This is a genomic window from Streptosporangium sp. NPDC001559, from assembly GCF_042893955.1.
In the GTDB taxonomy this organism is placed as follows: Bacteria; Actinomycetota; Actinomycetes; order Streptosporangiales; family Streptosporangiaceae; genus Streptosporangium.
Genome location: NZ_JBIAVG010000006.1, coordinates 1 through 57,300 on the forward strand (window position 1 = coordinate 1; position 57,300 = coordinate 57,300).

Here is a 57,300-nt window from a genome sequence, read left to right on the forward strand (position 1 = left end):
TCCGCGACGACATCCATGAAGCCTTCATGACCCTCGCGCTTGTGATCATCTGCTGGCGACGCCTCACCCGCTGAACCCATTTTGCTAGGAGTTCTTAACCTGCAGAAACAGGATCACGCGGAGGTCGGCTCATCCACCACCAGCGTGGACGTGAACACGAGCGGGGCGCCTCGTGCGTCCGACGACGTCGGCGGATAGTGCCTTCAGCGGCGGCTGTGGCACGTCCGGGCAGCCGGATGATGGCATTGAGACCGGAAGATCGGGACGCGGTGTCAGAACGTGGTGTCGTCCATCCACGCGTCCCGGGGGATGATGTAGCGGACGTGATCTTCTTCCAGCCAGTCTTCGTCGATTTCCTGTCCAGTGGCGCGACCGATGACGACCAGCACCTTGGTGATCATTTCCTCTATGGGGAAATCGTCGCTGTCCTCATCGTCGAAATCGGGGATTCGCAGGTCCTGTGCGTAGTGTTCCAGAGAAGGCGGGACGTAACGGATGTCTCCCGAGGAGACTACGGTTCCGTCGACGGCGTATGTCGTTGTGTGCCCTCCGTTGGCGTGCCATCCGATGCTGATCGCCCGGCCGCCGTCGCGGGAGAGCTCCGCGAGCGCGCGGTCCGTGGTGACGTCCATTCCCTGGATCTGCACAGCGAGCGTCCAGGACCCGGACTCGCCCACCAGGACGATGCCCGCGTAGTCGTCCGGGCGATCGTCTCCGTCGAACCCCCGGCCGATGCCTCTGAGAGGACACACGGTCGCACTGTCGAGATCGGCCCTCAGACGACTCGCGGTCTCCTCGATGCCCGTTCCCTCGACCCAGACGGCGGCGAAGCCGTCGTCGACGGGCGGCCAGTACGTTCTCAGAAAGTCGTACAGGAGAGTCGGCGTCTTCAACTTCCACCTTTTTCGAGGTGCATGCGGAGGCCACCCCGCCCGAACGGCGAGGCGGCCCGAACATGTTACTTGGCGGTCACCCAGAACGGGTCGCCATTAAGAACCATGTTTGGTTTCCGGCATTCTTGTTGTGGTCCGTTTCGACGGGCAGAATGGAGAAGTTCCAGCTCGCCGGCGTGTCTTTGAAGGTGTTCTCGTACCCCTGGACAGCACCTTCCCTGGTGCTGTAGAAGGGGTACTCATCGCGTTGTTTCCCGACCTTCTCTGCGGATGTGAAGTCCTTTCTGCAAACCTTTTCCTTCATTTTCTTGTTCCGCCTGCGGGTGCTGGATTTTCCGTCCGCGGTCCGGACATCCTCGTTGACGAAATGGAGAGCCTTACCGGGATAACCCTTGTTCGTCGTCCAGAACCCCGATATGTCCTTGTTCTTGATGTCCTGCCGAGGCCGCTGGAAGTCTTTTTCGGGTTTGGTGGCCTCGGGATACTGCCAGGCTCCCCATATGTGCTGGGCGACCTGACTGCTCGGCTTGATTCCCGGGCGTCCGTACGGCTCATGCGATGGATACGGCTGACCCGGTTGAAGATGCATCCGCCGTAGAACGCCTGGTGAGTTATGGAGAGGTCGCAGCGCACAGAGGGGCCCGCGTCGTTTTCAACGCCGCTCGCCTCCTTGGGTCGGTCCCAGAGCGGAATCACGAAGCTCTTCGAGGAATTCCGCTGATCGATCGCATGGAGCCGAACCCATGGGCGGACATGACAGTCGCTGAGCCGGTCCGGGTTCGCGGCGGTTTTTTCGGCATAGGACCGATAGACGAAGCTCTCCTCATGGCCGTCGTCGTCGAGGTCGTCCCAACTGGAGATCGTACGGTCCACCTGGAAGATCCGTTCGCCGTGACGGTCCTCCTTGTACGAGGTGCCGTAGACGATGCTGCAGTCACCGCCGTCCCTCGTCGACACGTGATTGGCCTTCAGGGACAGGACCTCGACGCAGTCGTCTCCGTCGAATTCCACGCACGAAACATTGTCGATCGCCGCCCAGACCGCCAGGTCGTTCGGGAGCCTCGGCGAACCCGTCGGCACGTTGTCCGACGTGACCCCGCTCGGGACCTCAGACCCCTCCGGCTTCCACTTGCCGAGGTAGGAGTGCGCAACGAACGTCGCCGTGAAGAACAGATAACGCGAGTCGAAGAACGGCGTGCCGTTCCCCGGCCTCAGTTCCCACCACTGGAAGTAGTGGTTAAGGCTGGAACAGAAGGTGTACGGACGCCAGTAGTCAATGTGGGGGTCGTTCCTCTGCCGGAGTGCCGCGCACTCCTTGACTTTCAGACGTTCATACGACGAGGCGGAGAATGAGGGGGGTCGCCCGCGCTCGCCGCCGACTCTCGGCCGCTCGTCCGCTTCGTCGAGGCGCTTGGTTTCGGTCCCTCCGCCGGAGCCGGTTTTCCAGTGCTCGAAGTGGACCCGGAAACCTGTGCACCCACGTTCCCGTAAAGAACCGCGACGACCGGATCGGGCAGTGTCCGCTGGTAGACGCGGACGTCGTCGAGGTCGCCGACCATTCTGGTGCCCAGTGTCATCGTGGCGTCGGCGTTCCACGGGGAAAGGGCGACCGGTTCGGACTTGACCGGGGCTCCGTTGAGGTAAAGCGTCGCGGTCTTGGCCTCGGCGTCGTAGACACCGGCCAGGTGGAACCACTCGTTGATCGGGGGTTCTTCGTCCGCGACGACGCCGCCCCGGCCCCGTCGGCCTCCGATGAGCCGGCCGAGGTTCGCGCCACCCGCGCGACCTGTCGGCCCGGCTGGAAAAGGTCGAGGCGGAGCAGCGCGCTCACCCGCGTACGTGGCAGCCGGTGACCCGGCGGGCCAGGGCCGCCGCCCGGCTCGGAGGCGTCTCGCCGAGCCGCATGCGCCGGTCCTCCTGGCGCATGCCGACCAGGACGACGATGTAGCCGACGAACACCGCCGCGCTCAGTACCAGGCCGATGATCAGCGGGATCATGGTCGCGCTCACGTCCGGATCACCCCCGCCTCGGCGGTGCCGTGGGGGCGGTTGGCCGGGCGCCGTACCTGACCGCGCCGCCGGCCGGCCGTCCTGCGCCGGGCCGTCTGACGGCGGGTCCACCGCTCCCGGGCCAGGCACTTGAGGCAGGCGAACCGTCCCTCCTCCAGGACCGCGCCGCATCCGCAGGCGGGCGTCTCGTCGATCGGCCGAATGTGGTTGATCACTGTTGTCTCTCCTCTCGTCGCCACCGGTGATGCCGTGCGGTATCGAGAGTGCGACGAGGAGGCAGGACGTGATCACTACAGGACGGGACATGTACAGGACGTCCGGTCTACGATTGCCACGTCCCTGGACGTCCCCGGCTTTCAGGCAGGTGAGATGGCGAACGAGCGGTTGCGCACGGCGTTACTCGAACGGGGAACCACCATCGTGGAGCTGGCCGAGGCCGTCGAGGTCGACGCCAAGACCGTGGAACGATGGATCACCCAGGGCCGCATACCGTATCGAAAGCACAGGTTCGCGGTCGCCAAACTCCTCGGGGTTGAGGAGGCCTATCTGTGGCCGGACGCGCTGACTCCCCAACAGGCCGCAGCGGTCTCCGGAAGCGAACTCGTCACCGTCTACCCGCACCGCTGGGCCGTACCCAAGGACACCTGGGAACGTCTGTTCTCCACGGCCCAGGAAGAGATCGGCGTACTGGTCTACAGCGGCATCTTCATCGCCCAGGACACCGGCATCATGCGCACCTTCGCCAAGAAGGCCGAGGCCGGTGTGCGCGTCCGCGTCCTGCTCGGCAACCCGGACGCGCTCGAAGTCGCCCCGCGTGGTGCGGACGAAGGCCTCGGTGACGGTATGGCCGCGCAGACCCGGATGGCCCTGACGCTCTACCGGCCCCTACAGCAGGTCGAGGGCATCGAGATCCGGTTGCATCACACCATCCTGTACAACTCCATCTACCGCGGGGACGATCAGCTTCTCGTCAACACCCATGTCTACGGCAAGTTCGCCACCGACGCCCCGGTCATGCACCTGCGCAAGGTAGCGGGCGGGGACATGGTCTCGACCTATACCGACAGCTTCGAAGCCGTCTGGGCCGGAGCCACCCCCATAGGATCCTGACCCCTGACGGCCCGCCGGACCGGCTTCTACGACGACTCCGCCGCTCCGGCCGGTCGACGCGGCTGCGGCTCGGTCACCTCCTCGACGGCGCCGGGCCGTACATCGGGTAGGAAAACCGGTTGGCCGGGCCTTGCCGGTGTCCTCGCCCGGCAGCGGTCCGGGTCGCACGTCCACGAGCGCGGGACATACAGCTCGCGCTCGATCGCCGCGTGTCCGCGGCAGCCTGCATAGACGAGGTGGACAGCGACCTGAGCGTTTTCGACCCTCCCAGCCGTGCCGGTGTACCGGCGCTGGACACCCACGGTGTGCGTGCCCTTCTCCACGTCCCCGGTCTCATCGACGACCAGCACCGCATCGTCGTCGTGCAGATGTTCCAGCACGTACTCCCGCACGACGTCGGCATCCCGCTTTGCCCCGACGAGCAGGTGCCGCGTTCCATGCGGACTGGCCTGCCCGGCCCACTCAGCGAGCTCCGGCGTTCTTGCGCGGCAGGTCCGGCAGCAGCCCCAGCACCAGGCCCCGCACCCGACGCCGGGGTTCAACCCGCGCGAACCGGTCCGCGATCCGGGGCATCAGGACCTCGAACGCCTCCTGCCGGGGGGCAGGGTCTACGCTGTGACTCGCGGACACCGCATGATCTTCAGTCTTCACACACCGGTGATCAACGATGGCCGTGCCCGTCTTCACCGCCCCTCGGTCACGACGGGCGAAGACGGGGCCGTACCCCTTCCGTGTCCCGCACGGGGCACGCAGCGTTCGCCCGCCGTCTCGTGCCAGGAGGACACATGCAACGTGGTGAAGTCTGGTGGGTCGACTTCGATGAGCGACGCCCGGTCGTGCTGCTCTCGGACGAGGAGTCATCGGGGTTTCAGGTGATGCAGGTCGTTGCGCCAGCGGGCGTCGACATCAGCGGCCTGGGCGTTGAGGTGGCCGTGGGAGCCCCGGAAGGACTGCCCTTCGAAGGCGTACTGCGGTTCGCGTTCCCGCGTCCAGGCTTTATTCCGTGCACATGGCTGACCACCGTGGCCCGGGACGACCTGATCGAGCGGGCGGGCACGTTGTCCTCCGTGAAGCTCGGCGAGGTTGGAGAAGCCCTCTGCGCGGCTGGGCAGAGGAGGGAGTGGACCCCGATGACGGCTGCCAGGTTCAGAGAGATCAAAGACGCCCGCCGTCTCGAAGGACTTGGGTAGCGGACGCCTGGCTGCCCAGCTCGATCTCGTCGACGACTGACCGCTACCCCCTCTCCACCGCACTCCAGCAACAAGATCACGATCTACGGCCGGAGTGCTGAGCCGCCGGCTCTTGGCCTGGAAACCCCGCGGGCGATGATGCGGCACCCTTCACCGAAGATCGATGGATCGTCTGTCTCGCCACCTGGAGTCAGGACCCGGCGCCGACAGATGGTGCAACGCCCGCCCGACTCCACCCAATTGATCTTTCGGGTCTTGCCCTGGTCCGGTGTGAGGCGTCCGCAGGGCAGGGCCGGGGCGCCTTCGTCCAGGGCGATCACGAAGACGCCCGTCCGTCCCGCTTGGTTCACGAGACCAACCCGTTTGGTCGAAACGGGACCGGGAGCCGTCCCGTCACGTCAGGGTGACCTGGAACGGCCGGCGCCGGCCGCTGTCGGGGTCGAACACGGGTTCGACGAAGTCGACGTGCTTCGGTCTTGGCGGACCCTGTCTGGGAAATTGTCCTCTTCCGGCCATCCGCTTTTTCGGAGGAAGCCGGTGGGCGCTGTTTTCCCTTGAGTCTCAGAAGGAAGTCGGACAATGGAGCAAGGGGTCATGAAAGACGAATTCTTCCCGTCCGGTTCTGTTTCCCATGATGACCCTGCGGTCGAACGGGCCATGGAGACGATTGATGTGCTTCGGCCCTCCGAGCAGAGAGAACTTCTGCGCAGTTCCTATCGTGCGGTACTGGCCTTCGAGCGGACAGGGAACGTTGACCACCTGACGGATTTCGCAAAGAATCTGCTCGCGACCGTTCATTTGCGCGGCATCCCCGCCTATGCGGAAGCGCTGGAAAACGCCCCCGGGGACCCTCGCGGATCGGGCGAGGCGCTGGACGTCGAAGAGGTGCTGAACCGACTCATGGAGTGACCATGGCGGAGCTCCGGCTCCAAGCGGGAAGCGAACAAATACTTGCGCGGTGGTGGGAATCGGCCAAGCCTAAGGAGGGCGACCAGCAGCTGGTCTGCGAGGTTCTGCGAACGATCGCCGACGGGACCTGGCGCGACAGGTGGTATCCGCCCGAGGACCTGGCAAATGATCAACCCGTTCTCCCCGTCAGGGCGTTCCGGCCACGGGACAGCTTGGTGATATTGGTCCGTTTCTGGCCGGCGGAGGACCCGCCCGAATTCGAGCTGATCAACATCTTCGACGAAGACGACTTCCCGGATGAGGATTAACGGTCCAGGGCATTTAAGGCGGGCGTGCGATGGCGGGTAGGGCCCCACGCCTTGTGAGGTGCCGGATGACCCATCCTTTTGGAGCGTGCGCGGAACGAGCAAGAAACGTTGATCACTCCGCACGCCGTATCGCCAGGTGAAGCGGCGACATCACCGAATGGCGATCGCTTTCCTGAAGTCTCGACGGAACGCGCGTAAGCGTAACCCCTGACCAGGCGGGTGATCGAGCTTTTCGCCGTCGGCCGCGTAGATCACGCGAATCCGCAGGAGGAGACAGGGCCTGGCCGCTCGGGTCACTCCCTCAGATGTAAACCGATCAGCTCGGGCGGCTGTCCTCCTGTGGCATGTGTTGTGTGAAGCACACGGCCGAGGAGGGTGTTCATGATGGAGTACCGGTTCGACTCGCCTCCCGGATGGCCGGTTCCGCCCGTGGGCTGGCAGCCTCCGCAGGGGTGGCAACCGGATCCGTCATGGCCCCCGGCGCCGCCCGGCTCGCATTTCAGGGGCGGCGGAACCAGAACCCCGCCCCGGCGGAACGGAGGCCGCGGGCCCGCCGTACGCGACGGACCGTCGGCGTACGGCGGGCCCCTACTCCTGGGAGGTCATGGTGATCGTGACGTACAGATACTCGTCCAGGACCTTGGCGAGTGACACCGAGGGCCGTCCGACGAGGAGGGGCAGCGCGTCCTCGTCCGTCCCGGCCGTCTGGAGGACGGCCCGCGCCCAGGCCCGGCCCATCCGCAGGTGGGCGCCGAACGCCGCACCGTCGCGCGAGCCGTGCAACCGTACGGCGATGGTGGCGTCCCAGGGCATCACGGCGCGTGGCCGCAGGCCGTACAGCGCCTTGGCCGCGGCGGTCGGGCCCAGCGAGCGGGCCGCCCGGCCCGTGGCGACGGGAAGGGCGGAGAGCTCCGCGTACGCCCGGGAGAGGGTGTCGATCTCCTCGTCGGAGAGCGCCGCCAGACTCACCGACGGCAGGTCGGCGGCCCGGTTCCGCCACCATTCCGCGAGGCCGGAGTCGAGGAAGTCGGGTTCGCCCTCGCGGGGGTAGCGGATGCGGCAACCCCAGGAGTTCAGCCAGCGCAGCAGCGCGGCCCGGTGGCCGGCACGCGACAGGTCGGCCTCCGGGCCCGTGGCCTCCAGGAACCTCAGCCAGCCGGCGTCGACGTTGGTGAACCCGTTGAAAACCTGGGCCGCCGCCCGAAGCCCGTCCAGCGTGGGAGCGTCCGCGACGGGCGCGGTGGAGACAACGGACGGGCCGGTGCCCTGGAGGTGGGCGGCCGCCACGCGCTTCGGCACGACCATGCGCCATGCCTCGACGACGATCTCCCGCATCTCCGCCGGGGTGACGGCGTCCATCCGGACCCGGACCCAGTTGAACCGCTCGTCCGACGGCACCGGCATCAGGAACTTCTCCGGCTCGGAGGCGACGAGCGCCGCACGCTCCTCCTTGGGGAAGGCGAAGCCCATCAGCTCCTCGTCCCTGGAGAAGGAGAGGTAGACGATCTTCCCGACCCGGAACTTGATCCGGTCCCGGACCAGGGCCTCGTGCGTGCGGGGCAGGGACAGGGCCAGCCTGCGCACCTGCTCGACCGTGACCGTCTGAGCGGGCTTCATCGGTTGGACCGGACCTCCTCCAGGTACGAGAGCCGGTGTGCGGCCCGTACCGCTCCCACCGCTCGTCGAGCAGTTCGGGTGTGCTGACGCTTCGGCCGGAGATCACCTCTCCGCCGACGAGGACCATACAGCAGGCGAAGAAGTCGGGCGTGCCGTCACCGCGTCGACGAGCCGTGGCGGACGTCCCGGCCCCCGCCGCCGGTGGAGCGCCTCGGTCCGAAATGCCGGATCGAGGCGACGCCCGCGTGATCCGGGGTGAGGGTCAGGCCGGGTCGACGAGCGCCTGGAGCAGGTTCCGCAGCGACTCCTGCTGGTCGGCGGTGAGCCGGGTCAGCGGCGACTCGGCGCTGAGGCGCTCGATCACGTCGGCCCGGCACCGTTGGCCGGACGCGGTGAGCACGATCTGTTTCGCCCGGCGATCGGTCGGGTGCGGCTCCCGCTGGATCAAACCCTGCTGCTCAAGCCGATCAAGGACGAAGGTGGCGTTCGAGGGTTCGCAGGACATCCGCGAGGCCAGTTCGCGGGCGGTGATCGGCTCGGACAACTCGCGGAGCGCGATGACCTGGGACGCGGTGATGCCCAGCTCCTCCGCGACGCGCCGGACGTGGACGTCGAGCCGGTGGGTGAACCGGTGGACGAGCTTGCACACGTCACGATCGATCTGAATGTCCACCGACGACTCCAACCTCGTTGTCCTGATCATCAGTGTAGCCCGGCTGCTTCGAGTTGTGATAATTCTAACTCGTATTATACGAACTAGATGGATATGGAGGCCGGGTGTCGTTGTCCGTCTTCTCTCTCATGCTGGTCGTCTTCAGCCTCACGACGGGCGAGTTCGTGATCGCCGGCATCCTGCCGGAGGTGGCCTCGGACCTGTCGGTGACGATCACGGCGGCGGGTCTGCTGGTGACCGCCTACGCGGCAGGCATGATCATCGGTGGCCCGGTGATCACCGTCCTGACGGCCAGACTGCCCCGCAGACCGCTCATCGCCGGCCTTCTCCTGGTGTCGATCGCCGCGAACCTCGGTTCGACGGTGGCGTCGGACTACGCGGTCCTCCTGGTCACGCGTTTCGGCGCGGGTCTCGTGGTCGCCACGTTCTTCGCCGTCGCCATCGCGATCACCGTGTCGACGGCGCCCCCCGGCAAGCAGGGGTCCGCGGTCGCGAAGGTCGCGCTGGGAATGAACCTCGGCATCGTCCTCGGCACCCCGGCGGGCACATTCATCGGTCAGAACCTCGGCTGGCGGGTGACGTTCGCGGCGGTCGCCGCGTTCACCACCTTGGCCATGCTGCTGGTGCTGCGTTTCGTCCCCGCCCGGCCCGCCGTCGCGACCGGTTCGGTCCTGTCCGAGCTGCGCGTCCTCGGCAACCGAGGTGTCCAGTCGGCGATCGCGCTGACCGTGCTGGGCAACGTGGGCGTCGTGATGGTCTTCAGCTACATCGCCCCGCTGCTCACCGGCGTCAGCGAGTTCCCGGCCGCCTCGGTGCCGGTCCTGCTGCTGGTGTACGGCGGCGGCGCCGTCGTCGGGAACTTCCTCGGCGGATGGCTTTCGGACCGGGCGCTGATGCCGTCGCTGATCGGACTGCTGACCGTCCTGGCGGGTGCTCTGGCGTTGTTCTGGGTGGCCGGCGGCGTCCAGGCACTGGCGGCGGTGCTGGTCTTCGTCATCGGCGTGCTCGCGTTCGCCGTCATTCCCGGCATGCAGACACGGGTCATGTCCACCGCGAGCACGGCGCCCACGCTGGCCGTGGCGGTCAACGCCTCCGGATTCCAGCTCGCCGCCGCCTTCGCCGGTTGGCTGGGCGGAAGACTGATCGACAGCGACCTCGGACCGTCGTCGCTCTACCTCGCCGGATCCCTGCTCACCCTGACCGGCCTCGTCGTCGCCGTCCGCTCACGCCGTGGAGACGGCCGTCTCGCGGACACCGGAGATCCCCATGACCGGGCCGGAAGCGGCCCCCCGGATCAGGACGGGGCGCCCGGGAAGCGGTTCCCGGGCGCCCCGCTCGCATGAACTGACGTCCTACGGGGTCAGGATGTCGTCGATGGCGGCGCGCAGGTTGGGCAGCGGGCCGATGCGGTGGGGGTCACTCGCGGGCTGGGCCGTACCGGTGAGCTTGAGGGTGTCGCGGACCTGGGCGGGGGTGAGCACGCCGCCGTTGGCCTTGGCGACGCCCTGCAGGGAGGCGACGGTTCCGGCGACGATGGCGCTGGCGCCGGAGGTGCCGCCGAAGCCACCGGCGTAGGTCTTGTTGGGGTCGGTCTCCAAGGGGGTCAGGTCCTGCCAGCCAGGAGCGGTCGTCGACGCCACGCACTCGCCGTAGGCCTGGACGTCCACGCGGACGCCGTACGACGACAGCGGCAGCGCGGTGCGGTCGGCGGAGGGAGGTGTGCCGACACAGCTGGGGCTGGGCGGGGTCCCCGCCCCGACCACGATGGCGCCGGAGTCGGGGCGGCTCATGATGGCGGCGACGTAGGGGTCGGTGGAGTCGTCGAGGTTGATACCGCTGTTGCCCGCGGGCTCCACCACGGTGATTCCGGCGGCGGTGGCCAGGACGATCTGGTCGTAGACACTGCTGTCGTACTCCCAGGGGTACTGCCGGGATCCGCCCAGAAGGGCGATCTCGAACAGGATGACGTCACCCGGCTGGGAGTGCGCGGTGGCGTAGGCGACGGTGTCGAACACGGCGGTGCCGGACAGGTGCAGGGTGGCGTGTGGCGCGATGCCGGCCATCCCGGCACCGTTGTCGTCCTGGGCGCCGATGATCCCGGCCACCGCGGTGCCGTGACGGATCGAGAGGTCGTTGGTGCAGGGGTCGCCGAACGCGGACGGCACCTGGACGATCTGACCGGTCGCGACGCGTCCGGCGAGGTCCTCGTGGCAGAGGTTCCACCGGTTGGTGTACGCGATCAGTTCGACGGGGGCGTGACGGTTGGTGGTGGTTCCGTCGCCGAGCTGGCCACTGCTGTTGAGACCCCAGACGTGGAACGTCTGGGCGAGTTTGGTGATGGTGTGGGCCAGGCCCGCCGCGGCGATGCCGCTGGTCGCCGGGATCACGGTGGGGGAGTACCTGTCGACGGTGGTTGCGTCGCCGAGCTGTCCCTGGTTGTTGTCACCCCAGGCGTAGGTGGCCCAGGAGGCCGATTCGGCCGTCGCGACGCTGTGCTTGCTTCCGGCGGCGATGCTGTTGACGTTGGTCAGGCCGGGGACGGCGATCGGGGTGGTCCGGCCGGTGGTGGTCCCGTCGCCGAGCTGTCCCTCGCTGTTGTCGCCCCATGCCTTGACGGTGCCGTCGGACAGGAGCGCCAGAGCGTGGTCGCCCCGGCTGCTGATCTGGGTGACGCCGGTCAGGCCGGTGACGGCGGCGGGGGTGGCACGGTCGGTGGTGGTCCCGTCGCCGAGCTGGCCGATGCCGTTGGCGCCCCAGCCCTTGACAGTGCCGTCGGCCATCAGCGCCAGGGAGTGGACGCCGCCAGCGGCGACCGAGTCCGGTGCGGTGCGGACGCCGGTGAGGCCGGCGACGGCGACGGCGGCCGGGGAGTCGGGGCCGACGTAGCCGAGTTGTCCCAGGCTGTTGTCGCCCCAGGCGCGTACGGTGCCGTCGGACAGGACGGCCAGGGCATGGCCGAGACCGGCGCTGATCGCCACCGCGTTGGAGATCCCGGTGACCTGCACCGGGACGGTGCTGTCGGTGGTGGTGCCGTTGCCGAGCTGGCCCTGGCTGTTGTCGCCCCAGGCCCAGATGGTGCCGTCGCTCTTGAGCGCCAGGGAGTAGTCGTCTCCCGCGGAGACGGAGGTGACGCCGGTCAGGCCGGGGACCTGGGAGGGGACCTTCTTGGCCGTGGTGTTGCCCAGGCCGAGCTGGCCCTGGCTGTTGTCGCCCCAGGCCCACACCTGCCCGAGCGCCGGAGTCCTCGTGATCAGCAGCGAGTGGTCCTGACCCGCGGCGATCGTCTGCGGGCCGAAGTAGGGGATGTACGTGGACTGCTCTTCGATGTCGGTGACGGTGATGCCGTCGCCCTTGCCACCGGTCTGGGCGTTGGCGTAGTCGGCGTCGACGCCGACACCCGCGGTGGAGGTGGCGGAGTTGCGGTACCTCTGGTACGAGGCCAGGGGTTCGGAGGTGGCGACGGGGACCGTCCTGGCCTGGGCGATCTCGACCGAGGGCAGGGCGTTGAGGTCCTTCAGCAGACCTTCGACGCCGCTCTTGGGGGCGGTGACGACGAACCAGGAGTTCAGGTCGGGCAGTTGCCTGCCGGTCTTCCTCTCCAGCTGGAGCCGTCGCTCGGTGGTCTTCGTCTCGGAGGTCGAGGACAGGGGCCTGATGGAGGCGTCCTTGTACTTGGCCAGCACCTTCTGGATGTCCGCGGCGTCTCCGGAGTCCTTGGCGACCAGGCCCTGCCCGCGCAGCCGTACGGCGAGGCCGGGCTTGAACTTCACCGAGAGCTCGGTCGTGGAGAAGCCCTTGGGCAGGGGGGCGTGGGTGCCCAGGGCGGTGCCCTTGTCCTTGCTGTGGTCGTAGGCCGGGGCGGGCTCGGCCGAGGCGGGATTCGCGGCGACCACGCCGGACAGCGCGCCGACGGCCACGGCGAGCAGGGCCGCGGCGAGCCGCCGTGACCGCGGTCCTCCGTGACCCCGGGAATCAGAGCGAAGTGACAACAAATTCTCCTCTGGCGTCGTTCTCGGCGTGCGGGCACGGAGCATTACAAGCCGTGACTCCAAGAATGCGGAAATCGATGGAACGCCTGTCCTGCCGTCTCAGACCAAGGCCTTTTCGTATGCCGCGCGTCGCCGTGCATCATGAAAACAACTGATCCGACGAGTCAGCATGACTGAGAACCCATGTGAAAATCAACTGTGAAGATGGTTTACACGGTCAGCTTCCGAGTGGGCGCGTGAAGTGATTTTCGGTGATTCGCGGAACGGAAAGAAACACGCTCTCCGTGGTTGACAGGGGAGGATGAGCGGCGTATGGACGACGGGCCCTTGTTTCCCCGGGAGGGTAAGGAACGTCACAGGCCTGCGGATGTTTACCGGATCGGTCTCCGTTTACCGGCTGGGGAAGGCGCGTCGGTGAATGGCAGGAGTACGGCCCGTCCTTCGTGATGGCGCGATCGCCCTCCGTGTTACACAGAAACGCAAATAAACGCCTGTGCGGCGCCAAAACGCAGGCATTCCTCCTGCGGAACGAGAAAAAGGAATTCGCACGGAACGGCGCGCCCCGCCTGGAGGCGGAACGCGCCGGTGTTTTCCGTGAGGTCAGGCGGGGGCGGGGGAACCGGCGCCGGGGACGAGCAGGCGAGGAGCCCCGGTGCCGTCCGCGGGGACGGACCAGACGTTGTTGGTGCCGTCACCGGTCTGCAGCGCGTAGGCGACGGTCCGGTCGTCGAGCCAGACGGCCTGGTCGTCCACGCTGCGGGTCTCGGCCAGCGGGGTGACACGCCGAGTGGCCAGGTCCAGGACCGAGAGCCGCCAGCCCTTCTTCGGATCGGCGTCGACGGCGGACTTGTAGGCGATCCGGGTTCCGTCGGGGGACAGGGACGGGCACTCGACGTTGTCCCGCAGCGTCCTGACGGTCCCTGCGGCGAAGTCGCCCTCGACCAGGTGACGACGGCCGTTCGTTGACAACGTCGCGTAGAAGCGGTTGTCGTCCGAGGCGAACGTGACGCCCCAGAAGTTGACGTCGGAGTTCCGATAAGGCCTGCCGTCCAGCGTGATCGAGAAGTCCTCAAGCGAGGAGACCAGCCGTCCCGTGCGGGTGTCGAGGACGCCCGCCCGGGTGGAGAAACCGGTCGTCGCGTAGGAGTGCCCGTCGATGAAGAGCGTCCAGGCGACCATCCGGCCGCTGGCCGAGACACGCAGCCGGTTCGGGAAGCCGGTCAGCGGAAGACTCCTGCGCTCCTTGAGAGAGGGGTCGAGGACGATCAGCCCGGACGAGCTGAGCGGGCCGACGGGTTTGAGGCAGGCTAGGGTTCCCCCCGCGACGTAGGCGCGGTCGCAGCGCAGCTCGGTGACCTCGCGCGGACCGCCGGGATCGGCACGGGAGACCGTCGACAACAGGCCGTTGGTCAGCACCTGCAGCCGTGGCCCCGCACCCGGAGCCCCGGAGGAGGCGGACGAACCAGAGGAAGGGGCGGACACGGGCCGGTCCCCGGCCAGTGCCGTGTAGGTGACGGCGACCCCGGCGAGCAACAGCGCCGCCAGGACCGTCACGAGGACACGTGCGCGCGGGCTGAGAGTGATCGTGACTCCTTGGTGAGCAGGAAGACGGTCAGGGGAAGGGCGAGCAGGGCCGCCACGGCCGCGGCGAGACAGGCGGCGCCCGCTCCCCAGGCCTGCCAGGCCAGGCCGAAAAGCACCGAGGAGACCGAGTAGGCCAGTGCCTGGCCGCTCTGCACCAGGGCCATGCCGGTGGCGCGCAGCTCGGGCGGGAACGCCGAACCGGCCAGCGCCATGAGGACGCCGTCGGTGGCCGCGTAGAACGTCCCGTAGAGAACCAGCACCGTGACGACCAGCGGCAGGCCGCCGAGCGGGCCGTACAGCAGCAGGTAGACGGCGGCGAGCAGGGCGTTCCCGCCGGCGAACACCCACAGCCGTCCGATCCGGTCGGCCAGCCTGCCCAGCGGCGCGGCCAGCAGCAGATAGACCAGGCTCGTACCGACCGCGAGGATCGGGAACCAGCCGATCCCCAGCTCGACACGCCGCTGCAGGACGAGATAGACGAACCCGTCGCCGATCGTGACGAGGCCGAGCAGGCACGCGGCGGGCAGCAGACGGCCACGTCCGAGCCGGGTGACGGCCCGCCACGAGACCTCGGCCGGGCGAGGACGGGGACCGGCCGCCGAGGGCACGAACAACACCAGGATCAGTACGGCGAGCAGCGCGACGCAGAAACTCGTCACGAAGACGGGCCCGAACGCCCCGTTCCCCAGCGCGAGCACGGCGAGCGTGGCGATCGGCCCGAGGAAGGCGCCGGTCGCGTCCATCGTCCGGTGCACCCCGAAGGCCCTGCCGAGCCGGTCCTGCGGGGTGGCGAGAGTGATCAGCGCGTCCCTGGGGGCCGTGCGCAGGCCCTTTCCCGCCCGGTCCGCAGTGATCATCAGCCCGATGAGCGGCCCCGAGGCTCCGGCGGCGAGCAGCCCGAGCTTGGCGAACGCCGAAATCCCGTAGCCGAGCCCGGCGACGGTCTTGTGCCGGTTGACCCGGTCGCCGACGTATCCGCCCACCAGCCGCAGCAGCACGGTCGCGCCGGTGTACAGGCCGTCGATGACGCCGTAGGCCGCCGGGCTGAACTGCAGCCCGACGACCAGGTACAGCGGCAGGATCGCGGTCACCATCTCCGCCGAGACGTCCGTGACGAGACTGACGGCGCCGAGCGCGAGCACCGTGCCGCCGACGGCCCTGACGGGGCCGCCGGCGGTCCGGTTCCTGTCGAGAGTGGAGAGGTACACGTCGTCAGTGGCAGGCGGTGGTGCCGCTGTCGGTGAAGGTCTTGCCCGCCTCGGGCACGAACTGCCAGCTGTAGCCGCCGGCGTGCAGGGTCACCTTCAGGACGCCGTAGGTGTCGCTGTTCCGGACCTCACTGTTGGGCAGGATCGTCCCGAACGAGTAGTGGCTGGCGCCGCCGGATCCGACGACGAAGTGCCGGATGCCACGGGCGTTGTCGAGCTGGTTGGCCGGGTTGATCGGCGCGAACCGCTCGTACTGGTGGTTGTGACCGGTCAGGATCAGGTCGGCGTTGTTGTCGTACAGCGCCTGCACGATCGGGGCGACCGAGGTGTCCGGCGAGTGGTTGGCGCCGGAGGTGTAACGCGGGTGGTGCCACATCGCGACCGTGCACGGCTTGGTGCTCGCGGCCAGGTCGGCGCGCAGCCACTGCTCCTGCGCGGACCCGGCGTTGCAGCCGCCGACGGCCGAGCAGTTGGAGTTGACCACCACGACGTGCCAGTTCGCCCCGAGGTCGTAGGAGTAGTAGCCCTTGGACGGGTCGCCCGCCGACGTGCCGAAGTAGCCGTAGTAGCCCGAGGCACCGGGGGTGTTGTAGTCGTGGTTGCCCGGCACCGGCCTGGTCCGCGCCTTGTGCCGTCCCCAGGTCGGGTTGTAGTAGGTGTTGAACTCCGAGGTGGTGCCGCTGTCGTAGACGTTGTCACCCAGCGTGAAGACCGTGCCGGGGATGGAGTCGAGCAGCGCGGCGGTCGCGCTGTCACCGGAGCCCGAGTTGGAGATGTCGCCCGCCCCGACGAGCACCGGGTCACCGGAGGCCGTCGAGGTCGAGGTCGGCGTGGGCGTCGGGGTCGAACCGGTGTCGGTGGTCACCACCAGCTGGGGCGCGGTCGAGGACCCGCTCTCCCGCGCGTCGTAGTCGGCGCCGTCCGAGCTGGAGGAGGTGACGCCGATGCTGTAGGTGCCGTTGCCGGTCACGTACGGCGTCACGTCCAGCTCGTACCAGGAGTTACGGGCCACCGAGCCGAGCGTGCCCAGCGTGGCCCCGTCGATGGACGGCTGGTTGTTCCAGGTGGTGCCGGTCTCGGACCAGGTGGTGTTGCCGACGGCCTTGAAGGTGCCGCCGCTGCCGCTCTCCGAGCCGCTCACGTCGTCGGTGTGGACGCGCAGCCTGACGTTGCCGACCGTGCCGGTGACGCCGGTGACGGTGAACCGCAGGAAGAACCGCTTGACCGGGGAGCCGTCGACGCCGAGCTGTCCGGAGGTGCCGTAGTTGGTGCCGGTGTGGCTGTTGTCCACATAGGTGTCGGCCACCGGGGTGAAGGTGGTGGAGGCGGCGTTGGCCACCCCCGTGGACAGGGAGACGGCCGCGAACACGGTCGCGCCGCCGACGGCGACGGCCGCGGACGCCGCGGTGAGCGCCCTGCGTCGGGAGGGTCGGAACAGTCGGAGCAGTCGGAACATGCGTCACTCCTCATGCACGGAGGGTTGTGGGAGGCAACCACGGACGCTAGGCCGCCAAGGACTCGGTTCGATGAGCGCGGAGGAATCAGACGGAGACGGGAAGGTTAATGACCCACACACCAACCGGGAAAAGCATGGTGGCCGAATTGGGGTTACGGATGTCTATCCACAAGGCCAGGTGCCGGCCCGAGCACGTGGACCCGGGCCGTGGGGATGTCGAAGTAGAGGCCGACCAGCTCCAGCCGCCCCCGTCCGACCAACTCGTCCACCCGGGGAATGGTCAGCAGGTTCTCCAGCTGCTGGATCACGTTCGTACGGCACAGCCGGTCGAGCGCCCCCTCATCGGCTCCCGCGTCCGGATCGGAGAGGAAACGCGCCAGGCTGCGGTCACCGTGACGCAGCCAGCGTCCGAGCGAGGGCAGCCCCGCGGCCTTCTCGCCGCCGCCGAGCAACGCGGCCATCGCCCCGCAGCCCGAGTGGCCGCAGACCGTGATCGTCCTGACGCCCAGCGCGCCGGTCGCGTACTCGATCGCGGCCATGACCGAGTCGTCGCGCGGCGCCGCCCCCCAGCGGGGGATCAGGTTGCCGATGTTACGGACGGTGAACAGATCACCCGGCCCGCTGGCCGTGATCAGGTTGGGCACGACCCTGGAGTCGGCACAGGTGATGAAGAGGTGGGAGGGGTCCTGCCCGCGGGCCATCGCGTGCAGGAACGGCCTGACCAGCGGCGCCGTACGGCGGTGGAACTCCCGTGCCCCGGCGAGCAGGTGGTCGGGCGCCGGGGCCGGTCCGGCCCGCTCCGGTGGAGACCCAGCAGGGGAGGGCCCGGCCGGCGGGAGCGTGGGACCGCGCCGGTGCGCCCAGGGCAGCCACCAGCGCTCCGGGTCACGGGGTGGCGACTTCGCCGGGAACATCCTGGCGCCGCCTGCGGCCATGGCGTACCACTCGTCGTGAAGCTCGTCGACGTCCACGCTGCCGCCCCCGCGCTCGTGCTCCTGCCGCCAGGCGTGCACGGCCTCGAAGGCCGCGTTGTCCATGAAGTCGATGTTCAGGTCGAGGTCGACCGCCACCCCGGGGGGAACGGTGTGCAGCTCCGCGACGATCCTGGGCACGCCGAGGAAGGTCAGTGAACCGCCGATCAGCACGTGCCAGCGGCCGTCGGGCTCGGGCCTGGCCCGGACCGTCACCCCGGTGAGGCGGCGCAGCGCGGACAGCGCGGCCAGACCGAGGCCGAGCAGGACCCCCTCGGGAAGACCGAGCAGCACGACCCCGGCCATGGTGGCGAAGTAGACCGGGATCTCCCCGTGCCCGTGCAGGCCACGCAGACGCCGCAGATCGGCCATCCGGACGCCGATGAAGATCAACAGGGCGGCCAGCGCCTCGGCGGGGATCAGCGTGATCGTCTGCCACAGGCAGACGGCGAACAGCAGAATCCACAGGCCGTGCAGGACCGCCGACCAGCGGCTGCGCGCCCCGGCGCGCAGGTTGGCCGTACTGCGCACGATGACCCCGGCGACGGGCAGCCCGCCCAGCGCGCCGCTGACGATGTTGGCCACACCCTGCGCGGCGAGCTCCCTGTCCAGGTCGCTGCGCCCGCCGTCGCGCTGCTTGTCGACGGAGACCGCGCACAACAGCGACTCGACCCCGGCCAGCAGCGCCACCAGCAGCACCGCTGCGACGATCCCGTGCCAGTCTCTCTCCGGCCACACCGGGGCCACCCAGCCGACCAGACCGGCCGACAGATCGAGCCGGGTGACATCCCAGCCGGCCAGCAGGGCCGTCGCCGAGGAGACGGCCAGGGCGGCCAGCGGCGCGGGCACGATCCGTGATCGCCGGGGCAGCCGGTTCCAGCCGAGCATGACGCCGACGGTGAGCAGGCCGACGAGGACCGCGTGACCGTGGACGGCGGCGATCTGACCGGGCAGCTCGGCGAGGTTCTCCACGGCGGAGCGCTGCGGGGCGCCGCCGAGCACCACGTGCAACTGGCCCAGGGCGATCACCACACCCACCCCGGCGAGCATGCCGTGCACTACGGCGGGGGAGACCACCAGCACCGCGCGGGCCACCTTGAAGGTGCCGAGCAGCAGCTGCAGGCCGCCCGCCAGCAGGGTGATCAGGCAGGTGGCCCGCCATCCGTACACGGCGATCAACTCGGCGACCACCAGTGACAGCCCGGCGGCGGGGCCGCTGATCTGGACGGCGGAGCCCCCGAGAAGGCCCGCGACCACCCCGCCCGTCACCGCGGCGACCAGCCCGGCGGCGGGCGGTGCCCCGGAGGCGACCGCGACGCCCAGCGACAGGGGCACCGCGAGAAGGAAGACCACCAGGGAGGCGGGAAGGTCATGACGCACTACGGAGGCGAGGGTGCTTGCGGTGAGCGCGATGTCACTCTTCGTGTTCGTCCCCATGGGCAGACACTACGCTGCCGACGCCTCGCGGTTCAGTGGCCCGGCGTGGCCTGTTACGGACGCCGGGACGGATCGGTCAGCGGTAGTAGTCGGGGTAGTCGGGCTCCTGGGCCCGGTGACGGCTGCCACGGGGGGAGGGACCCGCCTGCCCGTCGGGGGTCGTCGCGACCTCGGGGACGCCGGTGCCGTACAGATCGCCGTAGCTCGGCCACACCGTGCCCGCACCGCCGCCGGGGGCGGGGGCGGGCTCCGGCCAGGCGGTGGAGGGGGCCGGTTCGTAGCCCTGACCGCCGGAGGGCCTGCCCGCCGTACGCGGCTGCTCGTCGTAGGAGCCGACCGCCTTCGAGGGCGCGGTCGGGGTGGAGATCGCCGGGGTCGGCCCGGTGAGCGCGTCGTCGTCGATGGTGGCCCAGCCCGTGCTCACCTCGTAGGAGGTGGCCGAGGGGGCGGCGGAGGGGGCGCCGTACACCGGGTTCTGGTAGGAGGCGTACGACGGTCCGGGATCGTCGAGGATGTCCGGGCCGCCGGCCGCGGGCCAGCCGCCCGAGGTGGGCGAGGTGGCCCGCGCCCACGGGTTGTCCGCGACGGGCCCGGACGGTTCGGGCACACCGCCGGAGCCGTACGGCGCGGGCGCCGGGGCGGCACCGGGCACGGTGTTCGGAGCCGTGTTCGGGGTGGTGCCCGCGGGGAAGTTGGCGGCGGGGAACCCACCGCTGGTGGTCGGGCCCATCGGAGGCATCGGCGGCGGAACCTGCCCGGCCCCGGGCTCCCGTACGGGGGTCCCGCCCCCACCACGTCCGGCGGCGCCACGCGGGCGGGGCGCGAGCGGCTCGTTGAGCGGGTCGGGTCGCGTGGGCGCGCCCGGCAGGGGGCCGGGGCCCGTGTTGCCACCGGCCGCGGCGTTCGCGGCGGCGGCGCGCCCGCTCCTGCGGGAGCGTGGCGTGCGGGGCTCACCGAACGCGCCGGGCGTCGGGGCCGCGAAGGTCACCGTCTTCTGCTCGGCGAGCGCGGCGGCGGTGGGGGCCGGGTTCGGCTGGACCGGTTCGATCAGGTCGGCGAGGCCGGACGGCAGCGAGGCCGAGGCGACGGCCGGGGCGGGCGGCGGCACGGGAACCTGCGCGGGCCTGGGGGCCTGCGGCCTGTTCGGCAGCGGGGCCTGCACGGTCACCGCGTCGGCGGCCGAGGACGCGATCGGGACGACAGGGGGGACCGGCGGAACCGGGGCCGCGGGCGGCCGGCCCGGCGTCTCCGACGCGGGACGGCTCGCGCCCATCTTGGCTGCCAAGGACCCTCCGAAACCGCCCTCGTCAGCCTGGAGCCGCGTCCAGTAGTCGTCGTCGTAGTCGTCGGCCTGGCCGAACTCGTTCACGCCGCGTTTCCCTCGCGAACCCGCGGGACGTGGCGGACGGGGCGGCTTCGGCTCGTCGAACGGGGTCAGGTCGGGACTGAAGTGCTTCATCTTCGGTTCCCGGGTCGCGAAGTCGTCGATGGACAAGGCGGGCGTCTGCGCCTCCTTCTCCTCCAACTCGCGAAGGCGTTCCGCGGGGAGCGCGCTCTCCCTGCGGTTCATCGACCGCATGCCCAGTGCCACGACGACGAGCACGAGGAGCACGACGGCGACCAGACCTGCTACGACCGCGATCATTGCACCACCCTCAAGGCCATGGCCTTCCAGCGGCGCCGGTGAGGTCGCGCGGCCATCGACGCGACCTGCCCCCTTGCATCACCTGCGCACGGACATTGGATCTGATTGTGTCGGACCACTATGAGCGTTGTCACACCCTAAGTGAAGAATCGGTAACCATTACTACCTCCGGTGTTTGACCTGTCACTCGATGTGCGTCGTGGTGAGCCGGCCCCAGGCGATCGTCCTGGAGGCGATGCTCTTCAGGGTCTTCTCAAGGGAGGCGCCCTTGGGAAGCTCGATCCGGTCGTTGAGCGCGTAGACGGTGAAGCGGTAGCTCTCCTTGTCGCGGCAGGGCGGGCTGTACCCCGTCTTACCGCTGGTGGTGCTTCCCTCCACGGCGCCGACCGGGACGCTGTCATCGGCCAGTTCGTTGGTGCGCGGGTCGATGTCGAACACGACCCAGTTCACCTCTCCACCGGTGCGTGAGTTGTTGTCGACCACGATCGCGACCGACTTGGTGTCGTTCGGAATCCCCGACCACCGCAGCGGCGGGTTGCCCGCCGACCCCTTGCACGAGTAGTCGGAGGGCAGAGCCGTGCCGTCCCGCAACTGGGGGCTGGAGACACTGATCGGCTCCAGCTGCAGCCGGTCGGCGGACGCGGAGCCGCCCGTCAGGCCACAGCCCGAGGCAACGACGACGAACGCCGCGGCCAGTGCCGTCCCCACGGCAGGTCGCGGGCGGCGTGTATACGTGTTCGGCTGCCCCATGCCCGATGATGCTACGCGGATCTGGCAGATGCGCAGACCGGATCGCGAGGTTCCATGGCGCGGAAAAACCCGGGAATCGGACACGAACCCGAGGTGGAGAAAGCGCTTCCCGGTCCGGGGGCCGCCACCCCGGCGAGAGGAGGCGCTCGTGCCCCGGAGCCCTCGCATCCATCCCGACCTGCCGATATCCGGCGCCGATGATCGACGATCAAGGTATGGGCACGGCCTCGCCGCGGCGGGGCGGCCGTCTTTCTGACGGGCGGCCCGGTCCGGTTGTGAATCCTGTGGAGTTCCGGTGCGGGAGCGCCGTGAACGCTCGGGAAACCTGCGGGTCGTGTTTCCCCGCGCCCCGGCTCCTCCGGCCTCCCCACGGCCCTCTGGGGCGACGCCAGAGGGCACCGTACGGCCAAGCCGTACAACGCGGGCATGACGGGTCAGCCCCCTGGGACGGAACCCTTTAGGCTGGCACCGTGAGCGACCACGCCGAAGAGCACGCCGAACCCGCGAGGGCGGCCACGGTCCTGCCCGGCACGGGTGGTCGTGACCCCTTGAGGGTCCCCCTGCGGGCCCCGGCGAACGCGGTCTCCCGCAAGGCGATCGCGCTGTGGCTGTTCGAGGGACTGTTCTGGTCCGTCGTCCTGATCGGGGGGTCGTTCCTCCTCACGCGCTGGATCGACGGCGACCGCTGGTCCTGGCTGCCCGGATGGGTGCTCGGCAACATCTGGTGGCTGCCCGTGCTGGTGACGCTCGCCACCCTCCCCGCCGCGATCGCCGAGCCGTTCTGGCGCTACGCCGTGCACCGCTGGGAGCTCACCGGGGACGTGGTCTACGCCCGCTCCGGCTGGATCAGCAGGGAGTGGGCGTTCGTCCCGGTCAGCAGGATCCAGACGGTCGACAAGGCGCAGGGCTGGTTCGAGCGGGTCCTGGGACTGGCCACGGTCGAGATCCGGACGGCCTCCCACGCCGGGTCCTCCACGATCAAGGGCCTCGACTACGAGGTCGCCGCGGCCCTGGCCGAGGAGCTCGCGCGGCGGGCCGAGGAGCTGAGGGACGACGCGACGTGACCGGTCAGGACGAGGCGCCTCCGAGCCCCGGGATCCACCAGGGACCGGAAGCCCCGCTCCCGGGTCCGCCGTTGCGGCTGAGCCCCAAGGTGCTGCTGACCGAGCCGATCAGGATGCTCCCCTCGCTCTTCCTGCCGCTGGCCGGGGTGCTGTTCGTCGGAGGTTTCTCGCCGGGCTCCTTCCTCTGGGCGGCCCTCGGCGTCGCCGGTTCCGTCGCCTACGCCGTGGTCCGCTGGGCCACCTTCACCTACCGGGTCGCCGGGGACAGGCTCGAACTCACCCGGGCCCTGGTCAGCAGGTCGGTACGGACGATCCCGCTGGAGCGCGTGCGTGGCGTCGACGTCAGCAACCCGCCGCTGCACCGGCTGCTGGGCATCGCGGTTCTGAAGATCGACACGGGCGCGGGCGGCGAGGACAAGCAGGAGGGCGAGCTCGACGGGGTGACGGTCGCGGAGGCGGAGCGCCTCAAGGCCGTGCTGCTCCGGCACGCGAGGACCGGCGCGCAGACGGGCGAAGGCGGCCGTGACCCGGTGGCCGTGCCCGCCGGGCCGTACCAGGAGGGGGCCTCCACGCCGGTGGACCGGCCGCAGGCCGAGCGGGTGCTCTTCGTGGTGCCGCGCCGGTGGCTGGCCTACGGGCCGTTGTCCGGGGCCTACCTGCTGACCCCGTTCGCGCTCGCGGCCGGTGCGGTCGGCCTGGCCTTCCAGTGGGGCAACGAGCTACGCGTCGACGGACGGTTCCTGGTCGGCGCGGGGGAGTGGCTCTGGGACCACCCCGTGGTCCTGCTCGTGGCCCTGGTGCTGCTCGTGCTGGCCATGCCGGTCGCGGGAGGCGTCATGTACGCCGTGTTCAACTGGGACTTCACCCTGCGCGTGCGGGAGGGGTACCTCGTCGCCGGGCGCGGCCTGCTCACCCGCAGGAGTGTCTCGCTCGAACGCCGCAGGGTGCGCGGGTTCGAGCTGGTCGAGGGGGTCGCCGAACGCTGGGCGGGGGTCGCCAGGGCGTGGGCCGTCGTGACCGGGCTCGGCGACTCGCAGACCCGGGGTCAGCTGCTGCCCGTGGTGCCCAGGTCGAAGGCGCTGGACGTGGTCGGGGAGGCGGTCGGCCCGACGATCTCCCGGCTGCGGCCGCATCCGCCCGCGGCGCGCAAGCGCAGGCTCTTCAGGGCGGTCTTCCCGTGGCTCGTGGTCGCGGTCTGCGCGGGAGCGGCCGGGTTCGTGTGGTCGCCGCTGTGGTGGGGGCCCGCCGCCGTCGCCCTGCTCCTGGCGGTGCTCGGCGTCCCGCTGGGCCTCGACCGCTACCGCTCGCTCGGCCACGCCTACGACGGGGCCCGCCTGTCCGTCAGGTCGGGCTCCCTGCGCCGCTCCCAGGTCGTGATCGAGGAACGCGCCGTGGTCGGCTGGAAGCTGACCCAGACGCCCTTCCAACGCCAGGCCCGGGTGCTGACCGTGACCGCCGGAGTCGGGGCGGGCAGCGGAGGCTACTCGGCCTTCGACGTCGGCGAGGCCCAGGGCGTGGCCTTCGCCGCCGAGGTCACCCCCGCCTGGCTGGCGCCGTTCCTCCTGACCGGACACTCCGAGCGGCCCAAGCCGGTGGAGTGAACACCTTCCGTACGGCGAGGCGGGGGCGGCCGGTTTCCCGTGCCGCCCCCGCCCTCGCGTGTCCTGTGGTCAGTCCTGACGTCTGGCGCCGAACATGATCTCGTCCCAGGTGGGCACCGAGGCACGCCGTCCCCTGGCTCGCTTCGCGGGCCGTGCGGGGGCCGGCTTCGGCGGTTCGACGGGTTTCTCCGCGACCTTCTCCGGGACCTTCTCAGCGGGTTTCTCCGTGACTTTCTCCGGAACCTGCTCGGCGGCCTTCTCCACGACGGGCTCGGGGGGCGCGGCGGCGGCTTCCTCCCTGGCCCGCTCGTCCAGGCTGAGACGTGCGGCGGGCACCGCGGCCGCCTCCTCCTCGGCGGGTTCGGCGGGAACGCCGGTCTCCGTGGACCCGGCGGTCTCCAGGACCTCGGGGGACGGCTCGGCGGGCGTCGTGACCTCGGCGGGTTCGGCGGTCTCGGCGACCTCAGGGGCCACCGGCTCGGACTCCATGACCTGCTCCCGTGTGGCGAGCGGCCTGGGCGTCACGAGCACCGGGGGTTCCTGAGGCCGCATCCGGGCGACGGGTGCGGCCTCGGGGGTTCTGATCGGCTGCTCGAACGGGGCCATGGAGTCGGGCGCGCGCAGCGGAGGGACGGTGGGCCTCGGCGGATCGTAGCCCGGGGGCAGCGGCGGCATCGGAGGCTGCGTGTAGGCGGCCGGAGCGGAGCGTTCCTGGGGCGCGGGCGCCTCCGGCGGCGGGGGCGAGTCGTCGGAGGGCGTCTGCTCCTGGCGCAGGACCGAAGGGAAGGAGACCGGGGACTGGCTCAGCGGCTCGGGCGCCAGCGGGGGCACCGGCGCGAGCTTGGCGACCCGGGGCACGAACGGGGTGACCGTGCTGTCCTCGGCCGGCTCGGCCTGGTCGCCCGACGACAGGCGCATGGCCTCGTCGTCGTGCGGGGTGATGTGACGCCGCCGCGGGTCGAAGATCCATTCAGCCCTGCGGCTGTGACCGTTCCACACGAAACCGAGCTTGATCCGCCACAGGTTGTCGTCCCGCTTCGCGGAGTCCCAGTCGATCTCGTCGGCGGGCACGCCGCGACGGGTCAGCCGTTCGGCGACCAGTTCACCGAGGGTGGGGCCGGGAGCGGAGTCACCAGGCAGCCGCACGGCGCAGCGTTGCGCCTGCTGGGCCATGTACTCGCGTTCCTGGAGCACGGGGCCCTCGAACCACCGCACGCGCTCGACCGGGATGCCCGCCGTGGCGGCGATCTCCTCGGCGGTCTCGCCGGCGCGTATCCGGGCCTGGATCTCCTTGGGGCGCAACGGACTCTCCACTTCGATCTCGTACTGGCCGAGACGGGAGAAGTTGCCGCGGACGGCAGCGCGGAGCCGGTCGTCGACGGGCAGCGTGAACCGGGTCCCCCGGCCGGCCGTGGCCAGCACAAGGTAGGTCCCGTCCTCACTCACCGCGACGAGACGGAGCTCCTGCATGCGAGTCCCTTCGTCGTCGTGCTCAATCTTCCCCCGGACCCTTGAGTCTCTCGCGTGTGCCGGTTGCCTGCCAGCACCGTACCCGGCATGTCCGAACATCGCCTTCCTGGATGGGGCTCGCAGCGATGTGACGCCGGTCACATTTGCTCCATTCACCTGCTTATCGGGCATCGTTGTGGAGCAGTACATTCGGAGTCCCCGACGGATTCTCCCCAATAACCCAGGGCGCCGTCGCGAACTTGGTGCAAGAGCCCCCGGTTCGGGGCGGCCGGCCTGGGCGACGGGAGACGCTTCCTCGGATCCGGGCGGCGCGGGCGTCCGCGAATCCGCTCCGGCGTCCGCCGCCGAGGCGACAGGACGCCGGCACGTGACTCTCCGGAGAGGCCGCACGCGAACCTCGTGACAAGGGGAACGGGCGGGGGAGTCCCCTGGATCGCGGGACGCGCCGGTCAGCCCAGGACGGTGTCCAGATAGTCGTTGGAGAACGTCCGTCCCGGGTCGAGCAGGTCCCGTAGCCGCAGGAAGTCCGCGAAACGCGGATAGACCGTGGCCAGGTAGGCCGCGTCGCGGGTGTGGAGCTTGCCCCAGTGCGGCCTGCCGCCGAGCCGGACCATGATCTCCTCGACGCCCTCGAAGTAGTCCGGGTTCGGGGTCGGCCGGTAGACGTGGCAGGCGACGTAGGCCGAGTCGCGGCCGTAGGCGGTGGACAGCCAGGCGTCGCTCGGCGGGGTGACCCGCACCTCGATCGGGAAGGTGATCCGCCAGCCCCGGCTGTCGATCAGGTCACGGGTCTCCCTGAGGGCCTGGGCGAGGTGCTCGCGCGGGATGGCGTACTCCATCTCCAGGAAGCGCACCCGCCGTACGGTCGCGAAGACCTCGTAGGAGGTGTCCACGCGCTCGGAGGCCGACAGCGCCGAGGCCGACAGCGCGTTGATGCCGGGGATGGCGGCGGGCAGGCGCGCGCCGAGCCCGCACAGCGCGCCGAACACCGTGTTCTCCAGGAAGACGTCGTCCAGCCAGTGCCTCAGCGCGCTCTGCGGCCTGGCCGGGCCGGGGTGGCGGTTGTTGCGCTTGGTCAGGCAGGTGTCGGTGTGCGGCAGCCAGAAGAAGTCGAGGTGCTCGTTGTCCGCGGTGATCGTGTCGAGCGAACCGAGGATCTCGCTCAGCCGCATCGGCTGCCTGACGCTGTGCAGCAGGAACGAGGGCTCGACCGCGAAGGTCAGCGCGGTCACCACCCCGAGCGCGCCCAGGCCGACCCTGGCGGCGTCGAAGAGGTCCCGCTCGGTGACCCCGTCGCGGATCTCGGCGGTGCCCTCGCGGGAGACGGTGACGCTCTCGCCGTCGGCGAGCACCAGGTCCAGCGCGATCACCTGGTCGGCCAGGCCGGCGATCCTGCCGCCGGTGCCGTGGGTGCCGGTCTGTACGGCTCCGGCCAGGGTCTGGGCGGTGATGTCGCCCATGTTCGCCAGCGCCAGGCCCCTGCGGGCGAGTTCCTCGTTGAACACGCTGAGCGGGGTCCCCGCGGCCGCCCGTACCCACCCCTCGCCGGTCTGCAGGACGCCGGTCAGCCGTTCGGGCCGCAGGAGCAGCCCGTCGGTCAGCGCGACGCCGGTGAAGGAGTGCCCGGTGCCGACCATGCGCACCCGTCGCCCCGTCTCGGCCGCCCGCCGTACGGCCAGGGCGACCTCCTCGGCTGAGGAGGGCGCGTGGACCTCGGCGGGGACGGCGGACTGGTTGCCCGCCCAGTTGCGGAAGGCGGCGGGGGTCCGGCTCATGGTCGCTCCTCGGCCGGGGATGTCGCGAGGCGTGCCCGGCTCACGCCGCGGGCACGGGTCCGTCCCGCCAAGAGACATGAACCATACTCACGATTGCTCCTGGAGAACAGGGGGCCGCAGCCAGGCGAAGCCGCCCACTCCGACGGCCACGGCCAGCAGGGCGCAGCCGAGCGGGAAGATGTAGGCGTTGGAGGAGCCGTAGAGGTCGGTCAGCCGTCCGGCGGCCCACGAGCCGAGCGCGACGCCGAAGCCGACCGCGGTGGACAGCCACGCCATGCCCTCGGTGAGCAGGCGGGCCGGGACCAGCCGCTCGATCAGCGAGTATCCCGTGATGAGCGTCGGGGAGACGGCCAGCCCGGCGAGGAACATGAACGGCGCCATCACTCCGACGTGCTCGATCAGGGCGAAGGGGGAGACGCCCAGGGCGAAGATCCCGAGGGTGGTGACGAACCGGCTGCGCATCGAGGACTTCCAGCGCCGCGCGCCGTACCAGAGGCCGGACAGCAGGCTTCCCATGGCGATGACCGACAGCAGCAGCCCGGCCGCGGCCTTGGCGCCGTGCTCCTCGGCGAAGGCCACGGTGATCAGGTCGACCGAGCCGAAGACCGAGCCGACCGCCAGGAAGACGCACGAGAGCAGCGCGACGCCGGGAATGGTGATCGGGCTCCTCGAACTCTCCCCCTTGGGGATGATCGGGGGCTCCGTGCCGCGCTGCATGGCGAAGGCGACGGTGCCGATCACCGTGGAGACCAGGGCGACGACCAGTCCGGCGTACGGGCTGACCGAGGTGGCCAGCGCGGTCACCAGCGCGGGACCGGCCACGAAGATGACCTCGTCCGCGATCGACTCGAAGGAGAAGGCCACGTGCAGATCGTCCGACCGGCCCAGCAGGTGGGACCAGCGGGCCCGCACCAGTGAGCCGAGGGACAGGGCGCTGGCGCCCGCCAGGGCGCCGGTGACGAACAGGGTCCACGCGGGCGCGCCCAGCCCGCCGCAGAGCATCAGGCCGCTCAGTGAGACGCCGTGGGTCAGCACCAGGGGAACGGCTATCCTCGCCTGGCCGTACCTGTCGACCAGGCGGCCCGACAGGGGGGCGGCGACGGCGAAGGTGACGCTGACGGTGGCCGCGACCGCTCCCGCCATGGCGTAGGAGTCGGTGAGGGCCTCGACGAGGAGCACGATGCCGATGCCCAGCATCGACATGGGCATCCGCCCGAAGAAGCCCGCGATGACGAACCCCTTCACGCCGGGCCTGTTGAACAATCTCCGGTACGGCCCGACCACGGACTGCCCCTTTCCCACGTTTTCGCCGTCGATCGTATCGACCATTTCTAACCAAACCATCACACGGCAACTCATTTTTCGCGCAACAGAGCGAACCGGTGGTGCTTGGGCTAACGTGAGGGCAGTGTCACATCATCCCAGGTTGGGGGTATTGGTCGCGATACTCGCCGTGACCGCCCTCGCGGTCACCACAGGTGCGATCTTCCTCGTCCTGAGCCCGGCCGGCTCCCCGGCGCAGGTCCGTACGGCGACCTCCGACCTCCGGCGGGACACGACCGTGCGAGACCTGGCCAGGCTCGCCCCGCAGGCCGACCTCACCCAGGCGAGCCCGTCCCCCGTCACCCCGACCCCGGTGGTCGCGGCGACCGGCGGGCCGGGGATCACCCTCACCCCGCCCCGGCTGTTCGTGGTCTCCCAGTCGACGCTTCCCGAACGCACCAAACAGGACATCTCCCGGCTCGGGCACGTCCAGAAGGTCGACTCCTTCGACGGGGGAGCGGTACGGGTCTCCGGCACCGCGCTCAACCTGCTCGCGGTCGAACCGGCCCGTTTCCGCGCCTGGGCGCCCAAGGCCGTGGCCGACCAGCCGAGGGTCTGGGAGGCGCTGAACAGAGGGGAACTCATCGCCGACAGCGCCGCGGTCCGGCGGCTCGGGCTGGTCCTCGGCGCCAGGTACCAGGTGGACGCCGGTCCGGCGCTGCGGGTCGCCGCCTCGGCGTCCTTCGGCCTGCCCGGAGTCGACGGCCTGGTCGGCGCCGAGACGGGACGGCGGCTGGGCCTGCTGCCCGGGGTGGCGCTGCTGGTCAACGGCCCGGAGAAGGAGGTCGCCGCGATGGACGCCGGGGTGCGCAAACTGCTCGGCTCCGGCGCCCAGGTGGTCGTCCTCGGCGGGAGCCGTACGGCCAGGAGGACAGAGGTGAAGGCCGAGCGGGTACGGGAACGGGCGCGTACCGGCAACAGGGCCACGGTCGGGCGGCCGGGCAGCTATCTGGAGCTGTACCGCAAGGCGGCCACCGTCTGCCCCGGCCTCTCGTGGACGGTGCTGGCGGCCATCGGCCAGGTGGAGAGCTCACACGGGCGCAACAACGGCCCCTCCTCGGCCGGAGCCCTCGGCCCCATGCAGTTCATGCCCGCCACCTGGAAGGCCTACGGCGTGGACGGGGACGGCGACGGCGTCGCCGACATCTGGAGTCCCTACGACGCCGTGCCCGGAGCGGCCAACTACCTGTGCGCGAACGGCGCCGGACAGGGTGGCAAGAAGCTGGCGAAGGCCGTGTGGTTCTACAACCACTCCACGGCCTACGTCAACAAGGTCCTGTCCGTCGCCCAGGCCTACGCCCGCGCCTACCCGTGACGGCGGGGCGGGGCCGGGCAGCAGGTGGCCGCGCACGGGACGGGCTCGGGCTCGGCGAGCAACTCGCCGACCATCGCGACGAACCGGGGGTGGGTGCCCGCGGTCGCCGCCCTGGCCAGCGGGAGACCGAGTCCGGCGGCTGTCTGGGCGGCCTCGACGTCGAGGTCGTAGACGACCTCCATGTGGTCGGAGACGAAACCGATCGGTACCAGGACGACCGCCGGGGCGTCGACCTTCTGCAGGTGGTCGCAGACGTCGGGCTCCAGCCACGGCACGTGGGCGGGGCCGCTGCGGCTCTGCCAGACCAGGTCCCACTCCCGGTCGCCGCCCAGCCCGGCGACGACCGCGGCGGCGGCCCGGCGTAGCTGCGCCTCGTACTGCCCGCCGCCGGGCCCGGCCGTCCTGGCCATCGAGACGGGGACGCTGTGCGCGGTGAAGACCAGGCGCGCGGCGTCCCGGTGCTCGGCGGGCAGCCGGTCGAGGGCCTGGCGGGTGTGGTCGACCATGGCCGCGACGAATCCCGGGTGGTCGAAGTAGTGCCTGAGCTTGACGACCTCGGGGGCGCCCTCGACCGCCGCCCTGGCCAGGGCGATGTCGTCGAGGTACTGCCTGCACGCGGAGTAGGAGGCGTAGGCCGAGGTGACGAAGGCGGCGGCCCTGCGCACGCCGTCGGCGGCCATCCGCCGCAGGGTGTCCTCAAGGTAGGGATGCCAGTTGCGGTTGCCCCAGTAGACCGGCACGTCGACGGTCGGCTCGACGGCGGCGATCAGGTCGCGGCACTGCTGGTTGATCGGGCTGTGCCCCCCGAAGCGCTGGTAGTGCGCCTCGACCTCCAGCAGCCGCTCACGCGGGACTCCCCGGCCCCGCACCACGTTCTCCAGGAACGGCATGACGTCGCCGGGCTTCTCAGGCCCTCCGAACGAGACGACGAGCAGCGCGTCGTAAGTCCCCATGACTCTCATCAAACCGCATGGCGGGGAATCCTCCCGCATCGCCGCGCATCATCGCGCCGGGGGGAGCCGAGTGGTATGGAAAGTGGCCTCCCGGCGGGAGTGATCGAAGAAGAGGCGCAGGGTAGGTTCCAAGCGTGACCCCATTTAGCGACATCCGCGATTATGTCGGTGTACCCCGGGTGACTTCCCTGCGGCTTTCCCCCGACGGAACTCGCCTGGTGAGCGTGGTCCAGGCACTCAATCCCGACGGAAAGTCCTACGGCACGTCCCTGTGGGAGATCCCTCTCGACGGGCGTGAGCCGTACCGGTTGACCCGGTCGGTGAAAGGCGAGACAGGAGCGGAGTTCACGGCCGGCGGCGATCTGCTCTTCTGCTCCCGCCGCCCCGACCCGACGGTCAAGGAGACCGAGGAGGGGGTCCCCGCGCTCTGGCTGCTGCCGCGCGCGGGAGGAGAGGCGAGGCAGGTCGCCTCGCGGCCCGGCGGTGTGACGGGGTTCGCCACCGCGGGCGGGAACGTGGTCTTCGGCTCCGACGTGCTGCCCGGAGACGAGGCGACCGAGGCGGAGCGGCGCAAGGCGCGCAAGGACAACGGGGTGAGCGCGATCCTGCACGAGGACCTGCTGGTGCGCCACTGGGACCACGACCTCGGGCCAGGTGAGGTCAGGCTGTTCGCCGGGGCGCTCGGGCGGGAGCGGCTGACCGGGACCAGGGATCTCACCCCGCAGCCGGGCAAGAGCCTGGCCCTCGCCTCGTGGGACCTCACCCCGGACGGCGCGACCGTCGTGACGAGCTGGACGGTCCCCCTGCCCGGCGGGGAACTCGGCTCCCACCTGGTGGCGATCGACGTGGCGGACGGCACCCGCAGGATCCTGGCCGAGCAGGACGGTCACGACCTCGGGGAACCCGTCGTCTCACCGGACGGGAGCCTGGTCGCGTGCGTGCGCGAGGTGCGGGGCTCCACGGACGTGCCCGTGGAGAGCGTCCTGTGGATCGTGGACACGGCCACGGGGGAGGGGCACGTCGCGGGCCGCTTCGAGAGCCACCTCCTGTGGCCGGTCGACTTCGTGTGGGCGCCCGACTCCCGGACGCTGTACCTGGCCGCCGACCATCGGGGGCGCCGCCCGATCTTCCGCGTCCCCGCCGACGGCTCCGAGGCGGTACGGCTCACCGCCGACGACGGCGCCTACCTGTCGCTCCAGGCCGCGCCCGACGGCTCGGTCTACGCGCTGCGCGGCGCCGTGGACAGCCCGGCCGTCCCGGTCCACGTCACCGTGGACGGCACGGTCGAGACGCTGCCCTCCCCGGCGCCCGGTCTCGAACTTCCCGGGACCCTGACCGAGGTCAGCGCGACCACCGACGACGGCGAGACCGTCAGGGCCTGGCTGGTGTTGCCCGAGGGCGCCTCGGCGCAGAGCCCGGCGCCACTCCTGCTGTGGATACACGGCGGCCCGCTGTCGAGCTGGAACGACTGGTCGTGGCGGTGGAACCCGTGGATCATGGCGCAGAACGGCTACGCGGTGCTGCTGCCCGACCCGTGCCTGTCCACCGGTTACGGCCTTGAGGCGATCCGGCGGGGTTGGGCCGACTGGGGGCCGCGCACGTACGCCGACCTGATGGCGATCACCGACGCCGCGCTCGAACTGCCCGAACTCGACGCCTCGCGGACCGCCGCGATGGGCGGTTCGTTCGGCGGTTACATGGCCAACTGGATCGCCGGGCACACCGATCGGTTCAAGGCGATCGTCACCCACGCCTCGCTGTGGAACCTGGAGCAGTTCATCGGCACGACCGACGCCGCCGTCTACTTCCAGCGCGAGTTCGGGCCCCCGGGCGGGCAGCCGTACCGGGACCTGTCGCCGCACCTGTCGCTGGAGCGGATCTCCACGCCCATGCTGGTCGTCCACGGCGACAAGGACTACCGGGTGCCGATCGGCGAGGCCCTGCGCCTGTGGTGGGACCTGCGGCGTTCTGAGGTCGAGTCGAAGTTCCTGTACTTCCCCGACGAGAACCACTGGGTGCTCAAACCGGGCAACGCCGTGGTCTGGTACGAGACCGTGCTCGCCTTCCTCGCCCAGCACGTCCTCGGCAGGGAGTGGAAGCGACCGGAGTCGCTGTCGTGACGCGCGGCGGGCCGCCGGGGGAGGACGCGCGGCTTCTCGCCCGGCTGGCCGAGGAGATCTCCAGGGAGGCGGGGGAGATGCTCCTGGCCAAGCGGCCCGCCAGGCCCGAGGTACTGGCGACCAAGTCCAGCCCGACCGACGTGGTGACCGCGCTCGACCAGGCCGCCGAGGAGCTGATCCGCGACCGGATCAGGCGGACCAGGCCGGGCGACGCGATCCTCGGTGAGGAGGGCGGCTCGACCGGCGACGGCCGGGTCCGCTGGATCGTCGACCCGATCGACGGAACCGTCAACTTCCTGTACGGCCTGCCCGAGTGGGCGGTGAGCGTCGGCGTCGAGGTGGACGGCGAGGTCGTCGCCGGGGTGGTCAACGTCGTGCCGAGGGGCGAGGTGTTCACCGCGGTCAAGGGCGAGGGCGCCTGGCTGGCCGGGGAACGGCTGCGCTGCACCACGGGCGTGCCGCTCGACCGGGCCCTGATCGCCACGGGATTCGGTTACGAGGCGGGACGGCGCGCGGTCCAGGCGCGGGTGCTCGCCCACGTGCTGCCGCGGGTGCGCGACATCCGCAGGGGCGGCTCGGCGGCCTCCGACCTGTGCTCGGTCGCCGCCGGGCGGGTCGACGGCTACTACGAGCGCGGCCCGCAGTACTGGGATCACGCGGCGGGTGGTCTCATCGCCGCGGAGGCGGGGGCTCGCATCGGCGGCCTGGGGGGCAGGCGGCCCAACCCGGACCTGACGATCTGCGCGGCGCCCGGTCTCTTCGAGGAACTGCACGACCTGCTGGCGCCGCTGGACCCGGAACGCGACGATTGACGGGCCCGGGGCACGAACAGGCCCCTCGGGCAGGGCGCCGAGGGGCCTGTTCGCTCAGCGCTGGACGGGGACGACGCCGTTGTCCGTTGCCAGACGGCGGAGATCCTCGATCTCGGCGGTGAAGGTGTCGGCGAGGTAGTGGTCGCCCGCGGTCCTGGCTTCCTGCAGATTTTTGTAAGCCTGGTCGAGGCGGTGTTCGATCGTGGTGGTGAACTCGCCCATCTCACCTTCTTTCTCACGGGGGCTGAAGGATTGGGCTGGCGGGGGACTGGGTTTGAGCTCTACCCACGCCCGCGGGATGGCTAAACCTATATGTGTCTTACATCACGGATTGTTCGTATGGTGAGACCGGCCTTACCCCCGTCTTACGCGGGGTATGGCGACAATGAAAAGTCGCTGCCGCGGGTTTCGCGGATCTTTCACGGGAGGTAGCAGAGGTCGTGCGCGTGCTTGTGGTTGAGGACGAGCGAGTGCTCGCCGACGCGATCGCCACCGGGCTCCGGCGCGAGGCCATGGCCGTCGACGTCGCCTACGACGGCGCCGGCGCGCTCGAACGGACCGGCTACGTCGACTACGACGTGATCGTCCTGGACCGGGACCTGCCCAAGGTCCACGGCGACGAGGTCTGCCGCCGCCTGGTCGCCGACAGGACCGCGTCGCGGATCCTGATGCTCACCGCCTCTGGCGACGTCGACGACAGGGTGGAGGGACTGGGACTCGGCGCCGACGACTACCTCGCCAAGCCGTTCGCCTTCGTCGAGCTCGTCGCGCGGGTGCGGGCACTCGGCCGCCGCTCGGCCCCGGCGCTGCCCCCCGTTCTGGAGCGCTCCGGGGTCCGTCTCGACCCGGGCAAGCGGCTGGTCACCAGGGACGGCGAGGAGATCGCCCTCACCAAGAAGGAGTTCGCGGTCCTTGAGGAGCTGATGCGCGCCGAGGGCGCGGTCGTCAGCCAGGAGGACCTGCTCGACAAGGCGTGGGACGAGAACATCGACCCCTTCACCAACGTGGTGCGCGTCACGATGATGACCCTGAGGAAGAAACTGGGTGAGCCTCAGGTGATCGAGACGGTGCCCGGGGTGGGATACAAGCTGTGAGCGCGGGCGAGGGCGCCAGGGAGGGCCGCTTCGCGGACGGTCCCGCCGAGGAGGCGGGGCAGGGGGTGCCGACCCACCCCATGATCAGTCCGCACTCCGAGCGGAGCGCGAGGAACGGCGGGCGCCAGGCCCCCGTGACGCCGGTCCGCGTCCAGGCGCCCCCGCCGACCGGGCCGCCCGCCTGGGACGGGCCGCCCCCGCCCGGTGACACCTCGCCCTCGCCGACCCCGCTCGAACGGCTGCACACGACGGTCAGCAGGATCAGCATCCGCTGGCGCCTCACCATCACCTACGGCGTGCTGTTCTTCATCGCCGGGGTCCTGCTGTTGTTCGTCATCTACATGATGGTCGGCTGGGCGATCGAGTCGGCGTGGCCGAGGGCGATCACCGACGACATGCCCCAGGACCTCGCGGTCCAGGTCCAGCAGTGGTGGAACTCCAACCTGCACCTGGCGGTCACCGGGGCGCGCAAGGCCCTGCTGACCAGGTCGATTCCGGCGCTGGCCGGGGTCGCCATCCTGGCGATCATCATTGGTTACCTCGTCGCGGACCGGGCGCTCAGGCCGATCCAGCAGATGACCACGACCGCGCGCAGGCTCTCCGACAGCACCCTCGCCCACGAGCGGATCGGCCTCGAAGGTCCCGACGACGAGCTCAAGGAGCTGGCCGACACCTTCGACGCCATGCTGACCAGGCTCAACGTGGCCTTCGACACCCAGCGGAGGTTCGTGGCCAACGCCTCGCACGAGCTGCGCACTCCCCTGACGATCAACCGGACCGTCCTGGAGATCGCGCTGGGCGACCCGCAGGCCTCGGAGGACCTCAAGGCGCTCGGCCGTACGCTGCTCGAGGTCAACGCGCGCAACGAGCGGCTCATCGAGGGGCTGCTGTTGCTGGCGCGCAGCGAGCGGGAGCTGAGCGTGCGCAAGCCGGTGGACGTGAAGGACGTCGCGGAGACCGCGGTCGAGCAGCTCGTCCCGCGCGCCAAGGAGGCCGGGGTCGTCGTGACCACCGAGCTGCAGAGCGCGGAGACGGTCGGCGATCCGGTGCTCCTGGAACGCTGCGTCTCCAACCTGGTCGAGAACGCCATCAAGCACAATCTCCCCGAAGAGGGACGCGTGTGGGTGCGCACGGGAATTGTTGAGGGGGCCCTCGTCGTTCAGGTGGCCAACACGGGACCGCACGTGCCCGCCTACGAGGTGAACAGCCTGTTCGAGCCGTTCCGGAGGCTCAACGCCGAACGGATCGACTCCTCCAAGGGGGCCGGGCTCGGGCTGTCCATCGTTCGCGCGGTCGTGCGTGCTCACGGGGGCAACGTGGCCGCCGTTCCCAGGGACGGAGGAGGCCTCGTGGTGACGGTGAGACTTCAGTCGCGCTGATCCGGCGGGGGGCGTCTCGTTCACGCCGTACATGTGGTTGGATGTGCCGTCGAACACGGTGGTGCATGCCGCCAATGTTGTGGTTTACGCCATATTTGGCTAACCACGCCCATTGGTGGGAGGTCCCTCACGTGTGGGGAGGTTCATCGGCCATTCCGACGGGGTACCGAAGCAGGAATCTATCTGGCGGATCGGGCACAAGTTGGGCCTCTCAAGCGTTACACACGCGCGAACGAGCGCAAACGGATCACAAGCGCGGACAGATAGATAGATGAGGGGGATGGAGCAGACCGATGGCTACCGACTACGACAGCCCACGCAAGACTGACGACGACCTCGGCGAGGACAGTCTTCAGGAACTGCAGGCCCGCCGTACCGACAAGTCCTCGGGCAGTATCGACATCGACGAGACGGACCTCGCCGAGTCGCTTGAACTGCCGGGCGCGGACCTGTCCAACGAGGAACTCTCGCTCAGGGTGATTCCTCGCCAGGCCGACGAGTTCACCTGCGCGCGGTGCTTCCTCGTGCACCACCGCAGTCAGCTCGCCACCGAGAGGAACGGCCAGCAGATCTGCAAGGAGTGCGCGGCCTGACGATGTTCCGACGGCCGTCCGAGGTCCTCCCGACGACGGGAAGGACTCCGGGACAGCCCTGAGGAGGTTCCGCGACATGACGTCAGAGAACAAACAGACCGGTGCGAAGCCGGGCGACTCCATCGCCGGGGAGTCGGCCGGCGCACCCGCGAACGAGGACCGCGCGGCGAACGGGCGGACCGAGCCCGCGGGCACGCGGGAGCACCGGCCGGGCCCGGTCGAGGGCGCCGGGGGCGCCGGGGGCACGGTCGAGGGAACAGCCGACGGGGCGAACGACCAGGAGATGGCCGAGCTCGTCGGAAAACTCATCGAGCCGGAAGGGCTCGCGGGCACCGAGCGGCGACGGCTGCTCGGCCGCCTGACCACACTCCTGGCCAGGGGATCGAGGAGGGCCAAGGCGACGGGGGTCGGCCGGGGTCGCTGGCTGGCCGAGGTGTTCACCGCCGTCGCCCCTCGCATTCCCATCCGAGATCTGGCCACCCTCTCCGAGCACCACCACGGCCTGACCTCCGAGGCCCTCGCCGACGATCTCGTGCGGACGGCCGCCAAGGCGACCATGACGGTCGGCGCCATCGGCGGCGCGCTGGCCGCGGCCGAGTTCGTCACCCCGCCCCTGCTGCTGTCCGCCCCCGCCCAGCTCGTCGCCGAGACCCTGGTGGTCGCCGCGATCGAGGTCAAGCTGCTCGCCGAGCTCCACGAGGTTTACGGGGTACGGGTTCCGGGAACCGGGGCACAGCGCGCCATGGTCTTCGTGGCCGCCTGGTCCAGGCAGCGCGGCGTCGATCCGCTGTCTCCCGCCACGGTCGGCATCGCGCTCGGCGCGGCGGCCAAGACGGCGCTGCGCAACAGGCTGCTGCGCACCCTCGGCCGCCATCTGACCACCCTCGGCCCCTTCCTCACGGGTGCCGTCGCAGGTGGGGCCCTCAACCGCGCCGCCACAAGAAGACTCGCGGCGGCGGTCAGGAGTGATCTAAGAATTAGCGGGGCGCTTCCACCCGGTAAGTCATAGAAACGCCTGAATTGGGTAGTTGTTAGGAGTAGTCCGACTACCTGGAGGATTTTGTGCAGGGCCGCAGCTCGTTTTTGATCGTCGCAAACCGCCTCCCCGTCGACCGTGTGGGTGACGACATGTGGCGGCGCAGCCCCGGCGGCCTGGTCACCGCGATCGCTCCCGTCCTTCAGCGACGTGAGGGCGCGTGGATCGGCTGGCACGGCGCCCCCGGTGAGTACCTCGACCCCTTCGAACACGACGGCATGCACCTCATCCCCGTGCCGCTGTCGGAATCGGAGGTCGAGCTCTACTACGAGGGCTTCTCTAACACCACCCTGTGGCCCCTCTACCACGACGTGGTGGCGCCTCCGGTCTACTCCCGCGTCATGTGGGAGGCGTACCGGACGGTAAACGAGCGTTTCGCCAGGGCCGCCGCGGAGGAGGCGGCCGAGAACGCGGTCGTGTGGATCCAGGACTACCAGCTGCAGCTGGTCCCGGCCCTGCTCCGCAGACTCCGACCCGACCTGCGCATCGGGTTCTTCCTGCACATCCCGTTCCCACCGGTCGAGCTGTTCTCCCAGCTGCCCTGGCGCAGGGAGATCGTCGAGGGGCTCCTCGGCGCCGACATGGTCGGCTTCCAGCGCCCCGGCGGCGCGTCGAACTTCATCCGGCTGTGCCGCCGCCTGCTCGGCCTCCAGCACCACAAGAACGAGATCTACGTCGAGGACCGGGTGGTGCGGGCCGCGGCCTTCCCCATCTCGGTCGACTTCGGGGAGCTCGACTCGCTGGTGCGCGAACCGCACATCACCGAGCGGGCCAAGGAGATCCGCGCCGAGCTCGGCGACCCCGAGTGCCTGCTGCTCGGTGTCGACCGGCTCGACTACACCAAGGGCATCGGCCAGCGCCTGAAGGCCTTCGGCGAACTCCTGTCCGAGGGTTCGATCAAACCGGGGGAGGCGGCCTTCGTGCAGATCGCGACCCCCAGCCGGGAGCGGGTCGAGGAGTACATGCGCCTGCGCGACTCGATCGAGCTCCAGGTCGGCCGGATCAACGGGGAACAGGGCGAACTCGGCCAGCAGCCGGTGCAGTACATGCACCAGTCCTACGGCCGGGAGGAGCTGGCCGCGCTCTACCTGGCGGCCGACGTGATGGTGGTCACCCCGCTGCGCGACGGCATGAACCTCGTCGCCAAGGAGTACATCGCCTGCCGCAACGACCTGCGCGGGGCCCTGGTGCTCAGCGAGTTCGCCGGGGCCGCCGACGAACTGCGGCAGGCGTTCATGGTCAACCCCTACGACGTGGACGGCCTCAAACGGACGATGCTCGCCGCGATGCGGGCCACGCCGCACGACCTGTCACGCCGGATGCGCTCACTGCGCAGGAGGGTCGCGACCTACGACGTGGATCGCTGGGCCAAGGAGTTCCTCGCCTCGCTCGAATCCTGACCCGGAACGTACGGCGCCGCGCCCCGTCCCCGCGACCGGCGGGTGGCGGGGCACGGCCGGGTCAGAGCGAGATCTCCTTGGCCGCCCCCCGCAGGGACTTCCACGCGTCGTAGCGCTTCCTGGCGGTGCGGGCGACCACGATCTGCGCCACCTGCATGCCGACCCCCATCACCACGGCGTAACCGATCGCCTCACCCAAGCTGATGTCCAGCGACTCGTTGTCCGCCGGCGGCTTCTTGCCGGTCGTCTTCTCCCAGGCGAACCCGATGACCTTACGCGCGGCCCAGGCGGTCGCCAGCCCCGCGAGGCCGCCGATGACCCGCCACGCCATATCCTGCTTCTCGGACTTGTCGGCCATGTGGCCCCCTCCCCGCTGTTTTCGCTTCGCACGAGAACACTAGTCTCCTCCGTCACGAGGGCACGCGACGCCATACCAGACGCCATACCATAGGGAGGCATGACACCACAGCGACCGCGCCATGCGCCCATGCCCGAGAAGCCTTCTCTCGACGGGCTGGAAGCCGTATGGTCGGCCCGCTGGGAGGCCGAAGGCACCTATCGCTTCGACAGGACGCGCACCCGGCCGGAGATCTACTCCATCGACACCCCGCCGCCGACCGTCTCCGGCTCCCTGCACGTCGGACACGTCTTCTCCTACACCCACACCGACACGATCGCCCGCTTCCAGCGCATGCGCGGTCGGGAGGTCTTCTATCCCATGGGGTGGGACGACAACGGCCTGCCGACCGAGCGCAGGGTGCAGAACCACTTCGGTGTGCGCTGCGATCCGTCCGTCCCCTACGACCCCGCCTTCCAGCCCCCGGCCAAGCCGGACGCCAAACGCCAGATCCCCGTCTCACGCGGCAACTTCATCGAGCTGTGCGAACGGCTCACCATCGAGGACGAGAAGGTCTTCGAGGAGCTCTGGCGCAGGCTTGGCCTGTCGGTCGACTGGTCGCTGACCTACGCGACCGTCGACGGTCTGGCGCGTGCCGCCTCCCAGCGCGCCTTCCTGCGCAACCTGGCCCGCGGTGAGGCCTACCTGTCCCAGGCTCCCACCCTGTGGGATGTGACCTTCCGCACGGCCGTCGCCCAGGCCGAGCTTGAGGACAGGCCGTGGCCCGGGGCCTTCCACCGTGTCGCCTTCACCCCGGCCGGGGAGACGGGGGAGCGCGTCTGGGTCGAGACGACCCGGCCCGAGCTGCTGCCCGCCTGCGTCGCGCTGGTCGCCCATCCCGACGACGAGCGCTACCGTCCGCTGTTCGGCACCACGGTCACCACGCCGCTGTTCGGCGTCGAGGTGCCGGTGCTCGCCCACCGCCTGGCCGAACCGGACAAGGGCTCGGGCATCGCCATGATCTGCACCTTCGGCGACGTCACCGACGTCGTCTGGTGGCGTGAGCTTGACCTGCCGACCCGGGCCGTCGTCGGCAGGGACGGCAGGCTGCTGCCCGAGGCGCCCCCCGGCGTGCCCGCCGAGCCGTACGGCGAGCTGGCGGGCAGGACCGTGCACGGCGCCCGCGAGCGGATCGTCGAGTTGCTGCGCGCCCGGGGTGACATGGAGGGCGAGCCCAGGCCGGTCAACCGCCCGGTGAAGTTCTACGAGAAGGGCGACCGGCCGCTGGAGATCGTCACCACCCGGCAGTGGTACATCCGCAACGGCGGGCGGGACCAGACCCTCAGGAAGGCGCTGCTGGCCCGTGGCGAGGAGCTGTCCTGGCATCCGCCGCACATGAAGGTCCGCTACGACAACTGGGTCGAGGGCCTGTCCGGCGACTGGCTGATCTCCAGGCAGCGTTTCTTCGGCGTGCCGATCCCGCTGTGGTACCCGCTGGACGAGGCGGGGGAGCCCGACCTCTCCTCGCCGATCGTGCCGCCGGAGTCGGCGCTGCCGATGGACCCCGCCTCCGACGCGCCGCCCGGATACACCGAGGAACAGCGTGGCAGGCCGGGCGGCTTCGTCGGCGACCCGGACGTCATGGACACCTGGGCGACCTCCTCGCTCACCCCGCAGATCGCGGGTGGCTGGGAGCGCGACGAGGACCTGTTCGCGCGGGTCTTCCCGATGGACCTGCGCCCGCAGGCCCACGAGATCATCCGCACCTGGCTGTTCTCGACCGTGGTCAGGGCGCACCTGGAGGAGGGCACCCTGCCCTGGCGCGACATCGCGATCTCCGGATGGATCCTCGACCCCGACCGCAAGAAGATGTCCAAGTCGGCGGGAAACGTGGTCACCCCGCTCGGGCTGCTCGAACAGCACGGCTCCGACGCGGTCCGCTACTGGGCGGCCTGCGGGCGGCCCGGCACGGACACCACCTTCGACACGGGCCAGATCAAGATCGGCCGCAGGCTGGCGATCAAGATCCTGAACGCCTCCAGGTTCGTGCTGGGGCTCGGGAAGGACGGCGGCGAGGTCACCGAGCCGATCGACCTGTCGATGCTGGCCAGGCTCGCCGAGGTGGTCGAGGAGGCGACGAGGGCCTTCGAGGCCTACGACTACGCCCGCGCGCTCGAAAGGACCGAACGGTTCTTCTGGGAGTTCTGCGACGACTACCTGGAACTGGTCAAGCTCAGGGCCTACGGGGACGACCCGGCGGCCGGGTCGGCGCACGCCGCGCTGCGCCGGGCGCTGGACGTCATGCTCAGGCTGTTCGCCCCGTTCCTGCCCTTCGTCACCGAGGAGGTCTGGTCCTGGTGGCGTGAGGGCTCGGTGCACCGCGCCTCCTGGCCTCAGGCGCACGGCCTGGCCGAGCGGGAGGGGGACAGGAGGCTGCTCCCCGCGGTGGCCGGGGTCCTCCACCACATCCGCAAGGCCAAGTCGGACGCCAAACTGTCGATGCGCGCCGAGGTCACCCGGCTGACCGTCACCGGAGGTCCCGCGGGCCTGGTGCGCCAGGCGCAGGACGACCTGTGCGGCGCGGGCGTCGTCGAGGAGTTCGTGCTCACGGAGGGCGAGGGCGACCTGCTGGTCGAGGTCGCCCTCGTCTGAGTCCCCGGCCGCACGCGAATCTTCCCTTGCCGTCCTGGGCGCCTGCCGTACGGTCGAGACACGAGCAGGTGAGGAGGAGGACATGATCCCGGGTTGCGGCAACTGTGACTGTTATCTCGACGACAGGGTGATCACCCGGCCGCCGGGAGAGCGTTGATCCACCCGCCGTGGGGCCCGCCGGGCCCCACGGCCTTCTTACGGTCCGGTGCCGTGGTTTTGCGTGTTGGGCCGATAACCATGCGCGTCACAGGCCGTGGCATGACAGTCTGGAAGGGTGATCTCCGATCGGGAACGCCTGACGAACCTCGTGCCGCGCACCTTGCTGCGAGTGGCGGTCTGGTGCCTCTGCCTGATCGTCATCGGCTGGGCGGTCTTCTACTTCGCGCAGTTCATCGCGACACTGCACATCGTGGTCCTGCCGGTGGCCATCGCGCTGCTGCTGACCGCGCTGCTGTTCCCGGTGACCCGAAGACTCAGGGCGGTCGGCGTCCGCCCCATATACGCCACCTGGATCACGATGCTGGTGGCCTTCGGGGTGCTGGGCGGCACGGGCTGGTTCATCGGCCTGCGGGCCAACGACGAGTTCCCCGGCCTGGTCGACCAGGTGCGCGCCACCTCCAAGACCGTCGAGCAGTGGCTCTACACCGGCCCCCTGCACCTGCAGCCCAACCAGCTGACCTCCTGGATCGACGAGATCACCACCCAGATCACCGCGCAACGCAACCAGATCACCCAGACCGTGCTCACCGGCGCGACGGTCGCCTTCGAGGTGCTCGCCTCCATCGTGCTGCTGATGTTCGTCACCTTCTTCCTGTTGAAGGACGGCGACCGCATCTGGAGCTGGTTCCTGAAGGGCTTCGGCTCGGCGGCGCCCCGGGTGGACAAGGCGGGCCGTACGGCCTGGGTGACCCTGTCGCACTACGTGCAGGGCACCGTGGCGGTGGCCGCCGTGCACGGCGTGGTCATGGGCATCGTGCTCGCCGGGATGGGCGTGCCGCTCTGGGCTCCGCTCGCGGTGATGATCTTCCTGGCCAGTTTCATCCCGATCGTCGGCATCTTCTTCGCCGGAGGCGTCGCGACCCTGGTCACCCTGGGGGCGAAGGGGCCGATCTACGCTCTGATCTTCCTCGGCATCCTGATCGTCGAGCAGCAGCTGGAGAACCACGTCCTGCAGCCGCTGATCGTCGGCAGGGCGCTGAGCTTCCACCCGCTGGCGATCATCCTGGTGCTGGCCGTCGGCGGCATCCTGGCGGGCATCGCCGGGGCGGCGGTCGCGGTCCCGGTCGCCGCCGTCATCTACCGGGCGATCCCCGAGCTCATGGCCGACCCCCCGATCGCCCTGCCCGCCGCGCCGGAACACCCCCCACCGGGGGACGAGCCGGGAGATGAGCCGGAGGGCGCCGAGACGGCGGCTCCGGGGCCGGACTCCGCCGTGAATGAGGAGTCCGCCCAGCACAACGGGTAACGTTCTCCTCCGTGACCCGTTCCACCTCGTGCTCCGCTCTCGCACACGGCGGCCCGTCGCCGTCCACGCGTGCCAGGTGTGCCTCCGGCGCGGGCCGGAAGGCGTACGGTGAGGCTGAGGGACGTCGCGGCGGTCCGTACGGCCCGGCCGCCACGCGCGTCGTCGCGTCCCGCATCGGCGAGCGCGCCGGCCGGAACGCCGGCGCGGACGGGGAGCGCTCCGCCCGCGCCGACGGCCGGGCGGCCACCGACGAGCACCACGATGACGAGGGGAACCCGTGACCGGCAAAGTCGAGGTGTTGATCCACCGGCTCGACACCGATCTGCCCATGCCGTCGTACGCCCATCCCGGTGACGCGGGAGCCGATCTGCGCGCCGTCGAGGACGTCGAGCTGCTTCCGGGTGAGCGGGTCACGGTCGGCACCGGTGTGGCGATCGCCCTGCCCGACGGATACGCCGCGTTCGTGCATCCGCGTTCGGGCCTGGCCGCCAGGCACGGGGTGACGCTCGTGAACGCGCCCGGCACCGTGGACGCGGGCTATCGGGGTGAGATCAGGGTGACGCTGATCAACACCGACACCAAGGAGGCCGTACGGCTGCGCAGGGGAGACCGCATCGCGCAGCTCGTCGTCCAGCGGGTGGAGAAGGCGGTGTTCTACGAGGTGGACCGGCTGCCCGGTTCGGCGCGGGGCGCCGGCGGGTTCGGGTCCACCGGACGCTGATGCGGGGCGGGGCCCGGGTGACGAGCCTCCAGTGAACTCTCAAGGAGCGTGAGGAAAGTGTTCAAACGGCGCCGTCGCGAGGAGCCCCCGGCCACCGCGGAGAAGGCCGCGCAGAGCGAGAAGGCCGTCGAGGAGCCTCGCAGCCGCCCTTCGGGACCGTGGGACTCGGGTGAGTCGTATCCGGAGCGGGAACGCGTCGACCTCGGCGGGCTGCGCCTGCCCATCGACCCCGGCTTCGAGGTGCAGCTGAACCTGTCCGGCGACCGGATCGTCGGCGCGGTCGTCATGGTCGAGGACAGCGCCCTGCAGGTGCACGCGTTCGCCGCGCCCAGGCGCAGCGGGATCTGGGACGAGGTCCGTACCGACCTCGCCGAGGGCGTGCGCGCAGCGGGCGGCACGGTCGAGGAGCGCGAGGGCCCGTTCGGGGTCGAACTGTTCGCGCGCATCCCCGCCGACGGGGCGCAGGAGCCCCAGCCGGTGCGCTACATCGGCGTGGACGGTCCGCGCTGGTTCCTGCGCGCGGTGGTCAGTGGCCGCGCGGTCGTGGACGAGGAGGTCGCCGCCGTCCTGGAAGGGGTGGTCGGCGACATCGTCGTGGTCCGCGGCGACGAGCCGATGGCCCCGAAGGAGTCGATCGAACTGCGGCTTCCTCCCGAGGCCAGGCAGCCCGCGGAACAGCAGGCCGCCGAGCAGGAGGTGCCCGACCTCAACCCCTTCGAACGCGGTCCTGAGATCGCCGAGATCCGCTGACGTGAGGGATCGCGTACGCTGATTCAACACGTATGCGAAGGAGAGGTCGTGGGTTCTCAGGAACCGCATAAACAGGGCGGATTTCGAGGCTTCCTCCGTCGGTTGACGACGAGCCAGGCGGAACTGGAGGCCGACGAGCTCCAGCAGGACCTCGATCGTCACGGCGCGACGCCGATCGTCTCCTGTGGCGGGCGACGCAGATTCTGCGTAACCGGTACGCTACGTACGGTCACGTTGCGCCCCCGTGGCGGCGCGCCCGCCCTTGAGGCGGAGCTCTACGACGGTTCCGACGTGATCGACCTGGTCTGGCTCGGGCGTAGGAAGATCGCGGGGATCGAGCCGGGCAGGATGGTGCTCGCCGAGGGGCTGGTCAGCCTTCAGGACGGGCGCAAGGTGATGTTCAATCCCAAGTACGAGCTGCGCCCGGCGGGCGGTGCGTGAGTGAAGACGACCACGGAGCGGTGAGCGAGAAGATGAGCACCACCGAGGAGAACGCGGCGTACGTGACCGTCGAGGCGGCGATGCGCGGGCAGCTCGCCAAGGCCTTCGGCGGCGTACGGGGGACCATCGAGGCCGCCGTGCCCACGATCGTCTTCACGTTGATGTGGATCACCACCTCCGACCTGAGGACGTCGTTGATCGTCAGCGTCTCCACCTCGGTCGTCCTGCTGCTGGCGCGCGTGCTGCAGCGCTCGACGCCGCAGTTCGTGCTCAACAGCCTGTTCGGCATCGCCATCGGCGCGTTCTTCGCCTCCCGGACGGGCGAGGCGAAGGACGTGTTCCTGCCCGGCATCCTCTACAACGCGGGCTACGCGGTGGCGATGCTGCTGTCGATCGTCGTCCGCTGGCCGGTGGTCGGCTTCCTGATCGGGTCGGTCACCGGTGATCCGACCGCCTGGCGCGCCGACCCGGCCGTGGTGCGCCTGTGCTCCAGGCTCACCTGGCTGCTGATGATCCCCTGCGTGGTGCGGGTGGCCGTGCAGCTGCCCGTCTACCTCATCGGCGGGAACGACGCGGTCGCCGAACTCGGCATCCTGAAGATCGTGATGGGCTGGCCGTTGCAGGTCGCGGCCCTGGGTGCCATGGTCTGGCTGCTGACCAGGGGCAGGACCCCGGCCACACCCGCCTCTCCATGACGGCCCCGTGACGAAGAACGGTCCCGTACGGCCAAGCCGTACGGGACCGTTTCGCGTGTGAGGGGGTCAGGCGGAGCGGTGCGGGGAGAGCAGCCTGCCCAGTTCCTCCTCGACCTCCTGGCTGGCCACGAACATCAGCTCGTCGCCCGCCTCAAGGGGGTCGTCGGCGCTGGGCACCAGCACCCGGCCCTCGCGCAGGATCGCCACCAGCGCGGTGTCGGCGGGCCAGGGCACCGAGCCCGCCCGGTGGCCGACGACCGGAGCGTCCTCGGGCAGGGTGAGCTCGACCAGGTTGGCCTGCCCCTGTCGGAAGGTCATCAGGCGGACCAGGTCGCCGACGCTCACCGCCTCCTCGACCAGCGCGCTCAGCAGCCTCGGGGTCGAGACGGCCACGTCGACGCCCCACGACTCGTTGAACAGCCACTCGTTCTTGGGGTGGTTGATCCTGGCCACCACGCGCGGCACGCCGTACTCGGTCTTGGCGAGCAGGGAGACGACGAGGTTGACCTTGTCGTCACCACTGGCGGCGACGACCACGTGACAGTCGGCCAGGCCCGCCTCGTCCAGGGAGGAGATCTCGCAGGCGTCGGCGAGCAGCCACTCCGCCCTCGGCACAGTGTCGATCTTGATGGCCTTGGGGTCGATGTCGATGAGCAGGACCTCGTGGCCGTTCTCCAGGAGTTCGGCGGCGATCGACCGTCCGACGGCTCCGGCGCCCGCGATGGTGACGCGCATCAGTGGCTCCCCTCGGGAGGGCCGGAGAGCACCTTGTTGATGCGCTCCATGTCGTTCTCGGCCGCCATGACGTGCAGGATGTCGCCCTCCTGCACCACGGAGTCGTTCTTGGGCAGCAGGGTCTCGCCCATCCGGTTGATGAACGCGACACGGGTGCCCGCAGACTCCTCCAGGTCCTTGCTCCTGGTGCCGATCCAGGCGGGGTGGTAGGCCACCTCGGCCAGCACGACGGAACCGGTGGGGTCGCGCCAGAGCGGCTCGGTCCCCTCGGGCAGGACACGCCGCAGGATCTGGTCGGCGGTCCAGCGCACCGTGGCGACGGTGGGAATGCCGAGACGCTGGTAGACCTCGGCGCGCCGGGGGTCGTAGATCCGGGCGACCACGTTGTCAACGCCGAAGGTCTCGCGGGCGACCCTGGCGGAGATGATGTTGGAGTTGTCGCCGCTGCTGACCGCGACGTAGGCGCTGGCGGTCCCGATGCCCGCCTCCTCCAGCACGTCCCGGTCGAAGCCGATGCCGGTCACCCGGCGTCCCCGGAAACCGGCTCGCAGCCTGCGGAAGGCCTGTGGGTCACGGTCGATGATCGCGACCGAGTGGCCGCTGTCCTCAAGGATGTGCGCCAGGGTCGATCCGACCCGGCCACATCCCATGATCACGATATGCATGCTCCCCCGCCGCTCACGTTGAGGCGGATCTTGTTCGTCTGTACCTAGTCAGTATGGCCCGCTTCGGGAGTGCCGCGTCAGCGGGGCGTATGGATGGGGACTAGCATCGGCAGACGTGTCAAAGGTGACGGACCTCGTCAAGCGCCTTTTCATCGGGCGCGCGCTGCGCAGCACGCAGTTACACGAGCAATTGCTCCCCAAGCGCATCGCGCTGCCGGTTTTCGCGAGTGACGCGCTCTCCTCGGTCGCCTACGCGCCGCAGGAGATTCTCGTAATCCTCTCCATCGCCGGACTATCGTTCTACCACTTCGCGCCCTGGGTGGCCATCGCGGTCGTCCTGGTGATGCTCACGGTGGTCGCGTCCTACCGGCAGAACGTGCACGCCTATCCCAGCGGAGGCGGGGACTACGAGGTCGCCACGGTCAACCTGGGGCCCAACGCCGGGCTGACCGTCGCCAGCGCCCTCATGGTCGACTACGTGCTGACCGTCGCGGTCTCCGTGGCCAACGGAGTCGACTACGTCGGTGCGACGATCCCCTACGTCGCCGAGCACAAGCCGCTGGTCGCCATCACCATCGTCGTGCTGCTCACACTGGTCAACCTGCGTGGCATCCGCGAGTCCGGTGTGGCCTTCGCGGTCCCCACCTACGCCTTCATGGTCTCGGTCATCGGCCTGGTCCTCTGGGGCGGGTTCCGGCTGCTGGTCATGGGCGACGAACTGCGCGCGCCGACCGCCGGGTACCAGATCGTCGCCGAACAGACCGACCTGACCTCGCTGGCCGCGGCGTTCCTGATCCTGCGGGCCTTCTCCTCCGGCTGCGCGGCGCTGACCGGTGTCGAGGCGATCAGCAACGGCGTGCCCGCCTTCCGCAAGCCGAAGAGCAAGAACGCCGCGACGACCCTGCTGATGATGGGCCTGATCGCGGTCACGATGTTCGCCGGCATCATCGCGCTCGGCCTGGCCTCCGGCGTCAAGCTCGCCGACCCGGCCACCGCCGCCCACAACGTGCTCATCAACGGCAGGCCCGCGGGCCCGGACTACTACCAGCAGCCGATCATCGCCCAGGTCGCCGACGCGGTCTTCGGCAACGGCTCGCTGTTCTTCATCGTGATCTCCGCGGTGACGGCCCTCATCCTGTTCCTGGCGGCCAACACGGCCTTCAACGGCTTCCCGGTGCTCGGCTCCATCCTGGCTCAGGACCGCTACCTGCCCCGTCAGCTGCACACCAGGGGCGACCGGCTGGCCTTCTCCAACGGCATCGTCATCCTGGCCGCGGGCGCCTGCCTGCTGCTGTGGGGGTTCCAGGCGGACGTCAGCCGTCTGCTCAACCTCTACATCGTCGGCGTCTTCGTCTCCTTCACGCTGAGCCAGATCGGCATGGTCAGGCACTGGACCAGGCACCTGAAGACCGAGACCGCGCCGAAGACCAGGGCGCAGATGAAGCGCTCGCGGGTCATCAACTTCTTCGGCGCCGTCATGACCGGCGTGGTGCTGGTGGTCGTGCTGCTGACCAAGTTCACCCACGGCGCCTGGATCGTCTGCGTCGCCATGCCGACGCTGTTCCTGATCATGAAGGGCATCCACCGCCACTACGAGAACGTGGCCGCCGAACTCGCGGTCGACGAGGACCTCCAGGTGGACGAGTCGATGCTGCCCGCCCGCAACCACGCCATCGTCCTGGTCTCCAAGATCCACAAGCCCACGTTGCGCGCGCTCAGCTACGCCAGGGCGACCCGGCCCTCGACGCTTGAGGCCGTCACCGTCGGTGTCGAAGGCGAGGAGGCGCGGGCGCTGCAGGAGGAGTGGGAGCGCAGGGGCATCCCGGTCCCGCTGAAGATGCTGGACTCGCCCTACCGGGAGATCACCCGGCCGATCCTGGAGTACGTCAAGTCGCTGCGGCGCCGTTCGCCCCGCGACGTGGTGACCGTGTACATCCCGGAGTACGTCGTGGGCCGCTGGTGGGAGCACCTGCTGCACAACCAGAGCGCGCTGCGGCTCAAGGGGCGTCTGCTCTTCCAGCCGGGCGTGATGGTCACCAGCGTCCCCTGGCAGCTGCACTCCTCCGACCGGCTCAAGGGCCGTCCTGAGCCCGCCGCCCCCGGCGCGGTGCGCCGCCCCCGGCATGAGATGGCTCGGGACCAGGGCGCGAAGGCATAACCTTTCGTATGCACTCGTGATCACGAGGAGGCCGGACCGACGAAGAGACCTGGGGGCGTGACGATGGCGATCGAACTGACGGTGGGGTCCGTCGCGCACGGTGGCTGGTGCGTCGCGCGCCATGACGGCCGGGTGGTCTTCGTACGGCACGCGCTCCCCGGCGAGCGCGTCCTCGCCGAGATCACCGAGGAGACCACCCGGTTCCTGCGGGCCGACGCGGTCGAGATCCTCGACCCCTCCCCGGACCGGGTGACCCCGCCGTGCCCGTTCGCGGGTCCCGGCCGTTGCGGGGGCTGCGACTGGCAGCACGCCTCCCTCGACGCCCAGCGTCTGCTGAAGACAGCCGTGGTCGCCGAACAGCTGGGAAGGCTCGCCGGGATCGAGTGGAAGGGCGTCGTCGAGGAGGTGCCCGGCGCTCCCGACGGACTCGGCTGGCGCACCCGGGTCCAGTTCGCCGTCGACCGCGACGGCGTCCTCGGCCTGCGGCGCCACCGCTCCCACGACATCGAGCCGATCGACGCCTGCCTGATCGCCCACCCGGAGGTGGAGAACGTCGGGGCGGAGGTCATGAACTGGCGCAACGCCTCCTCGGTCGAGGTCATCGCCTCGAACACCGGCGACCAGGCCGTCGTGATCGCCCCCAGGCCGCGCCGTACGGTCGCGGTGCCCGACATCGACGCGAGCGTGGCCGTCTTCGTGGACGAGGGTGGGGGCAGGAGCCGTGTCGTCCACGGCCGCAACCATCTCGTCGAGCGGGTCGGCGAACGCGACTTCCAGGTCACGGGCAGCGGCTTCTGGCAGGTCCACCCCGGCGCCGCGGAGACCCTGCTCGGCGCGGTCATGGAGTTCGCCGCCCCACGTCCCGGAGAGTGGGCCCTCGACCTGTACTGCGGTGTCGGCCTGTTCGCCGCGGGTCTGGCCGAGGCGGTCGGCCCGGAGGGCGCGGTCTTCGGCGTCGAGTCTGAGTCGGTGGCCGTACGGGACGCCGAGCGCAACCTGCGCGACCTGCCCCAGGCCCGCTTCGCCAGGGGCCGGGTGGAGAACGCCCTCGACCGCTTCGGCATCGAGCGCGCCGACCTGGTCGTCGTGGACCCGCCCCGCGCCGGTCTCGGCCGCGAGGTCGTCGAGCAACTCGCCGCCCTCGGGGCCACCAGGATCGTCTACGTCTCCTGCGACCCGGCGACGATGGCCCGTGACCTGGCCTGGTTCGGCGACCGCTCCTACCGCCTCGCCGACCTGCGAGCCTTCGACGCGTTTCCGATGACCCACCACGTGGAGTGCGTGGCCCTGCTGGTCGGCGACCCGACCTAGCCTTCGGCGGGGAACCGCCCCCGCCTTCAGGGCGGGGGCGCCGTCATGTCCTTGAACCGGGAAACGCCGCACGCGGGCGTGGCCGGCTCTCTCCCGTGGAGGCCCTGCCGGCATTCCACGATGTGGACGCGCGGCTGTCCGGAAGGGCGTGGGCGGGGGCGACCATCCGCCCGAAATATGGAGAAGTGCGAGCTTCTCGCCGGGGGCGGCCGGTAGTCACATTGAGGTGTCCCGATGGACCTCACGAGGAGACCCGTGGTGAACCTCCGAAGACCCCATGCCGCCGTGCTCGCGGCGGTACTGGCCACCGGCTTCCTGGCCGTCGTCCCGCCCGCCGTCGCCGGCGTTCCCGGCGACCCACCCGTCCCCGGGCCCGGGGACGTCATCTACGACAACTTCTGGCAGCCCGGCATGCAGTACAAGGCGGGAGAACTGGTCGGCCATCACAGAGACACCTACCGCTGCCTGCAGTCGCACACCTCGCTGCCCGAATGGGCGCCGGACCTGATGCCCGCCCTGTGGCAGCAGGTCTAGGAACCGGTTGTGAGGAAGGCTCGGGGGCTGAGCGCCAGTAGGCCCATGGGGCCTACCTGGAATCGAACCAGGAAGAAGGAAGCCCTCGAATGGCCTCACGACCGGACCGCGAGGAGAGCGGGGAGACTACCGGGAAATGGTGAGAAGGAAGTCCCCTCATGGCCTCGCGGCCACACCGTATCAGGCGGGGATCACCTCGTGCAGCGTCGCCGGAGTGTGGATCCGGGCGCCCGGCGGCGCCGCCGACGCCTCAAGCCCGATGTAGGTGACGTGCCGCCCGGCGGAGGGCCCTTTCGCACGCCACAGCTCGACCAGGTGACGCACCCGCAGGTAGTCACGCTCCACGATCGAGCGCACCAGCAGTGAGGCGGTGAGCCGGTTCCCCTCGACCTGGTTGAACTGGGGGTACCCCCTCAGGTAGAGGTGCAGCCACTTCACCCGCCAGCGGTCGTCGCCGCCGCGTAGGAAGACGAGCGGCAGGGCGATGTGCCCCGACCCGCGCAGGTCCGACTTCATCCGCACGGTACGCGGCTCGAAGGGCATGCCCTCCTGCGCGGCGTCTCTCGTCATGTAGCCGAAGAACGCCTCGGCCGCCTCGTCGAACGGCTCCCCGGCGAAGACGTTGACCTGGGGGATGACGATCGGGTGGGTCGACTGGGCGAGCCGGATGTCGATGAACTCCGAGGCGCCGTGCGGCGCGGGAGCCTCGGTGAGGTCACCGGAGTACCGGGCGAAGCCGTTGGCGAGGTTCGTCCACGAGACGTGCTCAGGGGAGCCGTAGGAGGCGTCGAGCATGAGCGCCGACAGGTCGTAGTCGGTGCGCAGCCCGGCCTCACGCCAGTGCACGAAGAACCTGAGCAGCTCGCCGTCGACCGCCGAGAGCGAGCCGCGGGGCAGCATGCCGAGCCCGGGGGAGACGGCCTTGGCGGACAGCGGCAGGGCGACGTCCAGCGCGTCGGGATCGACGACCAGCTGACCGGGGTCCGGGAGCCGCCGGACGATCTCGGCGTCCAGTACGGCCAGCACCCGCGTCAGGACCTCCCCGGCGAGCGGCGGGCGGAGGTCGGGCGCCGTCCACGCCCTGGCGTGCCGGTTGACGAAGACACGCCCGGCGGCGGGGACGAGCCGGTTCTGCATGTGCTCGCGCAGGGACAGCAGGACACGGCCGGAGGCGCCGGTGACCGCCCTCTCCGCGGCCTCGAACACCGCACGCTCGTCGGACCCGGTCCGCAGCAGGTGGTCGAGGCGGCGCAACAGCGCCCCGGGCGCGTGCTCCAGCAGCTCGACGGCCTCGGCCGTACGGCCCGCGGCCAGGGCGGCCTCGACCCGGCTGCCGGTTCCCGCGACCCGCAGGTCGCCCCGGGCCACCTCGAAGACCCGGGCGGCGCGTGGGAGGCCGGGGTGCTCGTGGGGGTGCAGCCGTTCCCCGAGCCGCTTCCACCGCTCCCGGTGACGTGACACGTCGCCGAGCCCGGACGGGGTGGCCACCGAGTCCAGGGCCCGCAGCAGGGCCCGGCGCTCGGCGCGGCGGAACGAACGGAACCTGGTGGGCACGGCCAGCGTGACGTCGCCTCCGGACAGGCCGCAGGCGAGCCTGAGCACGTCGGTCACCGTGTCGACGAGGAGGGGCAGGCCGGCGGCGAGCCGTACCTCGTTGAGGACCGCGCGGTTCTCCCGCACGGGAACACGCTCGGGGTGACCGGTCCCGGAGACGACGCAGAACGCCGCCAGGGCGCGCAGCGCGGCCAGGTCCTCGACGGCCGGCGGCACCTCGGAGCCCGCCAGCGAGAAGTACAGCTCCCGGGCCTCGTCCTCCAGGCTCCCGCCCAGGTCGAGCACGGTCACCCGGTCTCCGGCGAGCGGGACGAGCTCGGCGTGGGCGGCGAGCAGGTCCGCGTAGGTGTGCTGGTAACGGCCGTAGCCGGGCAGTTCGAGCAGGTTGAGCACGGGGCCCAGGAGGCGGTCCGCGGCGTCCGGGTCGATCAGGGCCTCGTGGAGCATACCGGCCCAGAACTCCAGGGTGTCCGGCACGTTCCTCGGGAAGTCGACGAAGTAGGCGTTGTGCTGGACGTGGTCGCCGACCAGGCCGCGGACGACGGACACGACCCGTGCGCCGAGGTCGATCACCTCCTCGCCGGGCAGGCTCGACAGGCGTTCGAGCAGCGCGGCAGAGCAGGTGAAACCGACGCTCAGCAACGCGGCGTCGAGCTGGCGGGCGGCCACCTCCCCCCGCCCCGGCACGGCCTCGTGAGGGGTGTCGACGGGGACCCGAAGCCGTCTCGTGATGACGAGGCTTTCAAGATTGTCCACGGGCGAACCTTATAGCCGTTACATGTCCGGCTTCAGGGGATTTTTCAGGGCAGTGCGACCTCGCCGCCAGGCGGTGCCTCACCTTTCCACGGGTCGGTCGAGCCGTTCCTCAAGCCGTTCCAGGCGCTGGACGATGGGCCGCAACTCCCGGCGGACGGCCTCGGACAGGGATTCCGGCGAAGACTTCGGCGGACGCTCGGTCGTGGTCTGGTCCTGCGCCCTGAGGTGGACGTAGCCCGCCAGCGCGGCGGTGACGGCGCGGCGGGTCAGCCTCGGTTCGGCGCCGAGCCTCCGCAGGACGCGCCCCGCCGTTCCCTCCGGCTCCGTGACCAGGCCGAGGAGCAGGTGCTCGCACCCGACGTAGTTGTGCCCCAGGGCGATGGCGTCGGACACGGTCAGTTCGAGGGCCGCGGCCGCGGGTCCGCTGAAGCGCGCCGGGGTGGCGGGCATGGCGCCGTTCCCCCCGAGGGCGTCCAGCTCACGCCGTACCTGCCCGGGATCGACCTCCACGGCGCGCAGGACGTGCAGGGCCAGGTTGGTGCCCTCGGCGAGCAGGCCGCCCAGCAGGTGCTCGGTGCCGACCTCGACGGCCCCGCCCGCGCGTGCCTCCTCGAGCGCGAGGCTCACCGCCGTACGGGCCCGGGGGGTGAAGCTCGCGAAGCGGGCGCCGGAACCGTCGAGTCCCGGGGAGCCGAGCCCGGTCTCCCTGATGGCGGTGATACGCCGTACGGCCTGCTCCAGGGCACGCTGGCAGACGGCGGAGACCGGGACCCCGGCCGCCTTGACCGCCTCGGCCAGTTCGTCGGGCAGGTACACGTTGATCTTCGGCATGTCTCCCCTGTGGGTTCGACGAGGACTGCGGCGCATGTATAACCCCATGTGGGGTGTCTGTCTAGTGAGCCAGGGCCGCCAGCAGGCGGGACACGCGCCAGGAGGGGGTCGCTCCCCTGGTGGACAGCCAGGCCATCCCCTCGCGGGTGCTGAAGGCGACCAGCTTGCGGGCGTCCGCGGAGGTCAGGTCCTTCGCGCCGCTCAGGAACGGGGACAGGGCGATCCGATGCCCCGTGCCCGTCCTGCCCAGGGACCTGACGACCTGGGGATGGGCCGCCCGTACGGCCTCGGCGATCGGCCGCAGACGGGAGCGGCGCCCGGGACCGCTCCGGATCGGGACCAGGAGGTTGACCGCGGAGATCTCGGCTCCGCGCTCCCGGGTGACCCTGAGCATCCGCTGGTCGGCGAGGCTGAGGCCGTCGCCGTCCGCGGGCAGGGTGAAGCTCACCGTGAGGGTCTCGCCCGCCGCGGCGGCCTCACGCTGCAGGGACGCGATGGCCGCCGCGCGGCGCAGGACGGTCGCCTCGTTGTCGTGTCCGCCGAGTTCGAAGTCGACGTAGCCCGCGCCTGAGGCGTTCACCGCGCGCCGGTAGGCGTCGGTGAGGCGCCCGAGGTCGGCGCAGGTGGTGGCCGGTTCCCTGCCCCCTGGACCGCCGAAGACGAGCCCCACCTCGCCGCCGGAGGCCCGCAGACGCTCCAGGCGTCCAGCGGGTGACAGGCCGGGGTCCCGCCCGTTCCACTCGGGGGTGCAGCCGTCCTCGCCCGCGGTGAGGTGTCCCAGGGTGAACCAGTGCACCCGGCCGGGCGCGGACGGCCCCGGGGGTGTGAACGGCGCCGTGAACGACGGGTTCCTGGCGGCGTCGACGAACGTCACGAACCCCGAGGGGCGTGCGACGGGACCGGGCCGCCCGGCGGGAGACGGGACGGGGGCCGGGATGACCGGGGCGGGGACCCGGACGGGCGGGGGAGCGACCGGCCGCTGGGCCCGCGCGGGCCGTACGGCCCCGCCGGGCAGCGCCCAGAGGGCGGCGCCCGTCCCCGCGGCGAGGGCCAGGGAGGCGAGCGCGACGAGGGAACGCGGCGGAGTGCCGGGTTCGCGGACGCGGCGGGTGGTGGCCCCGGGCTCCGGACCTGCCTCGGGCCCGGTCGCCGACTCTGTCGCCACCGGCATGGGATCTCCCTCCTCGACGGCACAGAACGGTTGCGATGGGTGCCTGTATGGTCACTTTGCGCACCGAAGAATGAACGGTAGCAAGTGTTCCGCCACGCCGTTGTGTTTCCATGGACGGCGTCCGTAGTGCCCGGATAATGATGTTCATGAAGTTGAGGATCTTCACAGAACCGCAGCAGGGCGCCACATACGACGAGCTCCTGACGGTCGCGCGGACCGCGGAGCGACTGGGCTTCGACGCCTTCTTCCGTTCCGACCACTACCAGCGGATCGGTCCCGGCGACCCCGGACCCGGCTCGACCGACGCCTGGGTGACCCTCGCGGGCCTGGCCAGGGAGACCTCCACGATCAGGCTCGGCACCCTGGTCACCCCCGCCACCTTCAGGTATCCCGGCGCGCTGGCGATCAGCGTGGCCCAGGTGGACCGGATGAGCGGCGGCCGGGTCGAGCTGGGCCTGGGCACCGGCTGGTTCGACGCCGAGCACGTCGCGTACGGGATCCCCTTCCCGCCGCTCGGCGAGCGCTTCGCCCGTTTCGAGGAGCAGCTGGAGATCCTGACCGGGCTGTGGGGCACGCCGGTCGGTGAGACGTTCTCCTTCGAGGGGGCCCACTACCGGCTCGCGGACTCACCCGCGCTGCCCAAACCCGAGCAGAACCCCAGGCCGCCGATCATCATCGGCGGGTTCGGCGCCAGGCGCACCCCGCTCCTGGCCGCGCGGTTCGCCGACGAGTACAACGTCCCCTTCCACACCCCGCAGGACAGCGCCGCCGCCTTCGGCCGGGTCAGGAGGGCCTGCGAGGAGGAGGGGCGCGACCGGCCGATCATCCTCTCCGTCGCG

General features: G+C 70.3%; 51 protein-coding genes and 1 pseudogene (1 of these 52 only partly in view). 26 read left to right on the forward strand and 26 right to left on the reverse strand.

Translation table 11 applies throughout. The features are described 5' to 3' along the window. Nucleotides 1-272: 272 nt before the first annotated feature. The 5 genes from ACFYY8_RS15100 to ACFYY8_RS15120 all read right to left on the reverse strand — a co-directional run bounded on the left by ACFYY8_RS15100 (nt 273) and on the right by ACFYY8_RS15120 (nt 3,118). The gene (locus ACFYY8_RS15100) at nt 273-893 is read right to left on the reverse strand and encodes a hypothetical protein (RefSeq protein ID WP_390040989.1); all 621 of its coding nucleotides are present in this window, start codon (nt 891-893) and stop codon (nt 273-275) included. Nucleotides 894-969: 76 nt separating this feature from the next. Continuing rightward, entirely contained in the window at nt 970-1,482 is a 513-nt protein-coding gene (locus ACFYY8_RS15105) for a hypothetical protein (RefSeq protein WP_390040991.1), read from the reverse strand. Nucleotides 1,483-2,215: 733 nt separating this feature from the next. Continuing rightward, entirely contained in the window at nt 2,216-2,647 is a 432-nt protein-coding gene (locus tag ACFYY8_RS15110; RefSeq protein ID WP_390041637.1) for a LamG-like jellyroll fold domain-containing protein, read from the reverse strand. 73 nt (nt 2,648-2,720) lie between these two features. Further along, nucleotides 2,721-2,903: a hypothetical protein gene (locus ACFYY8_RS15115; RefSeq protein WP_390040993.1), complete on the reverse strand. Its 183-nt coding sequence runs from the start codon at nt 2,901-2,903 to the stop codon at nt 2,721-2,723. Beyond that, complete coding sequence (locus ACFYY8_RS15120; protein ID WP_390040995.1) at nt 2,900-3,118, reverse strand: hypothetical protein; 219 nt, start codon at nt 3,116-3,118, stop codon at nt 2,900-2,902. The genes ACFYY8_RS15115 and ACFYY8_RS15120 overlap by 4 nt, the downstream gene beginning before the upstream one ends. Before the next feature lie 154 nt (nt 3,119-3,272). Between ACFYY8_RS15120 and ACFYY8_RS15125 the strand changes: the two genes are divergently transcribed. Continuing rightward, nucleotides 3,273-4,013 carry an XRE family transcriptional regulator gene (locus ACFYY8_RS15125; RefSeq protein ID WP_390040997.1) on the forward strand — a complete coding sequence of 247 codons (741 nt, stop codon included), beginning with the start codon at nt 3,273-3,275 and terminating at the stop codon, nt 4,011-4,013. A gap of 143 nt (nt 4,014-4,156) precedes the next feature. Here ACFYY8_RS15125 and ACFYY8_RS15130 read toward each other — a convergent pair. Beyond that, a pseudogene (locus tag ACFYY8_RS15130) lies at nt 4,157-4,586 on the reverse strand (transposase); the annotation flags it as partial. A 212-nt stretch (nt 4,587-4,798) separates the two neighbouring features. On the opposite strand from ACFYY8_RS15130, the gene ACFYY8_RS15135 reads away from it, so the two are divergent. The 3 genes from ACFYY8_RS15135 (at nt 4,799) to ACFYY8_RS15145 (ending at nt 6,420) form a co-directional block, all read left to right on the forward strand. After that, the gene (locus tag ACFYY8_RS15135) at nt 4,799-5,203 is read left to right on the forward strand and encodes a type II toxin-antitoxin system PemK/MazF family toxin (RefSeq protein ID WP_390040999.1); all 405 of its coding nucleotides are present in this window, start codon (nt 4,799-4,801) and stop codon (nt 5,201-5,203) included. 594 nt (nt 5,204-5,797) lie between these two features. Further along, nucleotides 5,798-6,112 (forward strand): hypothetical protein, encoded by a 315-nt coding sequence (locus tag ACFYY8_RS15140; RefSeq protein WP_390041001.1) that lies wholly within the window; start codon nt 5,798-5,800, stop codon nt 6,110-6,112. Nucleotides 6,113-6,114: 2 nt separating this feature from the next. After that, nucleotides 6,115-6,420, forward strand: coding sequence for a hypothetical protein (locus tag ACFYY8_RS15145; protein ID WP_390041003.1), 306 nt, complete (start codon nt 6,115-6,117; stop codon nt 6,418-6,420). 588 nt (nt 6,421-7,008) lie between these two features. On the opposite strand, the gene ACFYY8_RS15150 is transcribed toward ACFYY8_RS15145, so the two are convergent. Then, a complete protein-coding gene (locus ACFYY8_RS15150) occupies nt 7,009-8,037 on the reverse strand; it encodes an MmcQ/YjbR family DNA-binding protein (protein ID WP_390041005.1) in 1,029 nt (342 codons plus the stop codon). 262 nt (nt 8,038-8,299) lie between these two features. Then, the gene (locus ACFYY8_RS15155; protein WP_390041007.1) at nt 8,300-8,710 is read right to left on the reverse strand and encodes a MarR family winged helix-turn-helix transcriptional regulator; all 411 of its coding nucleotides are present in this window, start codon (nt 8,708-8,710) and stop codon (nt 8,300-8,302) included. A 104-nt stretch (nt 8,711-8,814) separates the two neighbouring features. Here ACFYY8_RS15155 and ACFYY8_RS15160 point away from each other — a divergent pair, with 104 nt between their 5' ends. Continuing rightward, on the forward strand, nt 8,815-10,053 hold the full coding sequence (locus tag ACFYY8_RS15160) for an MFS transporter (RefSeq protein WP_390041009.1): 1,239 nt from the start codon (nt 8,815-8,817) through the stop codon (nt 10,051-10,053). 9 nt (nt 10,054-10,062) lie between these two features. Here ACFYY8_RS15160 and ACFYY8_RS15165 read toward each other — a convergent pair whose 3' ends face one another. The 7 genes from ACFYY8_RS15165 to ACFYY8_RS15195 all read right to left on the reverse strand — a co-directional run bounded on the left by ACFYY8_RS15165 (nt 10,063) and on the right by ACFYY8_RS15195 (nt 21,750). Beyond that, nucleotides 10,063-12,699 (reverse strand): S8 family serine peptidase, encoded by a 2,637-nt coding sequence (locus ACFYY8_RS15165; protein WP_390041011.1) that lies wholly within the window; start codon nt 12,697-12,699, stop codon nt 10,063-10,065. Between the two features lie 600 nt (nt 12,700-13,299). After that, nucleotides 13,300-14,253, reverse strand: coding sequence for a TolB family protein (locus ACFYY8_RS15170; protein ID WP_390041013.1), 954 nt, complete (start codon nt 14,251-14,253; stop codon nt 13,300-13,302). Further along, nucleotides 14,250-15,491 carry an MFS transporter gene (locus ACFYY8_RS15175; protein ID WP_390041015.1) on the reverse strand — a complete coding sequence of 414 codons (1,242 nt, stop codon included), beginning with the start codon at nt 15,489-15,491 and terminating at the stop codon, nt 14,250-14,252. Before ACFYY8_RS15175 ends, ACFYY8_RS15170 begins: the two co-directional genes overlap by 4 nt. 4 nt (nt 15,492-15,495) lie before the next feature. Continuing rightward, entirely contained in the window at nt 15,496-16,947 is a 1,452-nt protein-coding gene (locus ACFYY8_RS15180) for a DNRLRE domain-containing protein (RefSeq protein ID WP_390041017.1), read from the reverse strand. Nucleotides 16,948-17,099: 152 nt separating this feature from the next. Next, the gene (locus tag ACFYY8_RS15185) at nt 17,100-19,355 is read right to left on the reverse strand and encodes a SulP family inorganic anion transporter (RefSeq protein WP_390041019.1); all 2,256 of its coding nucleotides are present in this window, start codon (nt 19,353-19,355) and stop codon (nt 17,100-17,102) included. Nucleotides 19,356-19,431: 76 nt separating this feature from the next. After that, complete coding sequence (locus tag ACFYY8_RS15190) at nt 19,432-21,000, reverse strand: hypothetical protein (RefSeq protein ID WP_390041021.1); 1,569 nt, start codon at nt 20,998-21,000, stop codon at nt 19,432-19,434. 183 nt (nt 21,001-21,183) lie between these two features. Then, nucleotides 21,184-21,750 (reverse strand): YbhB/YbcL family Raf kinase inhibitor-like protein, encoded by a 567-nt coding sequence (locus tag ACFYY8_RS15195; protein WP_390041023.1) that lies wholly within the window; start codon nt 21,748-21,750, stop codon nt 21,184-21,186. Nucleotides 21,751-22,220: 470 nt separating this feature from the next. Here ACFYY8_RS15195 and ACFYY8_RS15200 point away from each other — a divergent pair, with 470 nt between their 5' ends. Beyond that, complete coding sequence (locus ACFYY8_RS15200) at nt 22,221-22,814, forward strand: PH domain-containing protein (protein ID WP_390041025.1); 594 nt, start codon at nt 22,221-22,223, stop codon at nt 22,812-22,814. Further along, nucleotides 22,811-24,415, forward strand: a complete 1,605-nt coding sequence (locus ACFYY8_RS15205) for a PH domain-containing protein (RefSeq protein WP_390041027.1) — start codon at nt 22,811-22,813, stop codon at nt 24,413-24,415. The genes ACFYY8_RS15200 and ACFYY8_RS15205 overlap by 4 nt, the downstream gene beginning before the upstream one ends. A 69-nt stretch (nt 24,416-24,484) precedes the next feature. Here the strand turns inward: ACFYY8_RS15205 and sepH are convergent, their stop codons facing one another. From sepH to ACFYY8_RS15220, 3 genes are all read right to left on the reverse strand, one after another. Then, nucleotides 24,485-25,885 carry a septation protein SepH gene (gene sepH, locus ACFYY8_RS15210; RefSeq protein ID WP_390041029.1) on the reverse strand — a complete coding sequence of 467 codons (1,401 nt, stop codon included), beginning with the start codon at nt 25,883-25,885 and terminating at the stop codon, nt 24,485-24,487. 449 nt (nt 25,886-26,334) lie between these two features. Next, on the reverse strand, nt 26,335-27,660 hold the full coding sequence (locus tag ACFYY8_RS15215) for a D-arabinono-1,4-lactone oxidase (protein ID WP_390041031.1): 1,326 nt from the start codon (nt 27,658-27,660) through the stop codon (nt 26,335-26,337). Between the two features lie 87 nt (nt 27,661-27,747). Continuing rightward, nucleotides 27,748-28,962, reverse strand: a complete 1,215-nt coding sequence (locus tag ACFYY8_RS15220) for an MFS transporter (protein ID WP_390041033.1) — start codon at nt 28,960-28,962, stop codon at nt 27,748-27,750. Nucleotides 28,963-29,086: 124 nt separating this feature from the next. Between ACFYY8_RS15220 and ACFYY8_RS15225 the strand changes: the two genes are divergently transcribed. After that, nucleotides 29,087-30,298, forward strand: coding sequence for a lytic murein transglycosylase (locus ACFYY8_RS15225; protein WP_390041035.1), 1,212 nt, complete (start codon nt 29,087-29,089; stop codon nt 30,296-30,298). Here ACFYY8_RS15225 and ACFYY8_RS15230 read toward each other — a convergent pair. Continuing rightward, a complete protein-coding gene (locus ACFYY8_RS15230; RefSeq protein WP_390041037.1) occupies nt 30,289-31,251 on the reverse strand; it encodes a ferrochelatase in 963 nt (320 codons plus the stop codon). The two genes, ACFYY8_RS15225 and ACFYY8_RS15230, sit on opposite strands and share 10 nt — an antisense overlap. A gap of 134 nt (nt 31,252-31,385) precedes the next feature. Between ACFYY8_RS15230 and ACFYY8_RS15235 the strand changes: the two genes are divergently transcribed. Both ACFYY8_RS15235 and ACFYY8_RS15240 read left to right on the forward strand, forming a co-directional pair. After that, a complete protein-coding gene (locus tag ACFYY8_RS15235; protein ID WP_390041039.1) occupies nt 31,386-33,371 on the forward strand; it encodes a S9 family peptidase in 1,986 nt (661 codons plus the stop codon). Further along, on the forward strand, nt 33,368-34,183 hold the full coding sequence (locus tag ACFYY8_RS15240) for an inositol monophosphatase family protein (protein ID WP_390041041.1): 816 nt from the start codon (nt 33,368-33,370) through the stop codon (nt 34,181-34,183). The genes ACFYY8_RS15235 and ACFYY8_RS15240 overlap by 4 nt, the downstream gene beginning before the upstream one ends. 54 nt (nt 34,184-34,237) lie before the next feature. Here the strand turns inward: ACFYY8_RS15240 and ACFYY8_RS15245 are convergent, their stop codons facing one another. Continuing rightward, nucleotides 34,238-34,405 (reverse strand): hypothetical protein, encoded by a 168-nt coding sequence (locus ACFYY8_RS15245; protein ID WP_390041043.1) that lies wholly within the window; start codon nt 34,403-34,405, stop codon nt 34,238-34,240. 218 nt (nt 34,406-34,623) lie between these two features. Between ACFYY8_RS15245 and ACFYY8_RS15250 the strand changes: the two genes are divergently transcribed. From ACFYY8_RS15250 to ACFYY8_RS15270, 5 genes are all read left to right on the forward strand, one after another. Beyond that, nucleotides 34,624-35,277, forward strand: a complete 654-nt coding sequence (locus ACFYY8_RS15250; protein WP_184715809.1) for a response regulator transcription factor — start codon at nt 34,624-34,626, stop codon at nt 35,275-35,277. A gap of 80 nt (nt 35,278-35,357) precedes the next feature. Then, nucleotides 35,358-36,656, forward strand: a complete 1,299-nt coding sequence (locus tag ACFYY8_RS15255; RefSeq protein ID WP_390041639.1) for a sensor histidine kinase — start codon at nt 35,358-35,360, stop codon at nt 36,654-36,656. 293 nt (nt 36,657-36,949) lie between these two features. After that, nucleotides 36,950-37,249 (forward strand): DUF4193 domain-containing protein, encoded by a 300-nt coding sequence (locus tag ACFYY8_RS15260; protein ID WP_184715811.1) that lies wholly within the window; start codon nt 36,950-36,952, stop codon nt 37,247-37,249. Nucleotides 37,250-37,325: 76 nt separating this feature from the next. Then, nucleotides 37,326-38,258: a hypothetical protein gene (locus tag ACFYY8_RS15265; RefSeq protein WP_390041045.1), complete on the forward strand. Its 933-nt coding sequence runs from the start codon at nt 37,326-37,328 to the stop codon at nt 38,256-38,258. Nucleotides 38,259-38,311: 53 nt separating this feature from the next. Then, nucleotides 38,312-39,685, forward strand: coding sequence for a trehalose-6-phosphate synthase (locus tag ACFYY8_RS15270; protein WP_352016174.1), 1,374 nt, complete (start codon nt 38,312-38,314; stop codon nt 39,683-39,685). Between the two features lie 61 nt (nt 39,686-39,746). On the opposite strand, the gene ACFYY8_RS15275 is transcribed toward ACFYY8_RS15270, so the two are convergent. Further along, nucleotides 39,747-40,043: a DUF4235 domain-containing protein gene (locus ACFYY8_RS15275; protein WP_390041047.1), complete on the reverse strand. Its 297-nt coding sequence runs from the start codon at nt 40,041-40,043 to the stop codon at nt 39,747-39,749. Between the two features lie 129 nt (nt 40,044-40,172). On the opposite strand from ACFYY8_RS15275, the gene valS reads away from it, so the two are divergent. From valS to ACFYY8_RS15310, 7 genes are all read left to right on the forward strand, one after another. Continuing rightward, a complete protein-coding gene (valS, locus tag ACFYY8_RS15280) occupies nt 40,173-42,674 on the forward strand; it encodes a valine--tRNA ligase (RefSeq protein ID WP_390041049.1) in 2,502 nt (833 codons plus the stop codon). A 274-nt stretch (nt 42,675-42,948) separates the two neighbouring features. Then, the gene (locus ACFYY8_RS15285; protein ID WP_390041051.1) at nt 42,949-44,139 is read left to right on the forward strand and encodes an AI-2E family transporter; all 1,191 of its coding nucleotides are present in this window, start codon (nt 42,949-42,951) and stop codon (nt 44,137-44,139) included. Nucleotides 44,140-44,150: 11 nt separating this feature from the next. Continuing rightward, entirely contained in the window at nt 44,151-44,420 is a 270-nt protein-coding gene (locus ACFYY8_RS15290; protein WP_390041053.1) for a hypothetical protein, read from the forward strand. Then, nucleotides 44,417-44,860, forward strand: coding sequence for a dUTP diphosphatase (gene dut, locus ACFYY8_RS15295; protein ID WP_352016169.1), 444 nt, complete (start codon nt 44,417-44,419; stop codon nt 44,858-44,860). The genes ACFYY8_RS15290 and dut overlap by 4 nt, the downstream gene beginning before the upstream one ends. A 48-nt stretch (nt 44,861-44,908) precedes the next feature. Next, a complete protein-coding gene (locus ACFYY8_RS15300) occupies nt 44,909-45,610 on the forward strand; it encodes a DUF3710 domain-containing protein (protein ID WP_390041056.1) in 702 nt (233 codons plus the stop codon). Nucleotides 45,611-45,658: 48 nt separating this feature from the next. Next, complete coding sequence (locus tag ACFYY8_RS15305) at nt 45,659-46,051, forward strand: OB-fold nucleic acid binding domain-containing protein (RefSeq protein ID WP_352016167.1); 393 nt, start codon at nt 45,659-45,661, stop codon at nt 46,049-46,051. Between the two features lie 32 nt (nt 46,052-46,083). Beyond that, entirely contained in the window at nt 46,084-46,746 is a 663-nt protein-coding gene (locus ACFYY8_RS15310; RefSeq protein ID WP_390041641.1) for a DUF3159 domain-containing protein, read from the forward strand. Nucleotides 46,747-46,812: 66 nt separating this feature from the next. Here the strand turns inward: ACFYY8_RS15310 and ACFYY8_RS15315 are convergent, their stop codons facing one another. After that, nucleotides 46,813-47,481, reverse strand: coding sequence for a TrkA family potassium uptake protein (locus ACFYY8_RS15315; RefSeq protein WP_352016166.1), 669 nt, complete (start codon nt 47,479-47,481; stop codon nt 46,813-46,815). Then, nucleotides 47,481-48,146 (reverse strand): potassium channel family protein, encoded by a 666-nt coding sequence (locus tag ACFYY8_RS15320; RefSeq protein ID WP_390041059.1) that lies wholly within the window; start codon nt 48,144-48,146, stop codon nt 47,481-47,483. Before ACFYY8_RS15320 ends, ACFYY8_RS15315 begins: the two co-directional genes overlap by 1 nt. A 115-nt stretch (nt 48,147-48,261) precedes the next feature. Here ACFYY8_RS15320 and ACFYY8_RS15325 point away from each other — a divergent pair, with 115 nt between their 5' ends. From ACFYY8_RS15325 to ACFYY8_RS15335, 3 genes are all read left to right on the forward strand, one after another. Continuing rightward, nucleotides 48,262-50,304: an APC family permease gene (locus tag ACFYY8_RS15325; RefSeq protein ID WP_390041061.1), complete on the forward strand. Its 2,043-nt coding sequence runs from the start codon at nt 48,262-48,264 to the stop codon at nt 50,302-50,304. Nucleotides 50,305-50,367: 63 nt separating this feature from the next. Then, nucleotides 50,368-51,615 carry a class I SAM-dependent RNA methyltransferase gene (locus ACFYY8_RS15330; RefSeq protein WP_390041063.1) on the forward strand — a complete coding sequence of 416 codons (1,248 nt, stop codon included), beginning with the start codon at nt 50,368-50,370 and terminating at the stop codon, nt 51,613-51,615. Nucleotides 51,616-51,873: 258 nt separating this feature from the next. Continuing rightward, nucleotides 51,874-52,149, forward strand: coding sequence for a carbohydrate-binding protein (locus tag ACFYY8_RS15335; RefSeq protein WP_390041065.1), 276 nt, complete (start codon nt 51,874-51,876; stop codon nt 52,147-52,149). 180 nt (nt 52,150-52,329) lie between these two features. On the opposite strand, the gene ACFYY8_RS15340 is transcribed toward ACFYY8_RS15335, so the two are convergent. From ACFYY8_RS15340 to ACFYY8_RS15350, 3 genes are all read right to left on the reverse strand, one after another. Beyond that, entirely contained in the window at nt 52,330-54,459 is a 2,130-nt protein-coding gene (locus tag ACFYY8_RS15340; protein WP_390041067.1) for a hypothetical protein, read from the reverse strand. Nucleotides 54,460-54,537: 78 nt separating this feature from the next. After that, nucleotides 54,538-55,290, reverse strand: a complete 753-nt coding sequence (locus tag ACFYY8_RS15345) for a Clp protease N-terminal domain-containing protein (RefSeq protein ID WP_390041069.1) — start codon at nt 55,288-55,290, stop codon at nt 54,538-54,540. Between the two features lie 61 nt (nt 55,291-55,351). Further along, nucleotides 55,352-56,461: a hypothetical protein gene (locus ACFYY8_RS15350; protein ID WP_390041071.1), complete on the reverse strand. Its 1,110-nt coding sequence runs from the start codon at nt 56,459-56,461 to the stop codon at nt 55,352-55,354. A gap of 146 nt (nt 56,462-56,607) precedes the next feature. Between ACFYY8_RS15350 and ACFYY8_RS15355 the strand changes: the two genes are divergently transcribed. After that, nucleotides 56,608-57,300 carry the 5' portion of an LLM class F420-dependent oxidoreductase gene (locus ACFYY8_RS15355; RefSeq protein WP_390041073.1) on the forward strand. It continues 234 nt past the right edge of the window, so only the first 693 of its 927 coding nucleotides appear in the window; it begins with the start codon at nt 56,608-56,610; the stop codon falls past the right edge of the window.

What these genes read in the sequence shown, in the direction of transcription:
- ACFYY8_RS15350 (WP_390041071.1), bottom strand. Translation starts at nt 56,461, where the DNA reads ATGCCGGTGGCGACAGAGTCGGCGACCGGGCCCGAGGCAGGTCCGGAG.
- valS (WP_390041049.1), top strand. Translation starts at nt 40,173, where the DNA reads ATGCCCGAGAAGCCTTCTCTCGACGGGCTGGAAGCCGTATGGTCGGCC.
- ACFYY8_RS15185 (WP_390041019.1), bottom strand. Translation starts at nt 19,355, where the DNA reads ATGGGGACGAACACGAAGAGTGACATCGCGCTCACCGCAAGCACCCTC.
- ACFYY8_RS15140 (WP_390041001.1), top strand. Translation starts at nt 5,798, where the DNA reads ATGAAAGACGAATTCTTCCCGTCCGGTTCTGTTTCCCATGATGACCCT.
- ACFYY8_RS15105 (WP_390040991.1), bottom strand. Translation starts at nt 1,482, where the DNA reads ATGCATCTTCAACCGGGTCAGCCGTATCCATCGCATGAGCCGTACGGA.
- ACFYY8_RS15315 (WP_352016166.1), bottom strand. Translation starts at nt 47,481, where the DNA reads ATGCGCGTCACCATCGCGGGCGCCGGAGCCGTCGGACGGTCGATCGCC.
- ACFYY8_RS15145 (WP_390041003.1), top strand. Translation starts at nt 6,115, where the DNA reads ATGGCGGAGCTCCGGCTCCAAGCGGGAAGCGAACAAATACTTGCGCGG.
- ACFYY8_RS15135 (WP_390040999.1), top strand. Translation starts at nt 4,799, where the DNA reads ATGCAACGTGGTGAAGTCTGGTGGGTCGACTTCGATGAGCGACGCCCG.
- ACFYY8_RS15230 (WP_390041037.1), bottom strand. Translation starts at nt 31,251, where the DNA reads ATGGGGACTTACGACGCGCTGCTCGTCGTCTCGTTCGGAGGGCCTGAG.
- ACFYY8_RS15320 (WP_390041059.1), bottom strand. Translation starts at nt 48,146, where the DNA reads ATGCATATCGTGATCATGGGATGTGGCCGGGTCGGATCGACCCTGGCG.
- ACFYY8_RS15255 (WP_390041639.1), top strand. Translation starts at nt 35,358, where the DNA reads ATGATCAGTCCGCACTCCGAGCGGAGCGCGAGGAACGGCGGGCGCCAG.
- ACFYY8_RS15215 (WP_390041031.1), bottom strand. Translation starts at nt 27,660, where the DNA reads ATGAGCCGGACCCCCGCCGCCTTCCGCAACTGGGCGGGCAACCAGTCC.
- ACFYY8_RS15195 (WP_390041023.1), bottom strand. Translation starts at nt 21,750, where the DNA reads ATGGGGCAGCCGAACACGTATACACGCCGCCCGCGACCTGCCGTGGGG.
- ACFYY8_RS15180 (WP_390041017.1), bottom strand. Translation starts at nt 16,947, where the DNA reads ATGTTCCGACTGCTCCGACTGTTCCGACCCTCCCGACGCAGGGCGCTC.
- ACFYY8_RS15260 (WP_184715811.1), top strand. Translation starts at nt 36,950, where the DNA reads ATGGCTACCGACTACGACAGCCCACGCAAGACTGACGACGACCTCGGC.
- ACFYY8_RS15150 (WP_390041005.1), bottom strand. Translation starts at nt 8,037, where the DNA reads ATGAAGCCCGCTCAGACGGTCACGGTCGAGCAGGTGCGCAGGCTGGCC.
- ACFYY8_RS15265 (WP_390041045.1), top strand. Translation starts at nt 37,326, where the DNA reads ATGACGTCAGAGAACAAACAGACCGGTGCGAAGCCGGGCGACTCCATC.
- ACFYY8_RS15330 (WP_390041063.1), top strand. Translation starts at nt 50,368, where the DNA reads ATGGCGATCGAACTGACGGTGGGGTCCGTCGCGCACGGTGGCTGGTGC.
- sepH (WP_390041029.1), bottom strand. Translation starts at nt 25,885, where the DNA reads ATGCAGGAGCTCCGTCTCGTCGCGGTGAGTGAGGACGGGACCTACCTT.
- ACFYY8_RS15310 (WP_390041641.1), top strand. Translation starts at nt 46,084, where the DNA reads ATGAGCACCACCGAGGAGAACGCGGCGTACGTGACCGTCGAGGCGGCG.
- ACFYY8_RS15275 (WP_390041047.1), bottom strand. Translation starts at nt 40,043, where the DNA reads ATGGCCGACAAGTCCGAGAAGCAGGATATGGCGTGGCGGGTCATCGGC.
- ACFYY8_RS15190 (WP_390041021.1), bottom strand. Translation starts at nt 21,000, where the DNA reads ATGATCGCGGTCGTAGCAGGTCTGGTCGCCGTCGTGCTCCTCGTGCTC.
- ACFYY8_RS15245 (WP_390041043.1), bottom strand. Translation starts at nt 34,405, where the DNA reads ATGGGCGAGTTCACCACCACGATCGAACACCGCCTCGACCAGGCTTAC.
- ACFYY8_RS15125 (WP_390040997.1), top strand. Translation starts at nt 3,273, where the DNA reads ATGGCGAACGAGCGGTTGCGCACGGCGTTACTCGAACGGGGAACCACC.
- ACFYY8_RS15345 (WP_390041069.1), bottom strand. Translation starts at nt 55,290, where the DNA reads ATGCCGAAGATCAACGTGTACCTGCCCGACGAACTGGCCGAGGCGGTC.